The sequence below is a fragment of the Ruegeria sp. D7 genome (assembly GCF_056534355.1).
On the sequence record NZ_JBQFPG010000009.1, the window covers coordinates 1 to 57,193 of the forward strand.

Annotated in this window: 51 protein-coding genes; 27 read left to right on the top strand and 24 right to left on the bottom strand. The window is 56.8% G+C overall.

What is annotated here, in order from left to right; genetic code table 11:
• Window positions 1–435: 435 nt before the first annotated feature.
• From ACRZ9U_RS13395 to iolD, 9 genes are all read right to left on the bottom strand, one after another.
• Window positions 436–1,983 (bottom strand): S8 family serine peptidase, encoded by a 1,548-nt coding sequence (locus ACRZ9U_RS13395; protein ID WP_170408599.1) that lies wholly within the window; start codon window positions 1,981–1,983, stop codon window positions 436–438.
• A 21-nt stretch (window positions 1,984–2,004) separates the two neighbouring features.
• Window positions 2,005–3,156 (bottom strand): phosphatase PAP2 family protein, encoded by a 1,152-nt coding sequence (locus tag ACRZ9U_RS13400; protein WP_170408598.1) that lies wholly within the window; start codon window positions 3,154–3,156, stop codon window positions 2,005–2,007.
• Between the two features lie 26 nt (window positions 3,157–3,182).
• Window positions 3,183–5,369 (bottom strand): adenylate/guanylate cyclase domain-containing protein, encoded by a 2,187-nt coding sequence (locus ACRZ9U_RS13405; RefSeq protein WP_170408597.1) that lies wholly within the window; start codon window positions 5,367–5,369, stop codon window positions 3,183–3,185.
• 2,202 nt (window positions 5,370–7,571) lie between these two features.
• Window positions 7,572–8,561, bottom strand: a complete 990-nt coding sequence (gene iolG / locus ACRZ9U_RS13410) for an inositol 2-dehydrogenase (protein WP_170395030.1) — start codon at window positions 8,559–8,561, stop codon at window positions 7,572–7,574.
• Window position 8,562: 1 nt separating this feature from the next.
• Entirely contained in the window at window positions 8,563–9,393 is an 831-nt protein-coding gene (locus ACRZ9U_RS13415; RefSeq protein ID WP_480902054.1) for a class II fructose-bisphosphate aldolase, read from the bottom strand.
• Window positions 9,390–10,247, bottom strand: coding sequence for a 5-deoxy-glucuronate isomerase (locus tag ACRZ9U_RS13420; RefSeq protein WP_170408595.1), 858 nt, complete (start codon window positions 10,245–10,247; stop codon window positions 9,390–9,392). Before ACRZ9U_RS13420 ends, ACRZ9U_RS13415 begins: the two co-directional genes overlap by 4 nt.
• A 12-nt stretch (window positions 10,248–10,259) precedes the next feature.
• Window positions 10,260–11,237, bottom strand: coding sequence for a 5-dehydro-2-deoxygluconokinase (iolC, locus tag ACRZ9U_RS13425; RefSeq protein ID WP_170408594.1), 978 nt, complete (start codon window positions 11,235–11,237; stop codon window positions 10,260–10,262).
• Entirely contained in the window at window positions 11,234–12,073 is an 840-nt protein-coding gene (locus ACRZ9U_RS13430; RefSeq protein WP_170408593.1) for a phytanoyl-CoA dioxygenase family protein, read from the bottom strand. Before ACRZ9U_RS13430 ends, iolC begins: the two co-directional genes overlap by 4 nt.
• Window positions 12,073–13,941, bottom strand: a complete 1,869-nt coding sequence (iolD, locus tag ACRZ9U_RS13435; protein WP_170408592.1) for a 3D-(3,5/4)-trihydroxycyclohexane-1,2-dione acylhydrolase (decyclizing) — start codon at window positions 13,939–13,941, stop codon at window positions 12,073–12,075. Before iolD ends, ACRZ9U_RS13430 begins: the two co-directional genes overlap by 1 nt.
• A gap of 129 nt (window positions 13,942–14,070) precedes the next feature.
• Here iolD and ACRZ9U_RS13440 point away from each other — a divergent pair, with 129 nt between their 5' ends.
• From ACRZ9U_RS13440 to ACRZ9U_RS13450, 3 genes are read left to right on the top strand one after another with little or no spacing between them, the layout of a single operon-like run.
• A complete protein-coding gene (locus tag ACRZ9U_RS13440) occupies window positions 14,071–15,174 on the top strand; it encodes a Gfo/Idh/MocA family protein (protein WP_170408591.1) in 1,104 nt (367 codons plus the stop codon).
• A 19-nt stretch (window positions 15,175–15,193) separates the two neighbouring features.
• A complete protein-coding gene (locus ACRZ9U_RS13445; protein WP_170408590.1) occupies window positions 15,194–16,087 on the top strand; it encodes a sugar phosphate isomerase/epimerase family protein in 894 nt (297 codons plus the stop codon).
• A gap of 13 nt (window positions 16,088–16,100) precedes the next feature.
• Window positions 16,101–17,234, top strand: a complete 1,134-nt coding sequence (locus ACRZ9U_RS13450; RefSeq protein ID WP_170408589.1) for a Gfo/Idh/MocA family protein — start codon at window positions 16,101–16,103, stop codon at window positions 17,232–17,234.
• Here ACRZ9U_RS13450 and ACRZ9U_RS13455 read toward each other — a convergent pair.
• Window positions 17,231–18,235 (bottom strand): LacI family DNA-binding transcriptional regulator, encoded by a 1,005-nt coding sequence (locus tag ACRZ9U_RS13455; RefSeq protein ID WP_170395012.1) that lies wholly within the window; start codon window positions 18,233–18,235, stop codon window positions 17,231–17,233. The two genes, ACRZ9U_RS13450 and ACRZ9U_RS13455, sit on opposite strands and share 4 nt — an antisense overlap.
• Window positions 18,236–18,422: 187 nt before the next feature.
• On the opposite strand from ACRZ9U_RS13455, the gene ACRZ9U_RS13460 reads away from it, so the two are divergent.
• The 3 genes from ACRZ9U_RS13460 to ACRZ9U_RS13470 all read left to right on the top strand — a co-directional run bounded on the left by ACRZ9U_RS13460 (window position 18,423) and on the right by ACRZ9U_RS13470 (window position 21,375).
• The gene (locus ACRZ9U_RS13460; protein ID WP_170395010.1) at window positions 18,423–19,373 is read left to right on the top strand and encodes a sugar ABC transporter substrate-binding protein; all 951 of its coding nucleotides are present in this window, start codon (window positions 18,423–18,425) and stop codon (window positions 19,371–19,373) included.
• 87 nt (window positions 19,374–19,460) lie between these two features.
• Window positions 19,461–20,585 (top strand): ABC transporter permease, encoded by a 1,125-nt coding sequence (locus ACRZ9U_RS13465; RefSeq protein ID WP_170408588.1) that lies wholly within the window; start codon window positions 19,461–19,463, stop codon window positions 20,583–20,585.
• Window position 20,586: 1 nt separating this feature from the next.
• The gene (locus tag ACRZ9U_RS13470) at window positions 20,587–21,375 is read left to right on the top strand and encodes an ATP-binding cassette domain-containing protein (protein ID WP_170395006.1); all 789 of its coding nucleotides are present in this window, start codon (window positions 20,587–20,589) and stop codon (window positions 21,373–21,375) included.
• 36 nt (window positions 21,376–21,411) lie between these two features.
• On the opposite strand, the gene ACRZ9U_RS13475 is transcribed toward ACRZ9U_RS13470, so the two are convergent.
• The 5 genes from ACRZ9U_RS13475 to ACRZ9U_RS13495 are packed head-to-tail and all read right to left on the bottom strand — an operon-like array spanning window position 21,412 to window position 25,612.
• The gene (locus tag ACRZ9U_RS13475) at window positions 21,412–21,954 is read right to left on the bottom strand and encodes a DUF3833 domain-containing protein (RefSeq protein WP_170408587.1); all 543 of its coding nucleotides are present in this window, start codon (window positions 21,952–21,954) and stop codon (window positions 21,412–21,414) included.
• Window positions 21,951–22,568 carry a DUF3833 domain-containing protein gene (locus ACRZ9U_RS13480; protein WP_170408586.1) on the bottom strand — a complete coding sequence of 206 codons (618 nt, stop codon included), beginning with the start codon at window positions 22,566–22,568 and terminating at the stop codon, window positions 21,951–21,953. Before ACRZ9U_RS13480 ends, ACRZ9U_RS13475 begins: the two co-directional genes overlap by 4 nt.
• Complete coding sequence (locus ACRZ9U_RS13485; protein ID WP_170408585.1) at window positions 22,565–23,788, bottom strand: MFS transporter; 1,224 nt, start codon at window positions 23,786–23,788, stop codon at window positions 22,565–22,567. Before ACRZ9U_RS13485 ends, ACRZ9U_RS13480 begins: the two co-directional genes overlap by 4 nt.
• Window positions 23,788–24,327, bottom strand: a complete 540-nt coding sequence (locus ACRZ9U_RS13490) for a hypothetical protein (protein WP_170408584.1) — start codon at window positions 24,325–24,327, stop codon at window positions 23,788–23,790. The genes ACRZ9U_RS13485 and ACRZ9U_RS13490 overlap by 1 nt, the downstream gene beginning before the upstream one ends.
• Entirely contained in the window at window positions 24,284–25,612 is a 1,329-nt protein-coding gene (locus ACRZ9U_RS13495; RefSeq protein ID WP_480902061.1) for an NAD(P)/FAD-dependent oxidoreductase, read from the bottom strand. Before ACRZ9U_RS13495 ends, ACRZ9U_RS13490 begins: the two co-directional genes overlap by 44 nt.
• A gap of 184 nt (window positions 25,613–25,796) precedes the next feature.
• Here ACRZ9U_RS13495 and ACRZ9U_RS13500 point away from each other — a divergent pair, with 184 nt between their 5' ends.
• Window positions 25,797–26,522 carry an SDR family NAD(P)-dependent oxidoreductase gene (locus tag ACRZ9U_RS13500; protein ID WP_170408582.1) on the top strand — a complete coding sequence of 242 codons (726 nt, stop codon included), beginning with the start codon at window positions 25,797–25,799 and terminating at the stop codon, window positions 26,520–26,522.
• Window positions 26,523–26,524: 2 nt separating this feature from the next.
• Here ACRZ9U_RS13500 and ACRZ9U_RS13505 read toward each other — a convergent pair whose 3' ends face one another.
• Window positions 26,525–26,812: an I78 family peptidase inhibitor gene (locus ACRZ9U_RS13505; protein ID WP_170408581.1), complete on the bottom strand. Its 288-nt coding sequence runs from the start codon at window positions 26,810–26,812 to the stop codon at window positions 26,525–26,527.
• 129 nt (window positions 26,813–26,941) lie between these two features.
• Between ACRZ9U_RS13505 and ACRZ9U_RS13510 the strand changes: the two genes are divergently transcribed.
• Complete coding sequence (locus tag ACRZ9U_RS13510; protein WP_170408580.1) at window positions 26,942–28,054, top strand: S-(hydroxymethyl)glutathione dehydrogenase/class III alcohol dehydrogenase; 1,113 nt, start codon at window positions 26,942–26,944, stop codon at window positions 28,052–28,054.
• Between the two features lie 54 nt (window positions 28,055–28,108).
• On the opposite strand, the gene ACRZ9U_RS13515 is transcribed toward ACRZ9U_RS13510, so the two are convergent.
• Entirely contained in the window at window positions 28,109–29,047 is a 939-nt protein-coding gene (locus ACRZ9U_RS13515) for a DMT family transporter (protein WP_170408579.1), read from the bottom strand.
• 196 nt (window positions 29,048–29,243) lie between these two features.
• Between ACRZ9U_RS13515 and ACRZ9U_RS13520 the strand changes: the two genes are divergently transcribed.
• On the top strand, window positions 29,244–29,711 hold the full coding sequence (locus tag ACRZ9U_RS13520; protein WP_170394977.1) for a DUF1203 domain-containing protein: 468 nt from the start codon (window positions 29,244–29,246) through the stop codon (window positions 29,709–29,711).
• Here ACRZ9U_RS13520 and ACRZ9U_RS13525 read toward each other — a convergent pair.
• Complete coding sequence (locus ACRZ9U_RS13525; RefSeq protein WP_170395098.1) at window positions 29,708–30,700, bottom strand: ABC transporter ATP-binding protein; 993 nt, start codon at window positions 30,698–30,700, stop codon at window positions 29,708–29,710. The genes ACRZ9U_RS13520 and ACRZ9U_RS13525 overlap by 4 nt on opposite strands.
• A gap of 87 nt (window positions 30,701–30,787) precedes the next feature.
• On the opposite strand from ACRZ9U_RS13525, the gene ACRZ9U_RS13530 reads away from it, so the two are divergent.
• From ACRZ9U_RS13530 to polA, 3 genes are all read left to right on the top strand, one after another.
• Window positions 30,788–30,973, top strand: coding sequence for a zinc-finger domain-containing protein (locus ACRZ9U_RS13530; RefSeq protein ID WP_170394974.1), 186 nt, complete (start codon window positions 30,788–30,790; stop codon window positions 30,971–30,973).
• 44 nt (window positions 30,974–31,017) lie between these two features.
• Entirely contained in the window at window positions 31,018–31,680 is a 663-nt protein-coding gene (locus ACRZ9U_RS13535; protein ID WP_480902067.1) for a YrbL family protein, read from the top strand.
• Window positions 31,681–31,784: 104 nt separating this feature from the next.
• On the top strand, window positions 31,785–34,586 hold the full coding sequence (polA, locus tag ACRZ9U_RS13540; protein WP_170408577.1) for a DNA polymerase I: 2,802 nt from the start codon (window positions 31,785–31,787) through the stop codon (window positions 34,584–34,586).
• 45 nt (window positions 34,587–34,631) lie between these two features.
• Here polA and ACRZ9U_RS13545 read toward each other — a convergent pair whose 3' ends face one another.
• Complete coding sequence (locus ACRZ9U_RS13545) at window positions 34,632–34,862, bottom strand: DUF2798 domain-containing protein (protein WP_170408576.1); 231 nt, start codon at window positions 34,860–34,862, stop codon at window positions 34,632–34,634.
• Window positions 34,863–34,935: 73 nt separating this feature from the next.
• Window positions 34,936–35,691 carry a TIM barrel protein gene (locus ACRZ9U_RS13550; protein WP_170408575.1) on the bottom strand — a complete coding sequence of 252 codons (756 nt, stop codon included), beginning with the start codon at window positions 35,689–35,691 and terminating at the stop codon, window positions 34,936–34,938.
• A gap of 179 nt (window positions 35,692–35,870) precedes the next feature.
• On the opposite strand from ACRZ9U_RS13550, the gene ACRZ9U_RS13555 reads away from it, so the two are divergent.
• A complete protein-coding gene (locus tag ACRZ9U_RS13555) occupies window positions 35,871–36,878 on the top strand; it encodes a DMT family transporter (RefSeq protein WP_480902070.1) in 1,008 nt (335 codons plus the stop codon).
• Here ACRZ9U_RS13555 and ACRZ9U_RS13560 read toward each other — a convergent pair.
• Window positions 36,803–37,381 (bottom strand): DUF1285 domain-containing protein, encoded by a 579-nt coding sequence (locus ACRZ9U_RS13560; protein ID WP_480887503.1) that lies wholly within the window; start codon window positions 37,379–37,381, stop codon window positions 36,803–36,805. The genes ACRZ9U_RS13555 and ACRZ9U_RS13560 overlap by 76 nt on opposite strands.
• Before the next feature lie 64 nt (window positions 37,382–37,445).
• Here ACRZ9U_RS13560 and ACRZ9U_RS13565 point away from each other — a divergent pair, with 64 nt between their 5' ends.
• From ACRZ9U_RS13565 to ACRZ9U_RS13590, 6 genes are all read left to right on the top strand, one after another.
• Complete coding sequence (locus ACRZ9U_RS13565) at window positions 37,446–38,453, top strand: AAA family ATPase (RefSeq protein WP_170394959.1); 1,008 nt, start codon at window positions 37,446–37,448, stop codon at window positions 38,451–38,453.
• On the top strand, window positions 38,450–39,325 hold the full coding sequence (locus ACRZ9U_RS13570) for a DUF58 domain-containing protein (RefSeq protein WP_480902074.1): 876 nt from the start codon (window positions 38,450–38,452) through the stop codon (window positions 39,323–39,325). Before ACRZ9U_RS13565 ends, ACRZ9U_RS13570 begins: the two co-directional genes overlap by 4 nt.
• Window positions 39,322–42,084 (top strand): DUF4159 domain-containing protein, encoded by a 2,763-nt coding sequence (locus ACRZ9U_RS13575; protein ID WP_170408572.1) that lies wholly within the window; start codon window positions 39,322–39,324, stop codon window positions 42,082–42,084. Before ACRZ9U_RS13570 ends, ACRZ9U_RS13575 begins: the two co-directional genes overlap by 4 nt.
• Window positions 42,081–44,123, top strand: a complete 2,043-nt coding sequence (locus tag ACRZ9U_RS13580) for a hypothetical protein (RefSeq protein WP_170408571.1) — start codon at window positions 42,081–42,083, stop codon at window positions 44,121–44,123. The genes ACRZ9U_RS13575 and ACRZ9U_RS13580 overlap by 4 nt, the downstream gene beginning before the upstream one ends.
• A 67-nt stretch (window positions 44,124–44,190) precedes the next feature.
• Entirely contained in the window at window positions 44,191–46,404 is a 2,214-nt protein-coding gene (locus tag ACRZ9U_RS13585; protein ID WP_170408570.1) for a response regulator, read from the top strand.
• A 9-nt stretch (window positions 46,405–46,413) separates the two neighbouring features.
• Window positions 46,414–46,875: a VOC family protein gene (locus ACRZ9U_RS13590; RefSeq protein WP_170408569.1), complete on the top strand. Its 462-nt coding sequence runs from the start codon at window positions 46,414–46,416 to the stop codon at window positions 46,873–46,875.
• Here the strand turns inward: ACRZ9U_RS13590 and yaaA are convergent.
• From yaaA to ACRZ9U_RS13605, 3 genes are all read right to left on the bottom strand, one after another.
• Window positions 46,866–47,636 (bottom strand): peroxide stress protein YaaA, encoded by a 771-nt coding sequence (gene yaaA / locus ACRZ9U_RS13595; RefSeq protein WP_170737146.1) that lies wholly within the window; start codon window positions 47,634–47,636, stop codon window positions 46,866–46,868. The genes ACRZ9U_RS13590 and yaaA overlap by 10 nt on opposite strands.
• Window positions 47,637–47,669: 33 nt before the next feature.
• Entirely contained in the window at window positions 47,670–49,709 is a 2,040-nt protein-coding gene (gene recQ / locus ACRZ9U_RS13600) for a DNA helicase RecQ (protein WP_480902080.1), read from the bottom strand.
• 78 nt (window positions 49,710–49,787) lie between these two features.
• Window positions 49,788–50,075, bottom strand: coding sequence for a YggT family protein (locus ACRZ9U_RS13605; RefSeq protein ID WP_170394943.1), 288 nt, complete (start codon window positions 50,073–50,075; stop codon window positions 49,788–49,790).
• A gap of 133 nt (window positions 50,076–50,208) precedes the next feature.
• Between ACRZ9U_RS13605 and ACRZ9U_RS13610 the strand changes: the two genes are divergently transcribed.
• The 8 genes from ACRZ9U_RS13610 (at window position 50,209) to ACRZ9U_RS13645 (ending at window position 57,145) form a co-directional block, all read left to right on the top strand.
• Window positions 50,209–51,576 carry an MFS transporter gene (locus ACRZ9U_RS13610; RefSeq protein WP_170394940.1) on the top strand — a complete coding sequence of 456 codons (1,368 nt, stop codon included), beginning with the start codon at window positions 50,209–50,211 and terminating at the stop codon, window positions 51,574–51,576.
• Window positions 51,573–52,436 (top strand): penicillin-insensitive murein endopeptidase, encoded by an 864-nt coding sequence (mepA, locus tag ACRZ9U_RS13615; RefSeq protein WP_170408566.1) that lies wholly within the window; start codon window positions 51,573–51,575, stop codon window positions 52,434–52,436. The genes ACRZ9U_RS13610 and mepA overlap by 4 nt, the downstream gene beginning before the upstream one ends.
• Entirely contained in the window at window positions 52,409–53,293 is an 885-nt protein-coding gene (locus ACRZ9U_RS13620; protein ID WP_170408565.1) for an esterase-like activity of phytase family protein, read from the top strand. The genes mepA and ACRZ9U_RS13620 overlap by 28 nt, the downstream gene beginning before the upstream one ends.
• Window positions 53,294–53,384: 91 nt before the next feature.
• Window positions 53,385–54,032 (top strand): queuosine precursor transporter, encoded by a 648-nt coding sequence (locus ACRZ9U_RS13625; RefSeq protein WP_170408564.1) that lies wholly within the window; start codon window positions 53,385–53,387, stop codon window positions 54,030–54,032.
• 263 nt (window positions 54,033–54,295) lie between these two features.
• Entirely contained in the window at window positions 54,296–54,715 is a 420-nt protein-coding gene (gene arfB, locus ACRZ9U_RS13630) for an alternative ribosome rescue aminoacyl-tRNA hydrolase ArfB (protein ID WP_170394928.1), read from the top strand.
• Window positions 54,716–54,775: 60 nt separating this feature from the next.
• On the top strand, window positions 54,776–55,522 hold the full coding sequence (locus ACRZ9U_RS13635; protein WP_170408563.1) for an SDR family oxidoreductase: 747 nt from the start codon (window positions 54,776–54,778) through the stop codon (window positions 55,520–55,522).
• 82 nt (window positions 55,523–55,604) lie between these two features.
• Window positions 55,605–56,618 carry a P1 family peptidase gene (locus tag ACRZ9U_RS13640; protein WP_170408562.1) on the top strand — a complete coding sequence of 338 codons (1,014 nt, stop codon included), beginning with the start codon at window positions 55,605–55,607 and terminating at the stop codon, window positions 56,616–56,618.
• 113 nt (window positions 56,619–56,731) lie between these two features.
• Complete coding sequence (locus ACRZ9U_RS13645; RefSeq protein ID WP_170394920.1) at window positions 56,732–57,145, top strand: c-type cytochrome; 414 nt, start codon at window positions 56,732–56,734, stop codon at window positions 57,143–57,145.
• The last annotated feature ends 48 nt before the right edge of the window (window positions 57,146–57,193 follow it).

The window sequence follows — 57,193 nt, forward strand, 5'->3', positions numbered from 1 at the left end:
CTCATAACCTGAAGGTCGCAGGTTCAAATCCTGCTCCCGCAACCAACTTTAGAAAATCCCAGAGCAGCCCGCGCAGACTACAATTGATCACCCCGATCAATTGCTTAACGATCAAGCACTTTATAGCGCCACGCCCTTAAATCGACGCGTGAGGAAGAATGGGAGAATAGGGATGACCCTGAATCTATCGCTCTACGTGCTTCTGATCCCAACCCATTAATGGCGCGATATTGGTATTCTTCACCAAGCGTTCCGATCGCTTAAGGCCAATGCCGAGTTCAAACGCAGTCTGTTGGCGTGAAAGCCCTATGATCAGCTTGATCCGTCTCGCAGCAGAGACGAATCAATCCGTGCGCTTCATTCCCATATTCAATCTCCTTTGCGGCAAAATGCCTTGAAAGGAGCGGTATCAACCAATCACACGTCCTAGTTTGTTCAAACCTGTAAAAGTAGTTTTGCGACGTCCAATAGTCCTGCCTGCCCAAAAAGCTCATCAGTGCTCGGTGCGGTATATGAGTTCATGGCATCTGGCTGCAAAGATGACCCTGCATCTAACCAATACCAGTGGTCTAGATTTAGTTTATTGGTATCAGCCGAAAAACCTTCGAAAATGTTCTTGACGTCAACACCTGACACCTTTGAAGTCGACTTGCGCTGCATCATCGCGATTGCTCCGGCGACCAAGGCAGCAGCACCCGATGTGCCCCCAAATTCAGCATATAATCCCGAAGGATCGTCGCGCGCACTTTCTCGTTTCTTCACGGGGCCAGCGAATGTTCCTTCCACGTAGCCCCGCGGTCCTGGAACATCCAAGGAAAGCAACCGTTGTGAGGCAAATAAAATTTCAGGGATATCATCATAAGGTGGTTCGCGCTTTTTGTGCACGTTCTCTACCCAGAAGTCGCCTGCTGAAGCAGCGCGACGGTCCAATCGGATTTGGTATCGGTTATATACTTCTCCGTCATCTGAAGGTGCGACTACGGTCAGATCACCCGAGTAGTTGGAATAACCCGATCGGTAGCCGTTGTAATTGACGGCGCCTACTGAAATGACACCGTTTGCGGGATTGGATGACAAACTAGCCGGGTAAATCAGTTCACTCCTGCCCTCATTACCTGCGGCGCATACAACAGGCGTCTGCTTGCTTACCCATTCTATGACTTTCTCAAGTAGAGCCCAGGATTTTTGGATATCCAAAATATCTTCATGAACTTCTCCCGCCTTGCTTTTGTGAAGGCGGGTCTCTTCATCATCGTCAAAAGAGGTTGGATAGCCGGGCCAATACGAAGGGTCAGCGGCATCGCGCGGAAATAGAATGACATCCACACCTTTCGCTTCTGCATAAAGAAAGGCCGCTATCAGTTCTTCAGGGCTAGGAGATATTGAAGTTGTGATAGGAACTACTTTGCTTAGCGGGTCTACGCCAAAGTAAGGGGCAATATTACCCGCATTGCCGAACTGATCCAATTCATAACTGGTACCGCTCGTCAGGCCGGCACATCCAGTCCCGTGAGCGGCATACCGATCATCATAGGCATCGACGTAACGCTTGACGCCAAAACCGTTACTAATTCTGTTAATTATCTCGGTTTCTTCGGGGTCGAGACCAGGTATGACCAAAGCGCTGATTCCGGTCAAATGTTGTTCTGGTAGCTCGCGGTGTCTGTTTGCTGCAGGATATGCCGATAACTCCTCGTACTTTGCTCCATACGGGTGGCTCGCTAGATCAATTGCGTCATTCCAAATAACTTGATCTGGAGGGGGAAGGGGGGCCTCTGGCGCTTCTAAGTTTGGATGATGCCGGGCCACCCCCATATCAATGAGGCCAATTTTTACATCCCGTCCTGCAAAATCCCATTCGACACCAGTTATCGTCGGGCAAACCTCACCAGATAAGGTGCCAGTTGGTACGGAAATCGCATTGATCGCCACCAGATGCCAAAGATAGTAGTAACGTTTATATAACTCATCGCCAACAGGCATTGGCTCACCTCCCCTTTGTAGCTATCCCAGCCATTCGTCTTGGGCTTCATCCATCAGTTCATCGAGAGCTTCTGTTAGATAAACCACTGTTTTCTTTGCGAGACTTCGTCCTGCAGCTGTATCACTTGGGTAGTGTAGACCTGCCCATTCTCGGTTCTCGGCAATACGCTGGGCACGATGGAAAAGCGCTATCGTTCCCGGATGCTCTGGAACCAGCCGAGAGAACAGCTCTGCAATCGCGAATGATTGATAAGAATGGTTGGATGGATATGCAGCGTGATACGGTACGGGGATGTAAGGACGGATAAGCGGCTGCACGATGTTTGGTCGAGGTCGGCTGAACCTATTCTTGTAAGTAAGGCCGATCTCGTTGGTGATTTCCAGCAGGATGACCATCAAGGCCTTCGTCGCATCAAATCCGCCCTGCTCGTCAATCCCTAAAGGGGTCAGGTAATCGTCAATTCCGAACTGCGCTTGTGCAACAATTTCGTCGCGACGGCGCACTTGATCTGGCTGTTTCAGTTGCTCCTGAAGCTCCAGCAGATGAGTGGTTTCGTTCAGGCTTTCATCGGGTCCTGGAGGTGGTAGAAGATCAATATTCTCCCAGATTTTCCCGAGAATACTTGTATCAATAGGAATGCCAATTTTACAGAGATCACGCATTTCGCGCCAACCAAATGAGGCATCGCTCCCACCGAAATCGAACTCAGTGCGGTTTCTGTTTCTATTTCGATTCCTATTTCTGTTTCTATTTCGATTCCTGTTTCTATTGCGGTTTCTATTTCTGTTGCGGTTCAGGGCAAAGGATGAAGACTGACCCATCGCAATTACAGCGGCTCCGAGTGCAGACCGGCTTCCAATTTCTGTGGCAACCGAATTAGCTACTTGTTCGTTCCGCTGAAGACGATCTACCAGAGTCATCTCATCAAAAAACAAATTCAATTTTTCAAGTGTTGGATCATCAATTATGTCGTCCTTGATCTCACGAATCGCATTGATGTACGCCCAGAATGTTTGCTGCTGTTCGTCATAGATTAGCGATACAAGTTCATCCCTATTTCGCTCAGGATTGTTCGCTGCGCCCAAGTTCGCCAGCTTTAAAACTTTACACGAAATCAATTCCCCACGCCGAACGAGCATACCGAAGTTGTTGAGAAAACTAACGTAATTCAATGAATCCCCCTCCCTTGATCGAAATACTAAATTTGTTTTGGCAGCCCGATACGGCTCAGACCATCCTCCATAAGTTTTGCGCTGAAGCGGGTTGGAACCGGAAACCAGTCTTCTCGAATACTTGTGAGAGACATGTCTGGCTCCAATTCGACAAGTCGATGTAACGCTTTCTCACCTTTGGTGTGATCGCCCAAGTGACCGTAAGATGCCGCCAGATAGCGCATAACTGCTTTAAACTGTGGTTGTACCGCCATCACGTTTTCGCCAAATTTGACGGCCTGTTCGAAGTCGCCATTTACCAACGATGCTACGCAGCTTGCGCCGTCGAATAGATGACGATAAGGGCTGTGCCGTCCGATAACCCTAGCTTTGTTCGCCGCCTCCACTGCAAGCCTCGGACGATCGGTATAGCAGTAGAGCATCGCAGCAGAATCCCAACACATTGCACGATATGGGCTCAGCTCCAGGGCTCTGTCAGAAAGGTCCTGAGCAATCGAAAACTCGCGGAACACGTAGGAATAGACGTGAGCGACAAGCCCTAAAACGGTCCCGTTATCTGCGTCAGCTTCGACTGCTCGCCTCGCTAGCTCTCGTGCTCTTTCTTCAAGCTCAATGTCCCACGTTCCGTAACGTTCGCCGATTTGGAACGTCGTAAAATATGCTAGCCAGGCCAAGTAAACAGGTTTGGGGTCGATTTCGTAGGCCGCCAATATGTCTGCCTGCAAATGGTCCAAACCGGGTCCAGACATTGTTAGCAAGTGATGGACTGCTGAGATCGCCGTCTTTGCAGCATGATGGGCAGCGGGGTCTCGCATATGACGCCCATTCACCAATGCCGTGAGGAGCGCATCGGTAGCGTAGCTTACAAAAGCTGCAACGCTGGAGGTTGAGAGCCCAAGAAAGTCGCCCTGATCAGCCACCACATTCTGATTCCAAATAACTTTCCGGTCCTCGGGGCGCATTGCAGTGACAGAAACTTGAAGCATGCTTTCGCAGGCTGACGCTCTGCACTGAAGAAACAAGTCGGGACCAACACCGTGGCTGGGGCTGGAGTTGTATGGCCCGGGCACGTTCGGGGTGCGATAGTCCTGAACAATCAGGGCCTCGGTTTCCGAAAGAGATTTTGATAGCTGCTCTGCGACGATATTTGCTACGAAAGAGGCTTTTTCCGATCCCGCTCCCACATCTGAGGCTAGAAGGCCAATTACGAAATTTGTTCTCGTAGTTTCTACCCATGACGCATTAGGCGTTGGCTGAGTTGTGAGATCGGTTTTGCTTACTAGATTAGCACCATCTTGGTTGATGCATCGAACCGCAGACCGTTGATGCTGGAGCCAATCCATGAAAGCAGCATTGCGGCAATTGAAACCCTCCAACAGCCTATTATTCGATAGTTCTGCTGCTGGCTCCGTTACGTCTATTTCCAATTCTTGTTGATTGAGGCAAATGAGATCTTTGTCGCGAACTACACTGATTAGGGTTGCCAAACCCGTGTGTTCATTGGTGGCGTCAACGAGCCGCTCCAATAAAGCAGACCTTTCAGAAGTAGACTGGTCCTCCCAAATAATTTCGCCAGCCCGATGCGCTGAAAAAACACCTTGAGAGCAAGCTAAGAGCGAGAGAAGCATTGTCTGCTCGTTGCTTAGGTCCAGCAAAGTGTTTTGGGAGCCCCAATACTTCGGATACCCAATCAATTCGAGACGGGCCTTTGTCAGCGACCCTTGGTCCGAAACTCTGATCACCTTGAATAACTCGAGAGAGTTTCCCAGATTTTTTAGTGTTGGGTAGCCGATGGAGACAAACCGAAAGTCGTTTCCACCCCGAAGCGAATTTCGGACCGCACTGGAGACCAGGACATCACCGGCCGATCCAGCACTTTCGATACGGGCCGCGGTGTTTACGGTATTCCCTATGATTTGGCGGTCTATTTCAAATGTATCACCAACATGTACACCGATCCTGAATCCGCGATCATAGTTTTCGACTTGTTCGGAAAGAGTTTCCTGTACCCTCAACGAGGCTTCTACCGCGACTGAAACACTTCTAAATGTCGCGCAAAAACCATCACCAGCAATACCCGTGACTTCACCTCCAAGTGCGACCACTACTTCACTGGCTAAATTCAGATCCGCGCGAATAGTGGATAGGGTTCGCATTTCAGTTTCGCGAACCGCTAACGAGTACCCACATGCATCAATGAACACGATGGCCATTAGGCGGGCTTCGGGTGTTTTAGTCTTGGAAAACTTTGTCTGGTCTACCCCATATCTTGACCTCAAAGTAAATATATTAAACGTTTCTAATGCCTAAAATTCGACACCCTGATCGATTGTTTTAAATAAAAATAACCCCACAGTTAGGGTCAGTAGTACACTAATCTCAGTAACTCGTCGACATTAAACGCGCTCGACATTTGCAATTGCGAACGCAGGTATTTGTTAAGTGCCAGATATAAATAAATAAATTTAGTGGTGGGTGATATGAACTGATACTTTCCGGTCATTGGTAGATGTTAAAGAGGGAAAGCTTCCGCATTACTTCATAAGTGCTTGATTCCGGTGAATAAGAAAGAAACGCACCGTCGCAGCGCGAGATAAGGATGCACATTAAGAGGTCAAAGAGCGAATGCCACTTGAATATCGACAAAAGGCGTTTCTTGACATCTTGTCATTGGCTTCAATTATTGCATCAACACGTACCAAGACTTCAAGCGCTGCTAATTCATCTTTCTCTATGACAACACAACGGAAAAACCCAAGGGTCGTGTTACAATTGAATTAGTTCTTTGGATTTCTACCAATTGAAGCATTGTACTTTATTTCGTCAAAATGGATGCTTATCAGTTGAAGTATATTGAACTAACCTAGAACTCCCCCGTTTTTGTTTAGAGCAAATTTTGCTCCCAAGGTTTGATGACTTGACCCGTTCTCTGGAACGAAGGATGCGCGATGGGCACAGATGGGGAAGCAAGATGCATTCCAGTTTAAAGTGTCAGTTCAGTAGCTCGGGAAGTGCCCATCCAGTGTTGGCCGTGCTGTTCGGTTGAAGCTTGATGAGGCTATCCCTCATCCAATGAGAGGTATCGTAGTTTCTGCTGAGAAGGACACCAAGCAGCGATGGTCCGCTTATCGAGCCTTCTTCATAGGTGGAGAGAGTGACGTCACAGTGTTATCTTTCGAATTCAAACTCTCATCACTGAGCACCTTCGAAGTGCAGGGTTCTCAGTGGTCCCGAGAATCTTTCCGAAACATCTTGTTTCCAATTCACGAACTAAGAGTTTCGAATTTAGCCGTGGACACATTTTTGCCATAATGCCATCCTGCCACAGTGGGCGGCATGTCTTTATTTTTAGCACTTTCTAGTTTTTCCAACTGGATTTGAGGGGGTTACCTAGTTCGATATGCCGCCCCACGAGCAGTCTTCTGATCGTCCAATGAATGAAGCGCATTTTCGGTGGCGTTGATACAATGCGCGTTCAAACCTTTTGTATCGCGCATCTGGGTGTAGTTATGGTGTACCTCGACAGCGCCATTAGATTCTATGGGCGCAGTTTCAGGTATCTTTCCATTGATCGTTGCGCGCCGAATGATGTGCAATCGGCGATGCAGAGGTGCAACAGGTCAAGATAGAAATGCCATCAGAACGACCCCAACTAACGTCCTGAGAGCGGTATCTGAGCAAGTAAGCGCTGCCTAGATAGCAAGTTTCCGCGATGTAAACATAAGCTCACTTTTCGCCTTTCAAGACTTGCTCTATGCCGGGTGCAGCATTCCGGTGGGGGCCGATATGAAACTCAGTGCGTTGGAAATCCTTTGCGTCATTTTGGCAAGTGTTGTGGCAGTGGCTGGTTTTGCCGGAGCCGTGAATGCGCTTGTTTCAGCGATCTAATGTAGCACCGCAAAGTTGTAGGGCCTTTAAGCGCATGTTGTCGCGCTCGTGACAACTGTTCTCTCGGGGTGTCGGTGGTTTTGTAGTAAGACATTGAAACTAAAAAATTAAAGAAACACCATGCACTTCTTTTTCGTTCATCGTTGACGCCGTCGTCACCCAAAGTGAACAGGTCTAAGGCCCGAAAACAAGCCCGCTTCGTCCAAATCTCGCGGTGGCGGTATTAGATTGAAAGCGTCGCCTCACATTCCACCTAGCAGAGGGGTTGGCGAGGGGGTCGAGCCAACCCCTCTGAAGGGGATACACGGATCAGTGAAAGTGGTCCGTTGAACTCAGGTTATGCGATGCTTTTAGGCCCGTATATTGGGGGTTCCCCGTAGTTGGGAAAATTAATCTTTCAGACACATTCCGGACATCTCGCCCAGATACCAAAACGATACGGCGCGCCTAGAAGATGTCTGATGATTTCTTGAGGGGGTACGAGTTTGGCGCGTCGTACCTTGAACCTCGATGATTTCCCAAAAACCTCAATCGAGGTTGATAACGGTGCCCTGCTTCAAGGACGCATCCGCCGCATCGGCCAGCAACTGAGCCCGCAGCCCATCGATGATACCTGGTGCAAGTTGTCCTGATCCGGACACAGCGTCAGTGAAATGGGCCATCTCGGCTTGATAGGCGCCTTCGTAGCGTTCAAGAAAGAAATGCCGGGCGGGGGCTTTGCGGAAACCCGACGGAGTCGCGACCTCAACCGCATTCTCCAACATGTTTTCGGCCCGCAACATGCCCTTCTCGCCATGCACCTCGATGCGCTGATCATAGCCATAGCTGGCGCGGCGCGAGTTGGAGATCTGGCAAATCTTGCCACTGGCTGTCGTCAGGGTTACGGCTGCGGTGTCGACGTCTCCGGCTTTGCCGATCTCGGGATCGACGAGCGATGATCCAACAGCGTAAACGCTGATAGGTTCTTCGCCCAGCAAGAAACGTGCCATATCCAAGTCATGGATCATCATATCGCGGAACAACCCACCCGAGCTTTCGATATAGCTGATCGGTGGCGGCGAGGGGTCGCGGGACAGAATGGTGACAATTTCGACCGCGCCGATCTCACCTTCGGCGATGCGGGATTGAATATTGGCAAAGCTCGGATCAAAGCGGCGGTTGAAGGCCGTCATGAAGGGCACGCCGGTGGCTTCGACCACCTTGATGCAGTCGCGGATGCGGTCAGCGGACATGTCCACCGGCTTTTCGCAGAAGATCGCTTTGCCGGCATTCGCCGCTTTATGGATCAGATCGTAATGGGTGTCGGTCGGAGTACCGATGACGACAGCATCGACATCTTTGCTTTCGATCAGTTCGTCCGCCGACAGGATCTGTGCGCCAGTTTTGTCGGCCAGCATCTGAGCCGGTTCTGTGAATGCGTCCGCCACTGCGCTCACCCGTGCGCCATCAATCTGCCCGATCGAGCGCGCATGAACCTGACCGATCCGCCCGCATCCCAATAGCCCGATATTCAGCATGTCATGCCCCTTTGAACGCTTTCAGTACTCGGCGCGTCGCCTCGACCACCGGTTCATGTGTATCTTTCAGTATTTGAACGCGGTCGAACCTGTCCGGATCGGCATTCACGGCCGTTCGCAGGGCATTCCCAAAGGCCATTCGCAGCTCGGTCCCGATGTTAAATTTGCAGATTTTCGATCCGCGCGCCAGCGCAGCACGTTGCGCAACCGGCACGCCCGAGCCGCCATGGATTACCAGAGGTATATCGGTCACGGCTTCGATGGCGCGGATACGGGCCTCGTCCAGACCGCCCTCTTTGTTCTGTTGCAAATGGACGTTGCCGACCGAGATCGCCATTGCATCCACGCCGGTCTCTCGGGCGAATTGCGCGGCTTCCTCCGGGTCGGTTCCGTCCGAACCTTCACCGTCCGAATAGCCGACAAAACCGATTTCCCCCTCGCAGGAGACACCAGCGGCATGGGCCATCTCGGCAATTGCAGCGGTCTCGGCGATATTCTGTTCCAAAGGCTTGCGCGATCCGTCAAACATGACCGAGGTGAAGCCGCTGTCGATGGCGATGTGGCATTCGTCATGGGTGTAGCCATGGTCCAGATGGGCCACGACAGGCACACTGGCCCCTTCGGCCAGATGGCGGAACATCTTGCCCAGAACCGGCAGCGGCGTGTGTTCGCGGCATGATGGGCCGGCTTGCAGGATGATCGGTACGCCTTCGGCTTCGGCAGCGGCCACGTAGGCACGCATATCCTCCCAGCCCAGCGTCACCAACCCGGCCACGGCATAGCCGTCGCGCAGCGCGGGTTGCAGCACGTCCGATAATGTCACAAGGCTCATTTGAACTTGGCCACCATGTCCATAATGCCCGGGATCGTATGCAGCTGGGCTGCATGGGTCGGTTGGAAATACTGCTTCAGCGAGCGCTGACTGAGCCCGCCGAGGATGGTGAAATAGTACATTTCATACCCCGGCAAAACTGCGCAGGGGTGATAGCCCTTGTCCAGCAGGATCGTCGAGCCATCCATGATGTGATAGGCATCACCCGGCTTGTTGTCTTCGCGCTGCAGCATCTGGACGCCAGAACCATAGTTGGGCCGGAAGCGGAAATTATAGGTTTCGTCATGGCGGGTTTCGATCATTTCGCCATCGTCGCTTTTGCGGTCGGTGTCATGTTTGTGGCTGGGAAAGCCGGACCAGCCGCCCTGACCCACGGTATAAAGTTCAGACACCAGCAAGCGGCCGACCTTGTCGTGATGGTTCGCGCCCAGAATGTGTTTGATTTTTCGATGGGTTTTGGTGTCGTCCGATCCATACTGCACCAGATCCAGTTCGGGTACGCGGACATCAAAGGGTTCAAGCACACGGTCGAATTTTGCGCCCGCGATGAAGGTTTCGGTTTCATCCGTCATGCAGGTTATTCGAACCTTGGCGCCGACGGGAACGTATACGCCCTCGGGCTCGCCATCCCAGACGTCGATGGCGCGGTTGCCAAGGTTGGTATAGATCGCGCCGTCCACATCGACATCCACGGTACCGGTGGCGGGCACGATGCAGGTCTCATAGCCCGGTACGGCATATTCGAACACCTCGCCCTTTTTCAGTTTGACGATGTTGAAATAGTTTAGCGGCACCAGATCATGGTCGGCATCGACGATAGGTTTGTTCTGGTTGTCATGGGGCGCAATATGCATCTGCGTCTCCTTTCAGGTATCCGTGGAGCCCGGGTGTTGGGCCAGAAATTCGTCAAGTTCGGGCGTCGTCGGCATGGCCCCGGCGCAGCCGGGTTTCGACACGACGATCGACGCGCAGGCCGAACCGCGCAGCACCGCATCGCGCAGGTCATGCCCCGCAGCGATCGAGGCCAGCAGTCCGGCCAGGAAGCTGTCGCCTGCGCCGTTGGGCTTCACGGCGGTAACCGGGTAGATGCCGGTGCGGACCTCTTGCCCGTCTGCCAGCGTAATGGCCCCCTCATGGCCCATCTTGTAGATCACCATCTTGCCGTTGGCCGCCAATTCGCGGGCCTTGTCTAAACCTTTTTCGATGCCGCCCGCCATAAAGCCGAACTCTTCATCATTGCCTACGATCAGATCGCTTTCATTCCCTGCGCGGGTCAGAACCTCTGAGGCGACTTCGGGTGATGGCCAACTATAGGGGCGGTAATCGATGTCGAAGATCACCGGCAGACCTGAGGCGCGCGCATTTTCAAATGCGCGGAAGGTGGCCGCGCGTGAGGGTTCCGCAGCAAACACCGTGCCCGCCGTGATCAGGGCTGAGAAGGCGCTGTAGTCGACCTCATCCATATCCGCCTCGGTTACCTGGAAATCAGCGGCGCCGTTGCGGTAGATGACATTCTGAAAGTCTTCAATGCAACTTTCGTAGACAGCCAAGGACGTACGCGCCTCGCCACCCACAGCTCGGACATATCTCGTTTCAACGCCATAGTCCCGCAGCCGGTTCACACAGAACCGCCCCACGGCATCATCCGAGACCGAGGTGACCAGCGCCGCTTGCGATCCCAGCTTCACCAGTCCGGCGCAGATATTGGCGCTTGATCCGCCCAGATCGGCGCGAAACAACTGTGCGTCTTCGCTTTTGGTTCCGACCGGATCCGCAAACATGTCCATTCCGGCCCTGCCGAACACGGCAAAGCGGTTACCTTTTATACCTTCAATCAGAGTCACGTGCGCCCCTCGGTATTGCCTGCCCGCGCGGCATCCAGCACCTCGGGGTAGGGATAATTCAGGCCCAGCAACTGCCGCAGATCGGGACTTACCTGAGCAAGGAAATCCTGCGGTAGCGCAGCGGGCATATCTTCCATCGGTTTAACCCATTTGGGCAGATACTGGATCAGGATCGCGCTGCGGTCGTGATCCGCTTTGTTCGGCATCGCGCAATGCCACGTTACGCCATAGAACAGAGCAACATCACCAGGCTCACCGGTCATCTGCTCGCATTTGTCATAGAACTTGTCTTCGGGCGTGGGATAACGCAGCTCTTTCTGCGATCCGGGTACATAGCCGGTCGCGCCGCTTTCCTTGGTGAACGGGTCCAGCAAAACCGAGACCTGTGCATTCATCGGAAATGATCCATTCAGACCGACGGGATGCGTTTCGGGGCTGTGAAAGTCCCAATAGGGATAGTCGACATGCGGCTCCTGCCCCGGCCCGCCCGGCAGGATGCGATTAGCAGCGATCGAGCCCATGATGAACTCGGTCCCCAGAAACTTGCGGAGGATCTTCATCAGAACCGGATGCGCAGCCATGCGTGAAAACACGTCGCCCTTAGCCAACAGATTCCAGACCCGCCGCTGCAGGTTCAGTTTGCCATCCTCTTCCGCAGCGCCTTGGAAATGGGTCACTTTCTCGGCCGCTGTTTCGGATTCGGCCATGACGATGGCACGTGCCTCGGCGATCTCTTCAGGGGTGAAAAGGCCCGAGATTGCGACGACTCCATCACCGTTCAGCAATTCATCCACAATGACGTCTGGGTCAGCCGTTTCTGCCTTGAACCGTTTCATCAGATGCCCTTGCGTTGTTTTTCGCGGGTCGATTCCCATTCGACATGAGCATCACGAACCCTCTCGTCAGCCGAAGTGTGGGGTGTTCCAACCTCCCACCATGCATGGCCTTCAGTGGTCCAGCCTTCATAGGCGTCCACGTCCATCACAATCACATAAGTCTTGTCGCTGGCCTTGGCGCGCTTGAACGCTTCGGCCAGTTCTGCCGGGTTCGCGACCTTTTCGCTGGTGGCCCCCATCGAGGCCGCGTGGGCCGCGAAATCAACGCCAAAGGCTTCGGGGATGGTGGGGCAGTCTTCCAGCAGGTTGTTGAAGCTTTCGTTGCCTGTGTTGTTCTGCAGCTTGTTGATGACTGCAAAACCGCCATTGTCCAGCACCAGAACAATCATCTTTTTGCGGCTCAGAACCGAGGAATAGATGTCCGAGTTCAGCATCAGATATGAGCCATCACCGCAAAACGTAATCGTGTCCTTATCCGGCTCACGCTCAGATTGGGCAATGCGCGCCCCCCAAGCGCCTGCGATCTCATAGCCCATGCAGGAGAATCCGAACTCAACATCAACGGTGCCAATATCCAGCGTGCGCCAGTTGGCGGTGACTTCAGCGGGCAGACCTCCGGCAGCGGCGACCACGCGGTCACGCGAGTCACAGAGTTCGTTCACAACGCCGATGGCCTGAGCATAGGAATTTGGACGGTTCCCGTAAGACACATTCTCAGCCACGTAAGCATCCCAATTGCGGCGCTCGTCTTGCGCAAGTGAAACCCAATCGGATGCAGCCGTGTAGTCAATTGCCTGTGTTAGAGCCTGAATTGAAAGCTTGGCATCCCCAACAACTGGTAAGGACATGTGCTTACCCGCATCATGCCGCGCAGCATTGATCGAGATGAACTGAGCGTCTTTGGCAAAGGCGGTCCACGATCCGGTGGTAAAATCCTGCAGCCGCGTGCCAACAGCGATGATCACATCGGCTTGCTCCGCAATTGCGTTGGCACTGTCCGATCCAGTGACGCCGATCGGGCCAATGTTCAGCGGGTGGGTCGCCAGCATATTGGCGCGGCCCGCGATGGTTTCGACGACCGGGATCTGAAGCTTTTCGGCGAATTCGGTCAGCTCGGTCACGGCTTTGGAATACTGCACGCCCCCACCCGCGATGATCATCGGGCGTTTCGCGCTTGCCAACGCGGTAGCGGCATCGGCGATTTCATCCGCATCGGGAGATTGGCGACGAATGCGATGCACTTTTTTCTCAAAGAACTTCACCGGGTAATCATAGGTCCAACCCTGCACATCCTGTGGCAACCCGAGGAACGCCGGCCCGCAATCGCCCGGGTCCAGCATTGTCGCTATAGCGGCGGGCAGAGATTGAATGACCTGTGCCGGATGCGTGATGCGATCCCAATAGCGGCTGACCGGTTTGAAGGCGTCATTCACACCAAACGTCGGGTCATAGTAGTTCTCCATCTGCTGCAGAACCGGATCCGGTAAGCGGGTGATGAACGTGTCCCCGCACAACATCAGCATTGGCAGCCGGTTCGCATGGGCCAGTCCAGCAGCAGTCAACAGATTCGCAGTGCCGGGGCCTGCGCTAGCGGTGCAGAACATGAATCGCTGACGCAGCCACTGCTTGGCATAGCCTGCGGCGGCGAATCCCATGCTCTGTTCATTCTGTCCGCGATACAACGGCAGCTCATCCCGGACAGTATTCAGTGCCTCGCCCAGGCAGGTCACATTGCCATGACCAAAAATCCCGAAGCCCCCGCCACATAGGCGATATTCCTGACCATCGATCTCGATGAACTGGTTCGACAGCCAGCGAATGATCGCCTGCGCCGTTGTCAGGTAAACAGTGTCGTGTTGCGCGGACATGTCTGCGGGCTCCTTTAGGAAAATTATGATGCAGTGCCGAATGCAGCTTGCGAGAGTCCTATTCTCACGATACAAGTTTTGCAACCGGTTGCAAATGGTTTTCAAGAAAAAGCGAGGGAGGACGTCGGAATGGCAGAGATCGGCATTGGCATTCTAGGCGGCGGATATATGGGCAAGGCCCATGCGGTCGCCATGTCCTCGGTTGGGGCGGTGTTCAACACGGCCTTGCGACCACGGTTAGAGATGGTGTGCGCCTCGTCACCGGAAAGCGCTGAGCGGTATCGTCAGGCCTATGGATTCGCGCGCTCGACGAATGACTGGCGTGTGTTGGTGAACGACCCGAAGGTAGAGGCCGTTGTGATCGCCACGCCTCCGGAAACACATCGCGAGATCACTCAGGCAGCGTTTGCGCTGGGCAAACCTGTGCTGTGTGAAAAGCCTTTGGGCGCGTCGCTGGAGGATGGTGCGGCGATGTTAGCAGCGGCCGAGGCCTCGGGCTTGGCCAACATGGTTGGTTTCAACTATATCCGCACCCCGGCCAGCCAATACGCTCGCGCTCTGATAGCCGAAGGAGAGATCGGCGACATCACATGGTTTCGGGGTGAGCATACCGAAGATTTCTACGCGCACCCTCAAGCCCCGGCAACCTGGCGTACAACAGGAATGTCGAACGGAACGATGGGTGATCTTGCGCCTCATATGATCAATGCCGCACTGGCTTTGATCGGCCCGATTTCACGCGTGATGGCCGAGGTCGAAACCGTGCACAATAGCCGCCCGGGTGGCGAAGTTGACAATGACGACCACGCTCAGATGATGGTGCGGTTCGCGAACGGAGCAATGGGATCGATCTATATCAGTCGAATCGCGACGGGGCGCAAGATGGGCTATGCCTATGAGATCAGTGGCACCAAGGGTGCGATCCGCTTTGATCAGGAAGACCAGAACGTTTTGTGGCTCTACCGTATGGAGGGTCCCGAAGCTGAGCGTGGCTTTCGTAAGATCCTGACCGGCCCCGCACACCCGGACTATGAGCCGTTCTGTCAGGGCCCTGGCCATGGCACGGGCTATCAGGACCAGATAATCATCGAAGCACGCGATTTTTTGCGTGCAATCGAGACAGGTAAACCGGTTTGGCCGACCTTCCACGACGGGCATGAGGTCAACCGGGTCGTCGCTGCGGCATTGGCATCGTCAGCGGATGAAAGCTGGAAAAATATCGAAGATTTCTGAGCATCGGAGACAAGACAAGATGAGCATCAGAATTGGCAATGCGCCCTGTTCCTGGGGCGTGGAATTTGCGCAGGACCCGCGCAATCCGCATTGGAAAACAGTTCTCAGCGAATGCGCTGTGGCCGGGTATAAGGGTATCGAACTCGGCCCGGTGGGTTTCATGCCCGAAGACCCTGCGGTGCTGGCCGATGCGCTGGCCGAGCATGATCTTGAACTGATCGGCGGCGTTGTGTTCCGCAACTATCACGACCCCGACGCGTGGGAAGACGTGCTGGACGCCACCCACCGCACCGCTCGCGCATTGAAAGCGCATGGGGCGCAGCATATGGTGCTGATCGATGCGATCTCACCCCGCCGCGCGCCAACCGCTGGTCGCGCCGATGAGGCTGAGCAGATGGACAAGGCCGAGTGGACGGCGTTCCGGGATCGCCTTTCTGAAAGCGCGCGGATCGGGTCCGAGGAATACGGGCTGACCGTTGGGATGCACGCTCATGCTGCGGGCTTCATGGACTTTGAACCTGAACTTATCCGTTTGCTGGACGAGGTCGATGAAAGCCTTTTGAAAATTTGCTTCGATACGGGGCATCACTCTTATGCCGGGTTCGATCCGGTCGGCTTCATGAAGCGCTACGTTGATCGGATCTCGTACATGCACTTCAAGGATATCTCTCCGACAGTGAAAGCGGATGTAATTGCCAATCGGACGGGCTTCTATGATGCTTGCGGGCAGGGGATTTTCTGCAATCTGGGCGACGGCGACGTGGACTTTCCGACCGTTCGCCAGGTGCTGCTGGACGCTGGTTTCACAGGATGGTGCACGGTCGAGCAGGATTGCGACCCAACGCTCGACCCTGATCCTGTAGGGGACGCGCGGAAGAATCGTGAATACCTTGAATCAATTGGTTTCAGTTAAGGAGGTCCAGACCATGACCAAGCTGAAATGGGGCATGATCGGAGGCGGCGAAGGTAGCCAGATCGGACCGGCGCACCGGTTGGGGGCGCTGGCGGACGGGCATTTCCAATTCACCGCCGGAGCGCTGGATCACAGGCCTGACATTGGTCGCGAATACGCCCAACGATTGGGTATCGCGGCAGACCGAGCCTACGGCGACTGGACCGAGATGCTGGAAGGTGAGCGCGGGCGCGAGGATCGGATTGATCTGGTCACTGTAGCCACTCCAAATGCGACGCATTTCGAGATCACCAAAGCGTACCTTGAGGCCGGGTTCAACGTGCTGTGCGAAAAGCCCATGACCATGACGGTGGAAGAGGGCGAAGAGATTGTCAAAGTCGCCGAGAAATCAGGGAAGATTTGCGCGGTAAACTACTGTTACTCGGCTTATCCGATGGTGCGTCAGGCTCGCGCGATGGTGCGCGCAGGTGAGATCGGCAAAATCCGTCTGGTCGTTACCAATTTCAGTCACGGCCATCACGGAGACGCCACTGATGCTGACAATCCACGCGTGCGCTGGCGCTATGATCCTGCGATGGCGGGTGTTTCCGGGCAGTTCGCTGATTGCGGTATCCACGCGATGCACATGGCCGGATTCATTGCGGATGATGAGGTTGAGACCCTGTCTGCAGATTTTGCTTCAACCATTGGCAGCCGTGAACTTGAAGATGATGCCATGGTCAACTTCCGCACGACAAAAGGCGCTGTTGGCCGGTTGTGGACCTCTTCGGTCGCCATCGGTCGGCAGCACGGGTTCGACATTCAGGTGTTCGGAGAAACCGGCGGTCTTCGATGGGCGTCGGAGCAGCCGAACCAGCTTATCTACACGCCTGTTGGTGGTCGCCTGCAGATCATAGAAAAAGGCGAAGGCGGGCTGCATGAAGACGCGCAACGACTCAGCCGGGTGGCGATTGCGCATCCCGAAGGGTTCCCGTTGGCGGTTGCGAATATCTATTGCGATCTCGCAGATGCTATTGCCGGGGAAACCCGCGACGGCTTGCCCAATGCGGCAGACGGCGTGCGGTCGATGGCGGCTGTGCATACAGCGGTCGAGTCGGCGAAACAGGGCAGCGCGTGGATGGATGCCCGGCCACCGATGTTTCGTTAACTCTCAGATACGGGGCGCAATGTGCCCCGTTCCACCACCGAACATGGGAATATCCGCGCCTCCGGATATCGGTCGGGTTCGTTCAGGGTTGCCACCATTAGCTCGATCGAGGAACTCACGATTTGCCGGATCGGCTGATGGATGGTGGTGAGATCAATATTCTCCCACCGTGCCATTTCCATGTCGTTCAGGCCGATGATGCCGATGTCTTCGGGCACCTTTAGGCCACTATCCAGAATTGCGGATAACACCCCGATGGACAACACGTCATCGCCGCAGAAATATGCATCAGCCCGCTCAGATTGCAGCAAGCGTAGCATTTCCTGACGACCTGCATCGAATGAGTAAGCCTCAGCAAACGAGCAGGTCACATCAATGCTAGGATGCCGGGCCATCTCTGACATGAATCCCGCATGGCGATCCTGAGTCGAGGTCGCCGCCTCGGGCCCGCCGAGAAAGGCTACTTTCGTATAACCACGCGCGACCAGCTCGCGGGCCGCCATGCGTCCGCATTCCACATTGTCGATCCCGACCACATGAACCTGCGGTGAAGAGGATGACCGGCCAAAGCTGTGCACCACTGGTACGCCAGCATCCCGAAACGCTTTTGCGAACCCGGGCGGCAAGGTCGACGACGCTACGACAACGCCATCGACCGAATATTGGCGCAGCATTCGTACCGAATTTTCGGGTTCAACCTCGTCGGTCAGATTCACCAGCAACGGGCGCAGGCCTCGGTCCTGCAGCCCCCGGGTAAAGAGGTCGAAAACTTCAAGAAAAATCGGGTTGTGGAAGTTGTTCGAGACCAGCCCGATCAGCTTAGTTCGGCCTGTGGTCAGAGATGAAGCCAGTGCATTTGGGCTGTATCCCAGCTCACGCGCGGCCTTCTCGACTTTTCGGCGCATCTTGTCGGATACCGAGGCCCCATCGGTGAAAGTGCGCGACACCGCCGAACGTGAAACGCCGGCGCGTTCTGCAACCTCTTTCAATGTGACAGCCATGATCCGTCTGACCTTCCTGCGTTTAGTGGCAGTCCTTTTACCTGTATTCTTTGGCAGATACAGTATGAAACACATCTGACACCGTTTGCAACCGGTTGCAAAATTTTGACAGATATGCTCTAACTCGAGTCGGAGAGGTGCGAAGGACTGCCTCAATCCGCGATAACATGAGTTTTGGGAGGACATCATGACTTCACTGACGAAGAAGTTGGCGCTGGCGGCGGCGGTAGCTGCGACGCCTCTGATCGCAGCCACGGGCGCTGCGGCGGAAGGTGAGAAATACATTCTGGTCAGCCACGCGCCAGACAGCGACAGCTGGTGGAACACGATCAAGAACGGCATCGCGCTGGCAGGCGACCAGATGGGTGTCGAAGTCGAATACCGCAATCCGCCCACTGGCGACCTTGCTGATATGGCGCGGATTATCGATCAGGCGGCTGCTTCGGGTCCGAACGGGATCATTACCACGTTGGCGGATTATGATGTGCTGAGCGGACCGATCAAATCAGCGGTTGATGCGGGCGTTGATGTCATCATCATGAACACTGGTACGCCGGATCAGGCACGGGAAGTTGGTGCCCTGATGTATGTGGGTCAGCCCGAATATGATGCCGGATTTGCTGCAGGCCAGCGCGCCAAGGGTGACGGCATCGGCTCGTTCCTTTGTGTGAACCACTATATCGTTCAGCCCTCAAGCCAGGAACGTTGTCAGGGCTTTGCAGACGGCTTGGGCATTGAACTGGGGGATCAGATGATCGACGCCGGCCAGGACCCAGCCGAGATCAAGAACCGCGTGCTGGCCTATCTGTCGGCGAACCCGGATACTGATGCGGTTCTGACACTGGGTCCAACCTCGGCTGATCCGACAATTCTGGCGCTGGAAGAAAATGGTATGGCCGGTGACATCTATTTCGGCACCTTCGATCTGGGTGGTGAGATTGTCAAAGGCATCAAGTCTGGCGTGATCCAGTGGGGAATTGATCAGCAGCCCTTCCTGCAGGCTTACCTGCCGGTTGTTGTGATGACCAACTACCACCGCTATGGCGTTTTGCCGGGCAACAACATCAATTCGGGTCCCGGCTTCGTAACTGCTGATGGTCTGACCAAGATCGAAGAATTTGCTGGCGAGTACCGCTGATTCTTACAGCGCGGGCGCCCCGCCAAAGCGGCGCCCGCCAACAACTATCTGACGCAAAATCACTGCTTAACTCGGAGGGGCGTTCTAATGAGCGAGTCTGCTCAAAACACGGCTGTAACCGACGAACGGATTAAAGAAATATCGCCGCTGCGCAAGGCCTTGATCCGGCCTGAACTCGGCGGGATGGTTGGCACCGTTGCCGTCTTCACCTTCTTTCTTTTGTTCGCTTTTGATAGCGGCATGTTCAACGCACAGGGCATGATGAACTGGTCGGTTGTCTCGGCGCAGTTCATGATCATCGCCGTAGGTGCGTGCCTTCTGATGATTGCCGGTGAGTTTGACCTGTCAGTCGGGTCGATGATTGGCTTTTCGGGCATGATGATCGCAATTTTTTCGGTCACGCTGGCGTGGCCGGTCTGGATGGCGATTCTCGTCACGTTTGCAATGGCGGTGGCAATCGGCGCGCTGAACGGTTGGATCGTGATCCGGACTGGTTTGCCCAGCTTTATCGTAACGCTGGCCTTTCTGTTCATTTTGCGCGGCTTTACAATCTTCCTGCCGCAGGTGATCGAGCGCAAAACTATTATCGGCGGTGTGAAAGACGCAGCCGAAGGCGATTGGCTGGCGCCGATCTTTGGTGGTAAAATTTTGCAGGGATTGTTCCAATGGCTCGGGGATGCCGGGATCATCGCCGTATTCGAGCGTGGCACCCGCGCCGGTCAGCCAGTTGTGGATGGTATTCCAATGCTGATTGTCTGGGCGATCGCACTGATCATCTTTGGTCACGTGCTGCTGACCAAAACGCGGTTCGGCAACTGGATCTTCGCCTCGGGCGGGGATGCTGAGGCGGCGCGCAACTCGGGTGTGCCTGTGAACCGGGTCAAGATTCTGATGTTTATGTTCACGGCCTTCTGCGCCACCGTCTTTGCGGTCTGTCAGGTGATGGAGTTCGGATCGGCTGGTGCTGACCGGGGTCTGCTAAAAGAGTTCGAGGCGATCATCGCCGTGGTCATCGGCGGCGCGCTTCTGACCGGAGGATACGGCTCGGTACTGGGCGCGGCGCTGGGCGCGTTGATCTTTGGCGTGGTGCAACAGGGGTTGTTCTTTGCCGGTGTCGAAAGCTCGCTGTTCCGGGTCTTCCTAGGGGTGATCCTGCTTGGGGCTGTGATCCTCAACACCTATATCCGCCGCATCATCACGGGGGAGCGTTGATATGAATCCCGAACATGAACCCATCATCCAGATGAAAAACATCGAAAAGCACTTCGGCAGCGTGATCGCGCTGGCGGGTGTCTCGGTGGACGTGTTCCCCGGTGAATGCCACTGCCTTCTCGGCGACAACGGTGCGGGAAAGTCGACCTTCATCAAGACCATGTCGGGCGTGCACCAGCCCACCCACGGAGAAATTCTGTTCGAAGGCCACCCCATGCATTTCGCCGACCCGCGTGATGCCATCGAGGCCGGGATCGCAACCGTACACCAGCATCTGGCCATGATCCCGCTGATGTCGGTCTCGCGCAATTTCTTCATGGGCAATGAGCCGGTAAAGAAGGTCGGACCTCTTCACTTTTTTGATCATGACTATGCCAACAAGGTCACGATGGAAGAGATGAAGAAAATGGGGATCAACTTGCGCGGCCCTGATCAGGCGGTGGGCACGCTGTCAGGTGGTGAACGCCAGACCGTCGCCATCGCGCGGGCGGTGCATTTCGGGGCGAAGGTTCTGATTTTGGATGAACCGACCTCGGCCCTTGGGGTGCGCCAAACAGCCAATGTTCTGGCGACCATCGACAAGGTGCGCAAGCAGGGGATCGCGGTGGTCTTCATTACTCACAACGTCCGCCATGCACTGGCGGTTGGTGACAGGTTCACGGTTCTCAATCGCGGGCAGACGCTGGGTACGGCGCAGCGTGGCCAGATCACCCCGGAAGAGCTGCAGGACCTGATGGCCGGTGGTCAGGAGATGGTCGAGCTTGAAGGCAGTCTGGGCGGAACCGTCTGATACTTTTTTGCCCCGCTGGCTGTGCTGGCGGGGTGACTACTTCTTCTCGAAGTACAATATGACTTCACCCAGCCTTACGCCAAAACGCGAAACATAGGCTCGGTTCAATAACCGGTCATCCGACAACAACCACATCCAGTCATCGAAATTGACACGCATGGTGCCGTCTTTGACGGGCAGGTCGATTTTGTACTTCCAGTTAAACGTATCGCCTCTTTCGACCCCACTGGCTGTGCCCAGCACACCGGGAGCGGTGCCGGTCCAGGTGTCATCGCCGGTCTTGGTCAGGGTCCAGATCCGTTGTTCGGTCGCACCATCGTCATAGACGAAATCTTCGACAAGCGTCAGAGTCTCTCCGTCCCATGTGCCGTCAATATCGACCTGGAAGCGACGCGGGACATTACCTAGTACATCCTGAAACTGACCATAAGCGACAGTCTTACCTTCGAAGAACTCTTCAAGGTTCAGCTGACGATCTGACAGAAACGATTTTGGTATACGCGGTTTGGCCGAGCATGCGGCGAGGATGGCCAACCCCGCGATCGCGACCCCTGCAATAAGGATACGGCGGGCGATCATTGCAAAACCCTCAGCTCAGAGTCTGTATCGTGGCCGTTTGCGCCATGCAGATGGGCGGATTTCACTTCAGGCGCAGGGCGCATCGTGGCGACCAGCTCGGCCACCTTGATCCCGAATTTTCGCATCTCGGATCGGTTCATGATTACACCGTTCTCCGTCAGATACATCCAGTCGGTCACATCCAGTGTATGCCCGCCCGCGTCCTCGGGCAGGATGATGCGATAGGTTAGCTTGACGGTTGAGCCCGAAATCACGCCTTTGCCCTCGCCGACAATATCGTCCGCTGTTGCGGTGAAAGTGTTGCCCGTGCCCAACGTCAGATGCCATTTGCGGGTCATCTGTTTGCCGTTGGAATAGGTGAAATACTCGGACAGCGTACCGGTATTGCCGTCCCATTCGCCCACCATGCGTGCGACAAAGCTGTTCGACATCTTGCCGTTGGGGCCATAGATCAATCCTTCGGACAGGATTTCGCCATTCAGGTTCTTTTTGAGTGAAAACTCAGGTCCGGTTCCGCTGTAGTCGGAGGGTGATTGCGAGCGGAAACTGAGGAACCGGTTCTTCACAGCAAACAGCGCAAAAATCGCAAGCAGACAGATCAGGAGCGTTTTCATTTGGCAGAGACCTCTGTCGGGAGGGTCAGGACCATGCCAAACGCTCCGAGTTTCAAGATGCAGGGCAGCACCGCATAGGCGAGGGTGAGTGTATTCAAAGCCTCGGCAGAATTGGCCTGTCCAGGTGTAAAGCCGCTGCGTTCCAGTAGCGGCAGTGTGAAAAAGGCGGCCAGAGCTAGACCCAGCTTACCTGCGAAAGACCAGATGCCGAACGCAGCAGATGCGTTCAGCCCGGCCCGGGTCAGAACGACCGAGAACATTGCTGGCAGGACAACCATGTCCGCCCCAAGCGCCGCGCCGGATGCGAGGCATATGATGGCGAAACCGACGAGACTCCCAGGGGCTAGAAGAGCGGCCCCGACAAAGCCGAGAATGGCCAGCGGCATCGTGATCATCAGAGTCTGTTTCGGGCCAATTCGGTTGCTGAGCCTGGCCCAGAACGGAACGCTGAGCCCGGCGCTGAGGAAGAACAGGATCAGCAATGGCCCTGCTTTGCCTGGCAGTTGCAGTCGATCTTCAACAAAGAACAGAAACAGGGTCGAGGTGATGGCGACGGGCAGGCTGTTGACCAACGCAAGGGCAAGCAGACGTAAAGCCCCCGCCTGTCCTAGGCCTGCGATGGACAGCCCTTGACCGGTGATCGGCGTGCGTCGCCACATTGGCAGCGTAACAGCCAGAGTCACAACGCTCAGAAGCCCGAGAAACATTCCAAAGGCCGGATACCCCTGCGCGGCTGCGCCAAGCGCCACGAACACAGCGGGTGCTGCGGCTGCTATGATAACTCCGGTCAGTTGTCCGCCTTCGCGGAAGGCGGCCAGTGTCATCAGTTCCTTCGCGCTAGCCTGTTTCGCCAGCGTGGCGCTGCGGCCATAAAGCAAGATGGTCCCGAGGCTGTAGGCCGAGAATAACAGGATCAGAATAGACACTAATGCGGCGATACTTGCCCCTTCTGGCAAACCAAACAGTAATGGGAATCCAATCGCCAGACCCAGTGCAGAGGCGGCGGCAAATAACATTTGCCCACCGGGCCAGCGATCAATGGCCCAGCCAATCAGTGGATCTTGCACCAGATCGACCAGCCGAATGACCAGCAGAATGGTGCCAATGACCCCCAGCCCGATACCGAGATTCACAGCGGCAAAGCGCGGCAGGTGGATGTAAAGCGGGATACCTGCTGCAGCAAGCATCAGCGCATAGAGGCTGACACGCGGGTACAGCATCACTGCCCCTTCAACTGCTGTGTGAACGAGGCGGATCGTGTATTGTTACCCAGAAAAATTGACATGAAGCTGCGTGTGATACCAGGATTTGTCAGGGTGCAAGTTTTGCTTCCGTTGCGCCAGAAGCTGACGCTGTTGGGGCCTTGCGCGATGGCCAGGTAGCTATCGCCTTTGCTGACCGCCTGAAAACAGCCCTGCAATTGGGCTTCCGTCGGCGCAGAATTGCCTTGTCGGGCCATCTCTTCCAGGGTCGACTCGACCAGCGCTTTTTGTTTCAGGTTTTTTCGATAGGTCAGTTGCAGTCCGAAATTCTCGTTCCAGCTGAATGCGGCACCGTCGGGCGTGTAAAGCTTGGCGTCATAGAGCGGCAGCCCCAGAAAACGGAATGTCCCGGTGCCGCGCAGCTTAGGGTCTTTGATTGTATCCGACAAAGGCGAAGCCGCCAGTCCGCCGGGGATCATCAGCGCCAGTGACAGCAGCGCAGCGCAACAGGTTCTATACGCTGGCCGAAACAGCGAGGTCCGTTTCAGGGATACCATTGTCAGCTCCGATGCTATGCGGGATGGCGGTGAGGCGCTCGACAACATGCATTGCGCTGGCAATCCCGTCTTCGTGGAAACCATGCCGGTTATACGCCCCGGCAAACCAGGTTCGGTTCTGTCCCTGCATCTCGCGGATTTGCCCTTGCGCGCGCAGGGCGGCTTTGTCGAACACCGGATGGGCGAACTCGACCTCGTCATAGATTTTGTCCGCGGGAATGTCTGATGTGGCGTTCAGGGTCACAAACAGTGGGTCACTGTCGGGGATATTCTGAAGCCGATTCATCCAATATGTAACCCCAACATTGCCCTTTTGCGATCGATAGGTCCAACTGGACCAGCAAGCACGCCGCCTGGGCATTTGGCGAGGATCACAGTGCAGGATAGCTTTGTTCGGTTGATATCTAATCGCGCCGAGCGCCGCTTTTTCCGCTTCGGTCGCTGCATCGCCCAGAATGGCGAGAGACTGATCGGAATGGGTTGCCAGTATGATTTCGTCAAACAGAGCGGCCTCACCACCTGCATGGACGGTGACGCCCAGATCATGCCGCTCGATCCGCTGCACGGGTGCGGACAGTCTGATGTCAGCACCGCGCGCACATAGCGCAGTTTCGATCCGGCGGACATATTCGATGCTGCCGCCTTTCACGGTGTACCACTGGTGCTGATTGGCACGGCCCGAGGCCAGCAGCGCGTGATTGCGGAAGAACTGCACCAGCGAGCGGGCTGGGAACTGATCGACGAACTCGACCGGAGTTGACCAGATCGCGCCGCACATCGGCATCAGATAATTGTGCCGGAACCAGTGGCCGAGACGCAGCTGATCCACAAGCTCACCGATCGTGGTGTCGTCGTCCTGCGCGGCTTCGGGGGCCTCTTTGCCAAACCGCAGGATATCGGCGATCATCTTGTAATAGGCTGGACGCGCGAGGTTGCGTTTCTGCGCGGTCAAAGTGCGCAGATTGTTCAACCCATATTCGATGCGGCCATTGTCGATAGTTGCGCCAAAGCTCATCTCACTTTTGGTAACTGGCACGTTCAGCTCATCAAACAGCCGGGTCAAATAGGGGTATGTGACATAGTTGAAGACGATGAAACCGGTATCTACCGGCTGATCTCCGTTCTTTCCGGCGATCACCGTGCGGGCGTGGCCGCCCAGTCGGGGCTCAGCCTCGAACACGGTTATATCGTTGTCTTCGGAAAGGTAATGAGCTGCGGAGAGACCTGAAATGCCTGCGCCTATGACTGCGATTTTCTTGCGTACGCCCCGGGTTTCGTCGAACATTCCATCCTCGTTATTCGGTATTTACAACAAGATACGCAGGGAATGAGCCTTTGGATCAACCGCATTAGAAGTTTTTTTCCGACGCGCTATGTAGTGTTATCTGGCCGAATGCTACGAGCGCTGGGCATGATCCATTGCTGCTGTCAGAACGTATTCGACCTAGTAGTACGAAAAAAGACTTACCATGAGCAGTTTTGACGGAAAAACCTATTGGATCATTGGCGCCAGCGAAGGGCTGGGTCGTTGCTTGGCCGAAAAGCTGAGCCGCGAAGGCGCACATCTGATCCTTTCTGCTCGCAATGCCGAGCGATTGGATGAAATCTGTGGCACCTTGCCTAATGCACGTGCTGTACCGATGGATGTGACTGATCTCGACACTGTGCGCCGCGCTGTGGTGGAGGCTGGCTCAATTGACGCGCTTGTCTACAACGCAGGCGCCTATGAGCCGATCAGTACGTCAGATTGGGACACCGATGCCGCCTTGGCGATCAGCGATGTGAACTATTCCGGTGCGCTTCGGGTGTTGGGTGAAACCGTCCCAGGATTTGTGGGCTCAGGCAGTGGTGATATCACGCTGATCGGGTCGCTTGCCGGGTATCATGGGCTTCCCAATGCAATCTCGTACGGGGCCAGCAAGGCTGCGCTGATCTCGCTGGCCGAGACCATGCGGCACGATCTGGAAGGGTCAGGCGTGACGGTGCGCATTGTCAATCCGGGGTTCATCAAGACCCGTCTGACCGACAAGAACAGTTTCAAAATGCCTATGCTGATGACACCCGAAGATGCGGCCGATCGCGTATTGCGCGCCATGTCCCGTCGCCGGTTTCGAACCGATTTCCCGGCACCGTTCTCATGGGTTGTGCGCCTGATCGATTATTTGCCCGATATTCTGGTGTACCGGGGAAAGTGACCCTATCCGCAAGTAAGCCTCTGAATTGTGCCTGCGCCGTTCACATAAACGTTCAGCCGGTCGATGCGATAATCCTGCGTGGCAATATCATCCGGGCCCAGAACGCGCGACCGTTCAGGCAGTTGGGCTTGTATGGTTGAAACCGGTTCACCAATAGTGTTCGCAAACGGTTCTCCCTTGCAAAATGCAAGTTCAACCGGTGCCTCCTCTAGTTCAAGCGCCGCGTCCTGCGGTGCAGAGGTCTCAGAACATGCGGTCAGAAGAATTAGGATCGGAAATAAACGGTACATTGGCGCAGGGCTTTCTGGTGATGTCGTTTCTGAAATATCAAAGATTTAGCCAACCTGTCATGAAAGCGCAGTTGAAAAAACCCTGTATTTGACGCAGGGTCGGGCAAAACAGACAGGGAGACAAGCACCATGCGTACCCGTGCCGCCGTCGCCGTTCAGGCAGGCAAACCTTTGGAAGTGATGGACGTAAACCTTGAAGGCCCCAAAGCGGGCGAGGTTCTGGTCGAGATCAAGGCGACAGGCATTTGCCATACCGATGAATTCACCCTGTCGGGCGCCGACCCTGAAGGCTTGTTTCCCGCCATTCTGGGCCATGAAGGCGCAGGTGTCGTGCTTGAGATCGGCCCGGGTGTAACCAGCCTGAAACCCGGCGATCACGTCATCCCGCTTTATACGCCCGAGTGCCGTGAGTGCGAATACTGCCTGCATCCCAAGACCAACCTGTGCCAGGCAATTCGCGAAACCCAAGGCCAGGGCCTCATGCCGGATGGCACCTCGCGTTTTTCTACGTTGGATGGCGATCCGATCCTGCACTACATGGGCTGCTCGACCTTCTCGAACCATACGGTTCTGCCTGAAATCGCGCTCGCCAAAGTGCGTGAGGACGCGCCCTTTGACAAGATCTGCTATATCGGCTGCGGCGTGACCACCGGAATTGGCGCGGTGATCAACACTGCAAAGGTAGAAATTGGCAGCCGTGCCATCGTGTTCGGTTTGGGCGGTATCGGCCTGAACGTGATTCAGGGCCTGCGTCTGGCTGGCGCGGATCAGATCGTGGGCGTTGATTTGAATCCAGCCAAGGTGGAAATGGCGACCAAGTTCGGCATGACGGATTTCGTGAACCCCTCTGAGGTCGAAGGTGATCTGGTGCCGTATCTGGTCAACCTGACCAAGGGCGGCGCGGATTATACCTTTGACGCCACAGGCAATGTCGGCGTAATGCGAGCGGCACTGGAATCGGCTCACAAGGGCTGGGGTGAATCGATCATCATCGGTGTGGCACCTGCGGGCGCTGAAATCTCGACTCGACCGTTCCAACTGGTTACTGGCCGCTCATGGCGTGGCACCGCGTTTGGCGGAGCGCGTGGACGCACCGACGTCCCGAAAATCGTGGATTGGTACATGGACGGGAAGATTGAGATCGACCCCATGATTACCCACACCATGGGCCTGGATGACATCAACCACGGTTTCGACCTGATGCATAAGGGCGAGAGTATCCGATCAGTGGTCGTCTACTAAGGCTCTATAAGGGCTGAAATGGATTGCACGGCGCGCTGCAATGCGCGCCGTTTCTTATTCTCCGGGCCTCGTCGCTCCAGTATCTGACCGGGGCGACCTGACGCGCAGCACAGGCGTATTAGCAGAGGTAGTGTTTGATCGGCTCTCTCGCCAAACCACGAAAACACCTGATGCGATGATGATACTTGCGCCAACGGCGACCCAGATATCCGGGTGCTCGCCAAAGAAAATCACGCCGAAGATCGTGGCCCAGATGATCTGGCTGTATTGACTAGGGGCAATGACGCCGGCGGGGGCGGCGCGATAAGCAAGGATGATCAGGTGCTGTGCGATTACCGAGAACACCCCGACAAACGCCATCATCGCCAGATGCAGCAATGATGGTGGTTGATAAACTGCCGGTTGGGCGACGCTCATGACGGCGATGGCCAGCAGCATAGGATAAAGGATCAGGACGGCAGAGCGTTCTTCATTCCCGATTTTGCGGACAAGAACCGAAGCAAATGCGCTGCAGAAGGCTGCTGCCAGAGCCGCTAAATGGCCCAGGGTGATTTCGGTCGCGCCAGGGCGCAGGACGATCAGGACGCCGATCAGGCCGACGCCCACGGCCGCCCACCTTTGGGCACGGACCACCTCACCCAGAATCGGAATCGACAGAACAGTTACGATCAGCGGAAAGGAAAATAGCAGGGAATAGACTTCGGCCAGCGGCAGCACCGAAAAAGCGTAGAAGGCACAAGACATGGCCATGATCATCGTCGCTGATCGCAACAGCACCAACCACGGATGCCGCGGCAGGAAATTCCCAGTGGTCCGATCGGCTAGAATTGTTACTGCCATAGGGACAAAGGAAAACAGCGTCGCAAAGAAGATGATCTGCAAAACCGAATAGGTGCCACCCAGCACCTTGATCAGCACGTCATGCGTCGCGAAGACGGCAAAGCCTAAGAACGCAAAGGCAAGCCCACGAAGGGTGGAGTTCTGAGCGCTCATGACAAAAGCCTCAATCATAGATGGATCGTTTGGGGTGTTTGATGTTTGCTTAGACCCAAATTGGTCTGACGGGTAGCCCTTATTTTATCGCTAACATTCTTTTGCAGGCAGGGTTGCAGATTTTGCAATACGCAGGAAACGGGTCGAGTCCAAAACAAGCGATTGCCATGATCATCTCAAATCAAGGAGAAACATCATGCACGGAATTTCAGCCCTACCAACACAGCAGGTTCAGGCATATCGCGCCGGTGCGCCGGATGGATATGGAAACCCACCAGAGCGTGCGATTTCCAATGGGGCGGGCAACCCATGCCGTCATTGTTTGAAATACATACCGGAAGGCAAAGAGATGCTGGTGTTGGCGCACCGACCCTTCCCGGAAACGCAGCCTTATGCAGAGACTGGACCGATCTTCCTTTGTGCCGACCCCTGCGCACGCTATGAAAGTGAGGATGTGCTGCCCGAGGCGTTGACCGACTCGCCCAACTACCTGATCAAAGGGTATGGTCCGGACGACCGAATTGTCTATGGAACCGGGATCATCACCCCACAGGCGCAGTTGCATGAGGCGGCTGAAAAAATCTTCTCCCGCGCTGAAGTCGCTTACATCCACATCCGATCTGCTCTGAACAACTGTTATCACGCACGGATCGATCGTGTCTAAAGCTTGACGCGGTGCATCCCCCGATGTGGTTGGTTCGGGTCGTTGACAGTTGCGTCGTCGACCCGACTGGAGGTCAACGCAAGGAACACATCCTCAAGATCAGCTTCTTCAGTGCGGACGTCCTGGATGCGAATATCGGCCTGACGTACAGATTCCAGCACCTGCTCGGCTGTAGTTAGGTTGCTGTGGTATTGCAGCACAAGGTCGCCGTTCTCACGTTGCGCTGCAATCACGTTATCCGCTACAGGCAGAGTCTGAATGGGGCTATCCGGCACGATCACCATGGTTCGGCTGTCCATGCGGCCCAGCAGATTGGCCGTGCTGTCTTGTGCGATCTTTTCGCCGTGATTGATAATGGCGATCTCGTCACACATCTCTTGCGCTTCTTCCAGATAGTGCGTGGTCAGGATGATGGTCATGCCCTGTTCGTTCAGCTTGCGCACATTGGCCCAAAGCATCTGTCGCAGTTCAATATCCACACCCGCCGTGGGTTCGTCGAGCACCAGAATCTTGGGATGGTGCACCAGCGCTTTGGCCAGCAGCAGACGCCGCCGCATTCCGCCCGAGAGCGTGCGCGCATAGGCCTCGGCCTTGTCGGCAAGGCCAACGAGGTCGAGGATCTCATCGCTTCGCCGATCAGACTTGGGAACACCGTACAGCCCGGCCTGAACTTCTAATGCGCCTCGAGGTGTAAAGAACGGATCAAGGTTCAATTCCTGAGGCATCACGCCGATGGCGGCGCGGGATTGGCGCGGGTTTTGATCCTGGTCGAAGCCCCAGATCGAGACGCTGCCAGACGTTTTGACCACCAGCCCCGCCAGAATGTTGATCAGGGTCGATTTGCCGGCTCCATTCGGGCCAAGCAGACCGAAAACGGACCCCTGCGGCACCGTCAGGTCGATCCCTTTCAAAGCCTGTTTCTCGGGCTGGCCCTTGCCGCCGCGATAGGTCTTGCGCAGTGATCTGATTGTGATTGCCGCATCGGACATGTGGCCCTTGCCCCCGGTTTGCTCATCGCCCATAAACGCACCTAATACATGCCCGCGAGGCCGACAACCAAAGAAGGATCGCCAGCCGTGACCATCGAAGCGCCGGAAACCAAGATTGTCGAAATTACCCGCGTCGCCTGCGATGGTGGCGAGGGTGCGCTGGGTCATCCGCGCGTCTGGCTGCAGATTCCCGAAGACACTGGTTGGGTCGAGTGCCCCTATTGCGATTGCAAATACGTGCTGCGTGGTGAGGACTCTGGTCAGGACGCGTAAGGGCGACCAGGACGGCAGGCGGTCGTAACTGGCGAGGATGGATAATGCTGTTCACAGCCAAAACGATTGACCTTTCCGACAGCCAGCCAATCGCGAACGGGACTGTGCGCAGTGTCTATGACTTTCCCGGTCATCCTGACTTACTGATCAAAGTTTTTACCCGGTCCCAAGATCGTGTCTCGCACAGGCTTGGCAAGCGACTGGCATGGAAACTGTTCCCCGAGGCGCAGTATCGCAGCACGCTAAAAGAGCTGGAATGCGAGCTGCGGGTATCGCTGAAACTCGGGACAGAAATTGAGCGTTCACCCCTGTCCAGGATGTTGGGCGTGGTTCAGACGACGCATGGGGCGGGGGTTGTGGTTGAGCGCATTTCTGGCCTTGATGGCGGGCTTGCACCAAAGCTGTATGAAGTCTGCCGTAGTGGATTGGACGCCCCGGTTTTAGATGCGCTGAATGCATTCGTCGGGCAGATGTTTGACCTTCACATCGTCGCGCGCGACGTCAAAAGTTCGAATATTGTCTACGGGACAAGGGGCGCTGGTCCGGCCTGCTTCCTGATCGATGGATATGGTGAGCGGAACCTCATCCCACTGCGCAGCCTGTCCCAACGTCTGAATTATCGCTCGCTGAACAAACAGTTCTCGTTGATCGCGCAAAAAGCAGGTTTGGCTTGGAATGCGGATAAGCGCACCTTTTCGAATAGCTAAGGCCAGACCACGGGCAAATTAGGTCGCAACGAATTTGCCAGGCGGCCTCGTCTTTCGTGCAGCCCTTATGTACAACTTGGCGCAACCCAGCGCAGGAGCCTCATATGACCACCACCCAATTCGGAAAAGGCTGCCATCTGCATCTGATTGATGGATCAGCCTTTATCTTCCGCGCCTATCACGCTTTGCCGCCGTTGACGCGGAAATCAGATGGGCTACCGATTGGGGCGGTATCGGGGTTCTGCAATATGCTGCAGAAATATGTCGAAGGGAACGCCGGGCCGGATGCGCCGACCCATGTTGCGGTGATCTTCGACAAGGGCTCGCATACGTTCCGTAATGATCTGTATGATCTCTACAAGGCCAATCGTGAAGCGATGCCCGAAGATTTGCGCCCGCAAATGCCGCTGACGCGCGAAGCCACCAAAGCGTTCAACATCGCCTGCAAAGAACTTGAAGGCTATGAAGCCGACGACATTATCGCGACCCTCGCCGTTCAGGCACGTGAGGCCGGTGGGCGGGTGACCATTGTCAGTTCTGACAAAGACCTGATGCAGCTTGTGGGCGGCGGTGTCGAGATGCTGGATGCGATGAAGAACAAGCGGATCGATCGCGATGGGGTGGTTGAGAAGTTCGGCGTCGGGCCCGAGCGGGTTGTCGATGTGCAGGCTTTGGCCGGGGATTCGGTGGATAACGTACCGGGCGCTCCGGGCATTGGTGTGAAGACGGCAGCGCTGTTGATCAATGAATATGGCGATCTGGAAACCCTGCTGGATCGCGCTGAAGAGATCAAACAGCCCAAGCGCCGCCAGACTCTGATCGAAAAGCGCGACCAGATCGAGCTTTCGAAGAAACTTGTGCAATTGGATGAAAACACACCGTTGGATTTCACTCTGGATGACCTTGAGGTGAAGGATCCCGATGCTGAGACTTTGATGAAGTTTCTGGCAGAGATGGAATTTCGGACGCTCACCAAACGCATTGCTGACAAGCTGGGCGTCGATTCCCCTGTCATCCCCGATATATCCACGCCCGAGGCGGAGTCACAGGCCGAAGACGTCCCATTTGATGCAACGAAATACGAATGCGTGCGCGATGCTGCGGCTTTGCAGAAATGGATCGATCAGGCCTACGAGCGCGGCTGGGTTGCGGTGGATACCGAGACCACTGGCCTGAATGAGATGATCGCCGATTTGGTCGGGATTTCGCTATGTGTCGAGGCGGGTGAGGCTTGTTACATCCCGTTGACTCACCGTGAAAGCGCGACCGATGATCTGTTCGGATCGGATGCGCTGGCCGATGGACAGATGCCGCTGGATGCGGCTCTAAACTTGCTGAAACCGATGTTTGAGGATCCGTCGATCCTGAAGATCGGACAGAACATGAAATACGATGCCAAGATCTTTAAGCGATATGGCGTCGACGTCGCCCCCATCGACGACACGATGCTGATGTCCTACGCCATGCATGGCGGTGAGCATGGGCATGGCATGGATACGCTATCTGAACGCTATCTGAGCCATACGCCGATTCCCATCAAACCTCTGCTTGGCTCGGGCAAGTCTGCAATCACTTTCGACAAGGTGCCGATTGACGAGGCCACGGCCTACGCTGCCGAGGATGCGGACATCACCCTTCGCCTGTGGAAATTATTCAAGCCGCAGTTGCATCAGGTTCAGGTGACGACGGTGTATGAAACACTTGAACGACCATTGGTGCCGGTTCTCAAAGAAATGGAGATGCATGGCATCAAGGTCGATCGCGATGTTCTCAGCCGAATGTCAAATGCATTTGCGCAGAAGATGGCCGGATTAGAGGCTGAAATCCACGAATTGGCGGGTGAGAACTTTAACGTCGGTTCGCCGGCGCAACTGGGTGAAATCCTGTTCGACAAAATGGGGCTTGAGGGCGGCAAGAAGGGCAAGACCGGGAAGTACTCGACCGGGGCGGACATTCTTGAGGACCTTGCGACCGAACATGAACTGCCGCGCCGGGTGCTGGACTGGCGGCAACTCTCCAAGCTGAAATCGACCTATACGGACGCGCTGCAGACCCATATCAATCCTGATACGGGCCGGGTGCATACGTCATATTCGATTACGGGGGCGAATACGGGCCGTTTGGCCTCGACCGACCCCAACCTGCAAAACATTCCGGTGCGGACTGAGGAAGGTCGGCGCATACGTGAGGCGTTCATTGCCGAACCGGGCAATGTGCTGGTCAGCCTTGATTACAGCCAGATTGAGCTACGGATACTGGCCCATATCGCCGATATTCCGACCCTGAAACAGGCGTTTGCGGATGGATTGGACATTCACGCAATGACAGCGTCCGAGATGTTTGATGTTCCGTTGGACGAGATGACGCCGGATATCCGTCGTCAGGCCAAGGCGATCAACTTTGGTGTGATCTACGGCATTTCGGGCTTTGGGTTGGCGCGCAATCTGCGCATTCCCCGGGCGGATGCGCAGGGTTTCATCGATCGCTATTTCGAACGTTTCCCGGGCATCCGGCGCTATATGGACGACACGATCGCGTTTGCCAAAGAGAATGGCTATGTCCAGACCCTGTTCGGCCGGAAAATCCATACACCCGAGATCAATGCCAAGGGGCCGCATGCGGGGTTCTCGCGTCGTGCTGCGATCAATGCTCCGATCCAAGGGACGGCAGCAGATGTGATCCGGCGCGCGATGGTGAGGATGCCGGATGCGATCAACGGCTTGCCCGCCAAGATGCTGTTGCAGGTGCATGACGAGCTGCTGTTCGAAGTGGCTGAAGAGGCTGTGGATCAAACCATTTCGGTCGCGCGCGCGGTGATGGAAGGGGCGGCTGATCCGGCAGTGAAGCTGGATATCAAGCTGGTCGCGGATGCCGGACAAGGCGCGAACTGGGCCGAGGCCCATTAGGGGCGGCGCTGCTCATCAAGCCCTGCGGGCCCTCTTTGCAGCGGGTCAGGCTTCTGGCCTGACCAGGCGGGCGATCAGGCGTTTTACGAAAGGGCCCAGCGTCAGGATGACGGTAAAGGCGATAGGCCAGCAAAAGGCCCAAGAGGCCATCCAGTCTCCGAGTGTTGAAGGGCTGAAGCCGATAGCTTTGAGCGTGGCTATGCCGGTGACGACGCAGGACATCAGGCCGGACATGATCAAGGCGAACAGGGCATTGGCATAGCGGGCAGATATCATGCGAGGCATCCTTGGCGTGTCGATGCCCTCAATTGCGCCATTTCAGTCTGAAAATCCAGCGTTCATGCAGGGTTTAATACTGTATCCAAGCCAGTGAGTCCTCAGTCCGCCGGGTTGAGGGGTTGTATTCGGCGCTGACCCAGCCGCTGTAATCCGACTGGTCCATCGCAGCAAACAACGCGGCAAAGTCCATTGTACCCAGCCCGGGTTCCGAGCGATCCGGCGCAGCCCCGATCTGTGCATGGACAATACGGGGCTGAAAACGGAGCCAAATCGCCAGCGCGTCGCCGTGGATCATCTGCGCATGAAAACTGTCATATTGTAGGCCGACATTTGCGCGGTCGACGCGGTCCAGCACTTCGGCGGCCAGATCATAATTGTTCAGGAAGTAACCGGGTTGCGATACGGGGTTGAGCGGTTCGATTGTAAACCGCTGTGCCGGCGCGAGGTCGGCGGCCCATTGCAGGTTCTCGACAAAACAACGCAGGGCCTCGGGGCCGGAAGCGTATCCGGCCATAACGTGAATCATCTCTGGCCGCAGCACATCCGCGTAGCGCAGAACGCGCCGGATATCGGACTTAAACCTGTCAGAGCTGCCGGGCATGGCGGCGTAACCCGGTTCACCGCCGGTATAATTCGGGGGCGGGGCGTTGATCAGCACCAGATCAAGCCCGCTGGACAGCAGCGCGCGGCGGGTCTCTTTGGCCGCGAGGTCGTAGGGGAAGAGAATTTCAACAGCCGTAAACCCGGCCTGCGCGGCGGCTTGAAACCGGTCGAGATAGGGCAGTTCTGCAAACAGCAGTGAAAGATTGGCGGCAAATCTGGGCATCGGGCATCCGGTGTCGAACTTTGCAGAGCCTAGCGATCACGACGGCCACGTGAAAGAGACTGAAAACGACAGATTGTCGAAAATCGGCCAGATAAAGGCTTTCGAATCAGGGACCATCAGGCTCGAGCGGTATCCCGTTGCGAGGGCCGCGCCAACAATAAGGTCTGATCACGATGGCCATGAGCCCTGAACCCGCGCGCGGGACCGCTATAGCTGTATCTGACGGTCGACAGACCGCGTTCACCGGAAATACGCTGGCGGTGGCTTCGATGCTGACGTGGGCGGCGGGTTTCCCGGCGGCTGAGATCCTATTGCAAAGCTGGCCACCTATCGCCCTGTTCGCAGCACGGATGTCTCTTGCGGTGTTGGTCATGGTACCAATCTGGCTGATTCTGGACGGACCGGCTCAGGTATTGCGCGCCCGTTGGCGCCATGCCCTCCTGGTTGGAGGTTTGGGGCTAGGGTCGGGGATGTTCCTGATCCTTGTGGCGCAGAAGCTGACCGACCCAGTTACCGTTGCCATTATCGCCTCGTGTGCGCCTTTGATCGCTACGATCATGGAGCTTGTGGCGGGAACGCGGCGATTGCGCTGGAGCTTTGCGCTGGGATTGGTGATTTCAATCATTGGCGGCCTGATTGCCACCAGCGCGGTGGCACCGGCACAATTAGGACTGGGTGCGATGTGCGCAGTGGTGTCTACCGCGCTGTTCTGTTGGGCCAGCATGGCCACTGCGCGCGACTTCCCCGAGCTTAGCCAGTTGGGCCGTAGCACCATTACCTTGGTCGGAGGATTGTCGACCGCAGCCATTCTAGTACCGTTAGCCGGATTGCTGGGGCTAGAGGTCTTGCCTACACGCCCCGTTGATGTGGCGCAGATGGGTATGTTGGTGTTCTACGCACTGTTCTCACTGGGCCTGAGCCAGTTTTTCTTCATAGCATCAGTAGGAAAATTAGGGGTCGCCCTGGCGTCATTCCACATCAATATCGCGCCATTTTATGTGATGGTGATCATGATGGCGCTGGGCGAGGACTGGAACTGGACCCGCGCGCTGGGCGCGTCGCTGGTGGCGCTTGCAGTCGTGCTGGCGCAGGACCGCAAGCCGCGACCGGTTCAATCCTCTAGCACATCAGATGCGATCAGTGGGAAAAACTGGCCGTCCGACCAGACACCAAACCAACCGTCGTGATGTCTGGCGATCTCGACCAACCGGTAAAAGCTCTTGCGATCAATGCGCGCCTCAAGATTCGCGCGCATCAATATGTAGGGTGAGGGCTCATCAGTTTCCGTATTTAGGACAATGCGGATCGGGTGATCGGGCCCGGCGATGGCTGTATCGCCCACTTGCGTCGTAAAAGTCAGACGTTGGGCTCTGCCTTGTCCCTCATGCTCAAAATCAACGGCAACAAACGGCGCATCCTCGACGGTGATTCCCACCTTTTCAGCGGGAGTGACGAGAAAGTACCTACCCTCTTCTTTCTTAAGAATTGAGGAAAATAGCTTAACAAGCTCGACCCTGTTGATCGGTGACCCTAGATAACTCCATGTGCCATCTTTGGCGATCCGAATGTCCAGATCGCCACAAAACGGAGGATTCCATAGGTGAACGGGCGGCAAACCCCGCGTTTTGGCCGCTTTGACCGAAGCTGCCAGACCGTCTGGTGAAGGGGTCACGGGTTTTTGTCCGCTCATTGCTTTTGCCATTTCCTCTCAGCGCGATACACTTCAATCATAACAGTCCACGGAAGGGAACCTCATGTCCGAACCTGCCGACCTCGTGTCCGAGATCGAAGCGCTGGAAAACAAGCTGCAAGAGGCCAAATCCTCGATCACCCGCCGCTTTATCGGGCAGGAGAAGGTCGTGGACCTGACCCTGACCGCGCTTTTGTGCGGCGGTCACGCGCTGCTGATCGGTCTGCCGGGGCTGGGCAAGACGCGGTTGGTCGAGACGCTTTCGACCGTGATGGGCCTGCATGGCAACCGCATCCAGTTCACGCCGGACCTGATGCCTGCTGATATTCTGGGCTCGGAAGTGCTGGATACTGCCGAAGATGGCAGCCGCCATTTCCGCTTCATCTCCGGCCCGATTTTCTGTGAGTTGCTGATGGCGGACGAGATCAACCGTGCCAGTCCCCGGACCCAATCGGCGCTGTTGCAGGCGATGCAAGAGCGTACGGTGACAGTCGCGGGCGAAGACCGCGAATTGGGCGTACCGTTCCATGTGCTGGCAACGCAGAACCCGATTGAGCAGGAAGGGACCTATCCATTGCCCGAAGCTCAACTGGACCGGTTTCTAGTGCAGGTCGACGTGGAATATCCGGATCGCCAGACCGAGCGAGATATTTTGCTGGCTACCACGGGCGTCGAGGAAGCCGAGGCGCATCAGATTTTCACGAAAGAAGAATTGCTGGCCGCACAGGTTCTGTTGCGCCGGATGCCTGTAGGAGAGTCGGTTGTCGAACTGATCCTCGATCTGGTCCGCGCCTTCCGCCCGGATGAGGCAGGTGTGTCAGAGCGGGTGAAGGAAACTGTTGCCTGGGGTCCCGGACCGCGCGCTGCGCAGGCTCTGATGATGACCGTGCGCGCAAATGCGATGCTGGAAGGCCGTTTGGCCCCCAATGCCGAGGATGTTCTGACCATGGCGCGTCCGGTTCTTAGCCACCGTATGGCGTTGAACTTCGCGGCGCGGGCACGTGGTGACAGCCTCTCTGACCTGATTGAGTCCACCGCTACTGGGCTGGTCCGAACTGAGGCCGCGGCGTGAGCGCCGCCCAGACCCTACGCGAACGCTCCGAGGCCGAAGCGTCCCGGTTGCCGCCGTTATTGGCGCGGGCCGAGCATCTGGCCGGAACCGTTTTATTGGGCGATCACGGGCGGAGACGCTCGGGTCTGGGGGATGATTTCTGGCAGTACCGCCCTGCGCAGATTGGCGACAGTCGCCGGTTGATCGACCATCGCCGTTCGGCCCGTGGTGATCAGCAGTTTGTACGTGAGCGCGAATGGCAGATTGCACAGTCGATCATGCTTTGGGTCGATCAGGGCGCGTCGATGCGGTTTGCTTCGGACAAGAACTTGCCGACCAAGGCCGATCGTGCGCGCCTGCTGGGGCTGTCGACCGCTATCCTGCTTGTGCGTGGCGGCGAGCGCGTTGGTCTGACTGGCACGACGCTGCCCCCGCGCAGGGGGAATGCTCAGATCATTCGGCTGGCCCAAGCCTGGTCTGAAGATGCGCAAACCGATTACGCGCCACCCGAACACCGCGCCATGATCCCGCATGCGCGTGCGGTGTTTATCTCGGATTTTCTTGGGCCGCTGGACGAGGTCGAGCTGGCCCTTACCAAAGCCGCTGACCGGGGCGTGCGCGGCGTGTTGCTGCAGGTTCTGGACCCCAGCGAGGAGTCCTTTCCCTATTCGGGACGTACCATTTTTGAAAGTGTTGGTGGCACTGCTCGACATGAAACCTTGAAGGCCGCTGATTTGCGCGATCGTTATCTGGATCGCTTAGCGGCGCGCAAGGATGCGCTGACCCACCTGTGCCGCGCGACTGGCTGGCAGATGGGGCTCCATCACACCGATGACAGCGCTCAATCGGCTCTGTTGTGGCATTATCGCGCCTTGGATGGGGGTGCGCAATGACGGTTCTTGCAGGAATCGGATTTACCGCGCCTTGGGTGCTGCTGGGTCTTCTGACCCTTCCGATTTTGTGGTTGATCCTGCGTGCCGTCCCACCTGCACCGATCCGACGTCTTTTCCCGGCGGTCACTTTGCTGCTGGGATTGAAGGATGATGAAAGCGTTTCGGACCGTACACCATGGTGGTTGCTGCTACTGCGGATGCTGGCAGCCGCAGCGATCATCATCGGGCTGGCAGGGCCGGTGCTGAACCCCTCACGCGATGAGACCGGATCCGGGCCGCTTCTGCTGGTACTGGATGCAAGCTGGGGAGGCGCGACACGTTGGTCCTCGACACTTGATCAGATTGATGCGCAATTGACGGAAGCCGGGCGGGCGGGTCGTCCTGTGTCGATCTTGCGTCTGACTGAGCCTGAGGCACCTGTGTTTCAGGCCGCCGAGGCGTGGCGTGGTCGTCTGCCGGGCCTTACACCGATGCCGTGGCAGCCAACCCAAGCGCAGATTGACCAAACTCTGATCGCGTTGGGGCAGGTCGAAGGTGGCTTCGACACCCATTGGTTCAGCGACCGTCTGTCCTATGTCGGCCATGATCGTTTGACTTCTGCCCTGCAGGCGCGTGGGGACGTGATTGTCTACCAATCCTCTGCACCCGTTACCGCGATCTTGCCCGCCACCTATCAGGACGGCGCAATCCGACTCAGCGTACAGCGCGCTAATCCAGGACCAGAGGAAAGAGTCACCGTTCTGGCGCAGGGGCGCGACCCGGCAGGAGCAATGCGGGTGCTGCAATCGACCAATCTTGAGTTCGAAAACGGCTCTACGCAGGCGGAAATTGATCTTGCGCTTCCATCGGAACTGCGCGCACGCATTACACGGTTCGAGATTCAAGGCCAGCGCTCTGCCGGTGCCATTACACTGACAGATGACAGCCTGCGTCGGCGCGAAGTGGCATTGATCGCAGGTACCCTGAACCGCGAAGGGTTAGAGTTACTGTCGCCGCTTCACTACCTGACACAGGTGCTGATTCCGACCGCTGATTTTGTCGAAGGCGGCCTGGCCGAGGTTCTCCCCGCTAACCCGGATGTGATCGTATTGGCGGATGTGGCCAAGCTGTCCGAGTCGGAACAGACTGAAGTCGTCGAATGGGTTGAACAGGGCGGCCTATTGCTGCGCTTTGCCGGCCCGCGCATGGCCGCCAGCGATCTGGGGCGCGATACTGAGGATGCACTGTTGCCGGTTCGACTTCGTAGCGGGGGCCGCTCGGTCGGCGGCGCCATGAGCTGGGGTGAAGCGAAGGGGCTTGCTCCGTTCACTGAAAACTCGCCGTTCTATGGGTTGGAGATTCCTGCGGACGTCTCTGTGACCACTCAGGTCATGGCACAACCAGACCCTAATTTGTCGGATCGGGTCATTGCGTCACTGTCGGATGGCACACCACTGGTGACCCGAAAACCGCTGGGGCTGGGGCAGGTGGTTCTGTTCCATGTCACGGCTGATGCGGAATGGTCCAGCCTGCCGCTGTCCGGGCTGTTTGTCGAAATGCTCGACCGGCTTGCCGTTGCCTCTGCTGCCAAATCGCGTCAAGAGGCTCAGATGCAGGGCACCGTATGGGAGCCGATTCAAATAATGGATGGCTTCGGTGTTTTGACTGACGCAGGAACGCTGCCCGGTGTCGATGGAGTCGAACTGGTTTCTGGGCAAATCGGGCCGGACCTGCGCCCGGGGCTTTATGAAAACGGCAAGCAGAAACTGGCGCGGAATGTTCTTGCCGAGGATGCTGTACTATCCCCGGTGGTCTGGCCGTCTGACGTCCCAATCCGGGGTCAGGAGATCAGCAATGAGACTCCGTTGGAAGGGCTGTTGCTTGGCCTTGCACTGTTGTTGCTGACAATCGATGTGATTGCGTCTTTGGCGTTGTCGGGGCGCTTGGCCAAGGCAACCCCTGTTGCATTTGCGCTTGCTGCCCTGTTCCTTGCCCCCGAGGCGCGGGCGCAGACCCCTGAAGACACCGATTTTGCATTGAACGCGACGCATGAGCTTGTGCTGGCCCATGTACTTACCGGGAATGCTCAGGTCGACGATATCGCGCTGGCCGGGCTGCGTGGGTTGGTGCAGACGCTGCATTTTCGCACTTCGGTCGAACCCGCCGACCCGATTGGCATCGACCTTGAACGTGATGAGCTTGCATTCTTTCCGCTGCTCTATTGGCCTGTTACTCCGGACCAGCCACAGCCCTCGGTTGAAGCCTATGCAAAGCTGAACGCCTATCTGCGTTCGGGCGGGATGATTTTATTTGATACGCGCGACGCCGATATCGCCGGTTTCGGGGCGTCCAGCCCCAATGGGCGCAAGCTGCAACAACTGGCCGCCCCGTTGAATATCCCCTCATTAGAGCCTGTCCCGCGTGATCATGTCCTGACCCGCGCCTTTTATCTGCTGCAGGATTTCCCCGGACGATATTCTGGCACCGAGGTCTGGGTCGAGGCCGCGCCACCCGATGCCGAGCAGATCGAAGGAATGCCCTTCCGAAACCTCAACGATAACGTGACCCCGGTGGTGATCGGCGGTAATGACTGGGCCGGGGCCTGGGCGGTGGATCGCAACGGTCAGTCCCTGTTGCCCGTGGGTCGCGGTTATGCCGGAGAACGACAGCGCGAGTTGGCCAATCGGTTTGGGGTTAATCTGGTAATGCATGTGCTGACCGGGAATTACAAATCCGATCAGGTTCACGTGCCCGCGCTTTTAGACAGGTTGGGACAATGACCGGAACCGTCATCTTTGACCCGCTAATCCCGTGGCCGTTTCTGGCAGCCGTGGCATTGATTGCCATGTCAGGTGTGGTTCTGGCGATTTGGCGCGGTCTGTCGGGCTGGGCCCTGCGCGGCTTGGCGGCCTTGGTCATCCTCGGGGCGCTTAGCGGTCCTGTTTATCAGGTCGAAGATCGCGCGCCGCTTACCGACATCGTGTTGATGATCGAAGATGAAAGCGCCAGTCAAACCCTATCGGATCGTGCCGAACAGACTGCTCAGGCTGCCAACGACCTCGCGACCGAGATCGAAGCCCGAGACAATACCGAGCTGCGCCGCATCCAGGTTGGTGACGGCGATGGTGACGAGGGCACGCAGGTCATGGCTGCGCTGAACGCGGCACTGGCCGAAGAACCCCGTGCACGGATTGCGGGCATTGTCGTGGTGTCAGACGGCATCGTTCATGATGCAGACCTGGCACCCGACCTACCTGCTCCAATGCATCTGTTGCAGACCGGGCGCGAAGGCGATTGGGATCGGCGCCTGATCGTGCGTAACGCCCCAGCCTTCGCCATTATCGGTGAGCCCGTGACCCTGACCCTGCGCGTCGAAGATACTGGCGCTGCGCCTGCTGGAGTTACTAACGCTCCGCTTGAGATATCCGTCGATGGAGGTGAACCCGAGCAGTTCACCATTCCAATCGGTCTGGACGTCGAGCTCCCGATCACGCTGCCGCATGGTGGTCGGAACGTCATCCAGTTCACGGTCCTGCAGGCCGAGGGCGAACTGACCGACCGCAACAACACGGCTCTGATCCAGATGAACGGTGTGCGGGATCGCCTGCGTGTTCTGCTGGTATCGGGCGAGCCGCATCCGGGCGGGCGTACTTGGCGCAACCTGCTGAAATCTGATAGCTCGGTTGATTTGGTCCATTTCACCATCCTCCGGCCGCCGGAAAAACAGGATGGCGTACCGGTGGATGAGCTCTCACTGATTGCCTTCCCAACGCGAGAGTTGTTTCTGGAGAAGATCAATGATTTCGACCTGATCATCTTTGACCGCTACAAACGGCGCGGCATCCTGCCCGCGATCTATCTGGACAATGTTGGCGACTATATCGTCAATGGTGGCGCGGTGCTGGTCGCTGCTGGCCCTGATTTTGCCACGGCTGACAGCCTGTACCGATCCCCGCTTGGGCCGGTCCTGCCCGCAAAACCCAGTGCGCGGGTTTACGAGGAACGGTACGTGCCCATGGTCACCGATCTGGGCCAGCGTCATCCGGTTACCGCTGATCTGGGCGATGCTGAGACTTGGGGCGCTTGGCTGCGCCAGATCGATGTCAGCCAGCTGTCCGGCAATATGCTCATGACCGGCGTGGATGATCGTCCGTTGCTGCTGTTGGATCGCGTGGGTGAAGGCCGTGTGGCGCTGATGGCATCAGACCACGCCTGGCTATGGAGCCGCGGCTTTGAGGGTGGTGGCCCGCAGCTGGAACTACTCCGCAGGCTGGCGCATTGGATGATGAAAGAACCCGAGCTTGAGGAAGAGGCGCTGTGGGCCGAAGCGAACGGCCAGTCCATGCGTATTATCCGTCAAACGCTGGAGGATGAGGTTGGCCCAGTCACGGTCACCCTCCCCAATGGTGACACCTTGGAGATTACGCTAAACGAAGTCTCGCCCGGTCGGTTCGAGGCGCAGTACTTCGGCCCTGAAATTGGCCTGTACCGTCTGGAAGAGGGTGCGCATTCTGCCGTGATCGGTCTTGGTCCTGCTGCACCAAAGGAATTCGAGCGCACGATCGCGACCGATGAGATTCTAAGCCCCGTTCTGGCCAGCCTGCGCGGGGGAACGATCCGGTTGGAAGAGGGTCTGCCCACAATCCGGAATGTCCGTGCGGGCCGACCGGCAGCAGGTCGGGGCTGGATCGGTCTGACCCCGCGCGACGCCTATGAAACTCGCGATGTTACACAGGCCGGGTTGCTTCCACCCTGGCTGGTGCTGTTGCTGGCCGGTGGGTTCCTCTTGGCCGGTTGGTTGCGTGAGGGACGTCGCTAACGCTGCTTAAGCACTTTTTCATGCTCTACCGCGATGCTCTGAGCAGATTATCGCGGGAAAACTTTACATGAGTCTTGCTGAGAAACTGGCGCAGGAACGGCGCGCACGACTGGCGGCCGAGCGGTTGTTGCATCTGAAACAGGCCGAGTTGTCTGCTGCCAACCGCAAATTGGGACGTCATGCTATCGCATTGACACGTCAGATCGATGAGACTCAGGCCGAGGTTGCGACGGTTCGCGATGAAAACGAAAAGGTCAAATCCGATCTGACCGTGGCCAATGCCAAGATCGAAGAGGCTGAACGCCGCCTGTGGCATTCGATCCAGACCATCCCTGACGGGTTTGCCTTTTTCGACGGCAACAACACACTGATCGGTGCCAACGCCGCTTACCTAAGCGTTTTCGATGGGCTGGAAGAGGTCGCGCCGGGGATCAGCTACACGCGTATTCTCGAAATTCTGACCCATGAAGGTATCGTGGACATCGGCGCGGAGAATATCGCGGACTGGCAGGCGCGTATGCTTGCACGCTGGGCGCAACCGCACCCCGAACCCGAGGTGATCCAGTTGTGGAACGGCCAGTATATCCGGCTGATTGATCAGCGGGGCCACGGCGGTGACGTGCTGAGCCTGGCGTTGAACATCACAGCCTCGGTCCGGCATGAGGCCGAGCTAAACGCTGCACGTGAACGGGCCGAGGCCGCAAACCGCGCCAAATCCGCCTTTCTGGCCAATATGAGCCATGAGATTCGCACGCCGATGAACGGGATCGTCGGTATGACCGAACTGCTGACCGAAACCCCGATGAACGAAGAACAAAGGCTCTATGTAAGCACAATTCGCAATTCGGGCGAGGCTTTGCTGGTCATCATCAACGATGTTCTCGACTATTCCAAGATCGAGGCCGACAAGTTGACGCTGCACCCCGAACAGTTCGATTTGGAGCGCTGTATCCTTGAGGTCGCGATGCTGTTGCAACCCAGCGTACGCGACAAGGGCCTGACCTTGCTGGTGGACTATGACCTGTTCCTGCCGACGCTTTATGTGGGTGATCCGGGGCGGATTCGGCAGATTCTGACCAACCTTGTCGGCAATGCAGTGAAGTTTACCGCGCAGGGCCATGTCCTTATCCGGGTGACCGGTGTTCCTGACGCGACAACTGAAACCTGCGACATCCACGTGGCCATCGAGGATACGGGTATCGGAATCAAAGCCGACAAGGTCCCGCACATCTTTGGTGAATTCAATCAGGTTGAGGATGCCCAGAACCGCCAATTCGAAGGCACGGGTTTGGGGCTGGCAATCACCAAGCGGCTGATCTCGATGATGGGCGGTGCCGTCTGGGTCGAAAGTGACGCGGGCAAAGGATCTTGCTTTGGGTTCCGTATCACACTGCCCACGGCTGAGGGTCCGCAGCCCGTTCCGCCTGATCTGGCGGGGCAGTTGGGCCGTGTTCTGGTGGTCGAGGATATGGCCGTCAACCGCGCCATTTTGACCAAGCAACTGAGTCGCCTTGGGTCTCAGGCGCTCACCTGTTCAACAGGGGCTGAAGCGCTTTCTGCAATGGACAAAACTATTGATCTGGTGCTGTGCGATCACGATCTGCCGGACATGGACGGTCTGGAACTCGCCACAACACTGCGCGACAAAGGATGGGGTGGTCTGCCAATTGTGGTGATGTCGGCCAATCCGGGTGTGATTCATGCCGACCCGGCCCATCGCCTGATTGACGGCGTATTGCAAAAGCCCATTCCTCGCGCCGAGCTGTATTCACGGCTGATGGCGCTGGGTGCTCCTGTATTCAAGTCGGATCGCAGTGACGACTGCGTCGCTGATCCCGAGACTCATGCGCAAGTTCCGCAGAATCAGAGGCTGATGCGGGTTCTGGCAGCCGAGGACAATCGAACCAATCAACTGATCCTTCAAAAGATGACCAAAGATCTGAATATCGATTTGAGATTCGTCTCCAATGGGTTGGAGGCGATCGAAACCTTCGCCAGTTTCGACCCGGACCTGATTTTCATGGATATCTCGATGCCCAAGATGGATGGGAAAGAGGCGACGGGTGAAATCCGGCGGCGCGAGATCGGAACGGATCGACATGTTCCCATAGTGGCCCTGACGGCCCATGCCATGACAGGGGATGATCAGGGCATACTGGCAGCCGGGCTTGATCATTATCTGACCAAACCGTTGCACAAGAAACTGATCCACAAGATGATACTGGAACATCGTCCAGCCGATGCCCAATTGGTCGGTGCAGAAGGTGAAAGTACGGAATAGGATCGATTTATGTCAGATGAGCGCGGTTTTCGCCCCCGGGGATTGGGTGAGATTGCAATTCGCTGCACCGATATGGCGGCAATGGTGTATTTCTATGAGAAGGTGATCGGGTTGCAGCGATTGCAAGGCGACCATAACAGCGCCATCACCTTTTTTCGGATTGCCGAAGGGTTTGGTGGACATACACAGGTGCTGGCCCTGTTTCACCAGTCTGTTGGCTCTGAGCGTGGATCGGGCCAGACTGGCGCGGCAGTGCCAGTAACAGGGGGTGCCTCGGCCCTGCACCATATCGCGCTGTCGCTGCCCTTTGTCGAACAGGATGCTGTCATGCGCTGGTACGACCAGATCGACCAGCCTTATCGGGTCGAGCATTTCGGCTGGATCGGCTGGCGCGGTATCTTCACCCAAGACCCCGAAGGGAACACCGTTGAGCTTGTAGCCTACGACCCTTCACTGCTCGATCAGGCCTGATAGGGGCGAACAAACACAGGTTTGTAGTCGTCAGACAGATCTGCCCTGTATTCATAACCACCGCTGTCGAAATCCAACAGGCCAATGGGATCGGTCAGGTGGTGCTGGATGATGTAGCGTGCCATCGCACCGCGCGCTTTCTTGGCGAAGAAGCTGACGATCTTGGGGGTGCCGCCCTTGTCCTCCATGAAGACCGGGGTCACAACGGGCAGCTTCAGTGCCTTCAGGTCGACCGCGCCGAAGTATTCCTGACTGGCGCAGTTCACCAGAACCTTGCTGTCAGTTTCGGCGGCCTGCGCGTTCAGCACCTTGCTTAGCTGATCGCGCCAATATTCGTACAGGTTTTTTCCGCGTCTGGTTTTCAGTTTACTACCCATCTCAAGCCGGTAGGCCTGTATGGCATCCAGCGGGCGCAATACGCCATAAAGCCCGGACAGAATGCGCAGGTGATCCTGTGCCCAGGCCATTTCGTCGGCATCCAGCGATGCGGCTTCAAGCCCTTGATAGGTATCGCCCGCAAACGCCAGTGCGGCAGGGCGCGTCGTCTCCGCATCGGGCGCGTCCGAGAACATACGATACCGGTCGCGGTTCAGGCGGGCCAAGTCATCGCTCAGGTCCATCAGTTTTTTCAGATTGCCCAATGTCAGATTGCGTGCGGTCTTCGACAAGCGGATCGCGTCATCCTGAAAATCGGGTTGGGTTAATTCGACGTTTCGTTCTGCCCAATCCAGCCGCTTGGCCGGGGAAATTACTACCAGCATATCCGCCCTCGTTTCTCGCCTGTTCAGGCGTATCTAGCCCGCCTGTTGCAGCACGTCCAGAAACGCCGCGCCAAACCTTTCGTGACGACGGTCACCCAGAACCTGCTCCATCGCTCGTGGATCATCCGGGTGCAGTTGCGCCACTTTCGCCAGTTGCGAGGCCGTACAGCTTAGCGGTTTGTCGATCCCGTCGGGGCCACGCGACAATTGCGATTGAACCTCAAGCAACTGATCGTAAATGTCGCCCTGATTGCGGCCGGCAAGTTTGCGCCTTGCGGGGTGCAGCTCTTCTACCGCGCCGGTCAGCACCTCAAGGAAAGTGGAACCATAGCGTTCCAGTTTCTTTGACCCGATACCGCCGATCCGCGCCATGTCATCCAGATTTGCAGGTCGGGTTTCTGCCATCTCAATTAGGGTGCGATCAGGAAAAATGACATAAGCCGGGACCCGAGCGGCCTCGGCCAGTGCGCGCCGCTTGGCCTTGAGCGCCGAGAGCAGCGGCGCGTCTTCCTCGGACACCATCGATTTGACAGCGGGTCGTCGGGTGGCTTTGCGGATGGTATCCTTGCGCAGATCGATCTGCGCCTCACCTTTCAGGATGGGTTTGGCGGTTTCTGTCATACGCAGCGCGCCGTGGCGTTCAGGGTCGGGGCGCACCAAATCATGGCCCATCATCTGCCGGAAGATCGCTTGCCATTGTGGGCGCGACCAGTCCTTGCCGATGCCGTAGGTGGACAGATTGTCGTGTCGCCGTGCGCGAATTTTATCGGTCTCGTTGGCAAGCAGAATGTCGATCAGATGACCTGCGCCGAACCATTCCTCGGTGCGTAGAATGGCGGACAGAGCCATGCGGACGGGCGTTGTGCCGTCGAAGACTTCAGGCGGGTTGTCGCAGAGATCGCACTTGCCGCAGGGTTCAGTCTGTTCCCCAAAATACCCCAGCAAGCTCTGGCGGCGGCATTTCAGTGCTTCGGCCAATCCCAGCAGCGCGTTAAGACGCGCATGATCCGCCATGCGCCGTTCAGGTGGGGCCAGCCCTTCGTCGATCTGTGAGCGTCGTAGTCGGATATCGTCAGGCCCGAACAAGGTCAGGGTCTCGGCTGGTCCACCATCGCGTCCGGCGCGACCGATTTCTTGATAATAGGCCTCGATCGATTTCGGCAAATCCGCATGGGCGACCCAGCGGATGTCCGGCTTGTCGATACCCATGCCAAAGGCGACCGTAGCGACGACAATCAGCCCGTCCTCGCGCGCAAAGCGAGCTTCCACGATGCGGCGATCCTCGGCCTCCATCCCGCCGTGATAGTGGCAGGCCGTGTGACCTTCGGCGCGCAGGGCTTGCGCCAGCACCTCGGTCTTGTTGCGGGTCCCGCAATAGACGATGCCGGATTGGGTTTTACGCGCGGCAGCGAAATCGAGGATCTGTTTGCGCGGTCCATCCTTGGCGGCAAAAGCCAGATGGATATTGGGCCTGTCGAACCCCCGCAGGAACTTGCGCGGCTCAACACCGTCGAACAGTTTTTCGACGATCTCGTCCTGCGTTTCCGCATCCGCTGTCGCGGTGAACGCGGCGAGGGGAACATTCAAAGCGCGCCGCAGCTCTCCGATCCGCAGATAATCAGGGCGGAAATCGTGGCCCCATTGGCTGACACAATGGGCCTCATCCACCGCGATCAGATTGACGTTGATCCTGCGCAGCATCCCCAGCGCCGACCCGGCGGCCAGACGCTCGGGCGCCATATACAGAAGCTTGAGCCGCCCAGCCTCTAATGCGTCCCATACCGCATCAGTTTCTTCGGGGGTGTTGCCCGAGGTGAGCGCGCCCGCCTCGACACCGGCTTCCTGCAGCCCACGCACCTGATCGCGCATCAAGGCGATCAGCGGAGAGATCACAACAGTCACGCCGTCTCGCAGCAACGCAGGTAACTGAAAACATAAGGACTTGCCCCCACCAGTGGGCATGATCGCCAGCACGTTTTCACCTGCGGTCACGGCGTCGACGATCTCTTCCTGACCGGGGCGGAAGTCGTCGAATCCGAAAACGTCTCGCAACAAGGGTGCGGAGTCGAACATGCGACGGAGGGTCCTGTTTTATGGTTTATCTGCTCTTAAGACAGGACCATCACATACTAAGATTCGGTGAACAAGAGGTCAGTAGAAATAGACCGCGTTGTTGATCAGAATGATCCGCAACGCATAGACCCCGATCAGCACCACCAGAGGGGTCAGATCCAGACCGCCCATGGCGGGTAGAATGCGGCGAATGGGGCCGTAGATCGGCTCTAACAAACGGTTCAGTCCGTACCAGATTTGCGCCACCAGTTGCTGGTGCAGGTTCAGCACCTGGAAGTTGATCAGCCAGCTCATGATCACATGGGCAAGGATGATGAACCAGACAATGTCCAGGATCAGCAGAAGGATTTGGATCAGCGACAGCATGGGCACTCCGTTCGTCAATTGTCCTGAGACCTAAGCGTCACAGCCGCAAAGAGCAAGTGCGCCCCAACAGAACGCTTGCGAATTGACCCAAAGCCCCGTCTTATGATCGCAACAATAATAATATGGGGCAGAGATGGCGGAGATTTCCAAGCGTAAGCGCATCTGGGGCTGGTGGTTTTTCGACTGGGCCAGCCAGCCGTTCCATACATTGCTGGTGACCTTTGTCTTTGGCCCCTATTTCGCCGGGGTGGCGGCTCAATACTATGCGAATACCGGATTAGACACCGATGCTGCGGCGGCGCAGGCGCAGACCGTCTGGGCGAATTGCCTGACCATAACTGGGCTGATCATCGCGTTCGGAGCGCCCCTGTTGGGCGCGATGGCGGATGTTTCGGGTCGGCGCATCCCGTGGATTCTCGGGTTTTCGGTGATGTACGCGGTGGGGTCTGCCGCGTTGTGGTACACGATGCCCGATGGCTCGAACATGTGGTTGATGCTGTCGGCTTTTGGTCTGGGCTTTGTGGGCGCAGAATATGCACTGATCTTCATCAACTCTCAGCTGCCCGATCTGGGTGACGATAGAGAAGTGGGCGAGATTTCAGGTTCGGGCTTCGCCTTCGGCTATTTCGGAGGCCTGCTGTCGCTGGCCATCATGCTGGCGCTGTTTGTTGAACAGCCCAACGGCAAGACCTTGATTGGTATGGATCCGTTGTTCGGGCTGGATGCGGCAACGCGTGAAGGGACGCGGTTTGTCGGCCCCTTCACCGCTGGATGGTTCGTGTTGTTCATGGTGCCGTATTTCCTGTGGGTTCGGGATGATCCTGAGACCAACAAACAGGGTAGCGTGGGTGAGGCGCTGCGCTTGCTGGGCAAGTCCGTGGCGGCTTTGCGTCACCGGGTCAGTCTGGCGACCTATCTGGGGTCGTCGATGTTCTATCGCGACGCGTTGAACGGGCTATACAGTTTCGGAGGCGTCTACGCGCGGTTGGTGCTTGAATGGGACCTGATAAAAATCGGCGTATTTGGAATCGTCAGCGTTCTGGCCTCGGCCATCTTTGCGTGGATCGGGGGCAAGATGGATCGCAAGTACGGCCCTAAACCGGTGATATTGGTTGCGATTTGGGTTCTGATCTTTGTCTGCGTAACGGTTGTGTCGATGGATCGAACACAGATCTACGGAATTTCATTACCCGTAGGCTCGGGCCTGCCGGACATGGCGTTCTTCGGGTGCGGAGTTCTGATCGGCGGCATGGGAGGTATTCTGCAATCCGCCAGCCGTTCAATGATGGTACGCCATACTGATCCCGCCACCCCGGTCGAGAGTTTTGGGCTGTACGGGCTTTCGGGTCGGGCGACCGCCTTTGCAGCGCCGCTATTGATCGGAATAGCAACAGCAGCAACCGGTAGTGCAAGACTGGGGGTGTCACCGATCATTCTGTTGTTTATTCTGGGCCTAGTCCTGATGCGCTGGGTGAAACCGGAAGGGGATCAGAGCAGATGATTTTACTACGTTTTTTGGCCGTTCTGGCCGCAATAGCACTGGCAGGCGTGGCTACGGCACAGCCCTTGGCCAAACAGTTATTCGGAGCCCAGAAGGTTGGGTCGCAGCAAAAATCTGCCGCATTCGGCAGTTATTCGCGCGGGTGCGCCGCCGGGTCGGTGCAACTCCCTGAAACCGGGCCAACTTGGCAAGCCATGCGCCTGTCGCGCAATCGCAATTGGGGGCATCCTCAGGCGATCGACTATGTGCAGGATCTCAGCCGGTTTGCCGCGAAACAACCGGGGTGGAATGGTCTCTATATCGGGGATATCAGCCAACCGCGGGGTGGGCCGATGACCTCGGGCCATCGTTCGCACCAGTTGGGTTTGGATATCGATATCTGGATGCTGCCGGGCGATAACATGCGCCTAAGCCGCAAAGCACGCGAGAATATCTCGTCTATATCCTTGCGCCGCGCGAACGGCGCGTATGTAAACGGCAACTGGACCAAGCAGCACCATGCGGTATTGCGCGAAGCCGCCAAGGACAAGCGCGTTGCCCGGATCTTCGTATTCCCGGGTGCAAAGGTGCAGATGTGCAATGACGAGAAGGGCAACAAAGCCTATCTGCGCAAGATCCGGCCATGGTGGGGACATCACTATCATTTCCACGTGCGGCTGAAATGCCCGAAAGGATCGAAAGGCTGTGTAAATCAGGACCCGCCACCCAAGGGTGATGGTTGCGCCGAGGCGCAGCAATGGGTGCGCAATATTCTGAACCCACCGCCACCTGATCCAAATGCGCCGCCGCCCAAGAAACGTCGTGAATATCGAATGGCGGACCTTCCCCAGCAATGTACCGCCGTTCTGCAATCCAACTGATCACGGCGCTTCTGCTGGCAGGGACTGTTCAGGCGGTGGAGCTTAAGCAGGCTTCGCTGCTGGACAGCTATGTCTGGCGCAACAACGCCAACTGGTTCGGTGGATTTTCGGCGATTCATATCTCTGAAAACGGGCGGAACATGGTCGCTATCAGTGACCGGTCAACACTGATCACCGCGCGGATTGAACGAGATCAAGATACGATCAGAAACATCCAAATCCTTGACCAGTGGCCGATTCTGTCCAGCAAAGGCCGTATCTTGAAGGGGAGGGCAGGGGATTCCGAAGGGCTCGCCGTTGCTGCAGATGGCAGCGTTTACGTCTCGTTCGAAGGCGTTCACCGAGTCGTGCATTACACTGCCCCCGACGCCAATGGACGGGTTCTGCCGCGCCCGCGAGAGTTCCTGAATATGGACCTCAACGGCTCATTTGAAGCGCTGGCGATAGATGGTCGCGGGCGGTTGTATACGCTGACCGAAAAGACCCGCACTGTTCGAGGCGATATACCGGTCTATCGCTGGGATGGCGCACGCTGGTCAGCGCCTTTTGTGTTGCCGCCCCGTGGAAAGTTCCTACCGGTTGCAGCGGATTTCGGGCCCGACGGGAGGCTCTATGTGTTAGAGCGTGCGGTGGCTTTCATCGGCTTCCGCTCACGCCTGCGACGCTGGGTGATCTCTGGCGACGTGCCCAAGGCCGAAGAAACGCTGTTTGAAACCGCTACCGGGACCCATGACAATCTGGAGGGTCTTTCGGTCTGGCGCGATCAGAACGGGCGGTTGCGCGCAACCATGGTATCGGACGACAATTTTCGTTCCTTGCAACGTACCGAGTTGGTGGAATACTTGCTGCCTGATTGACAGACCGCATACAAAGGTCTAAACGCACGGCCTGCCTCGGGATGAGCCTGGGGCCAAGTCGCCGCTACCTTGTCAAAACGGGCATCTGAAAATGCAACGCTCTTATATTCCCGGCATCCTTGCCATGGCCTCGATCGTCGTGGCCTCAAACATCCTGGTCCAGTTCCTGATCCTTGACGGCCTATTGACCTGGGGTGCCTTCACCTATCCGTTGGCCTTTCTGGTCACCGACATCATGAACCGCGTCTACGGCGTGGGTCCGGCCCGCAAGGTCGTATTCGCCGGTTTTGTCACCGGTATCATCTGCTCGCTGATCGGCAGCCAGATCATGCTGCAGGGTGACGGGTTTACCTATGCAGCCGTACCGCTGCGCATTGCTGTGGCTTCGGGCACCGCCTTCCTGATTGCGCAATTGACCGACGTCACTGTGTTCAACTCACTGCGAGGTGGCCGCTGGTGGCGCGCGCCGCTGGTGTCGACACTGGTTGGCTCGGCGCTGGACACCGCGATCTTCTTTACCCTTGCGTTCTCGGCCTCAGTTACCGTCTTTGGTGCCAATGCAGATTCAGCGATCAACTGGGCGTGGGAGCCTGTGCCGTTTATGCTAAGCGGCCCGATGGCCCCGCTCTGGGTAACGCTGGCCTTCGCCGACTGGCTGGTGAAACTGTCGCTGGCGCTAATCGCCCTGATTCCGTTCAAGGTGATTGTTGCCCGTTTGACCGCCGCGCAGCCTGCATAAAAAAGTGCTTTGAGATTGGCGCATCTTGTGTCAGGCTCAAAATTAACCGCAACAGATAGAAAAGGAGGTGATCCAGTGTCGAGAAAGAGATTGGAGAGAGGTGTTGGAACAACCGGGGGGATCGCCTGTTAAGGCAGCCCTTGGCGGAGCGCTCGCTCCGGCTGGTCGATTGATCTAACCGACCCAACCTCCTGAACTTTCGAAGGGCCGTCCCGCCGGGGCGGCCCTTTTTGTTTTCAACTGCGCCCTGTAAGGTCCGATCCATGTTGCGCATCACCGACGATATCGCCCTGCAAGACTGGGAAATGACCGAAAGCTTCGTGCGGTCCTCTGGTCCGGGTGGGCAGAACGTCAACAAGGTCTCCACCGCCGTTGAGCTGCGGTTCGAGGCCGCGCGCTCACCTTCCTTGCCTGATCCGGTCAAGACACGTCTGAAACGGCTGGCCGGACGTCGCTGGACCAAGGACGGCGCGATCATCATTCAATGTGAAGAAACACGCTCGCAGGCCCGCAACCGCGACATCGCGCGCGCCCGGTTGGCTGAACTGATCACGCGGGCTTTGGTCAATCCCAAGCGCAGGATCGCGACCAAACCCACTTATGGTTCGGTCAAGCGAAGGCTTGCTGCTAAGAAAGCCCGCGCGGATGTCAAAGCCCTGCGAGGCAAAGTGTCCGAAGATTGATCTGGCAGTTTCGCTGCACGTTGCTACTCTGCCGGTGCAAGACGCAGGGGAGGTAAAGCCATGAGGCTTGAGGGAAAAACCGCCATCGTAACCGGCGGCGCATCCGGGTTCGGCGCAGGGATTGTGCAAAAATTCTTGGCCGAAGGTGCCCGCGTGATGATCGCAGATATCAATGGCGAAGCGGCTTCCAACATGGCGTCTGCGGTCGGCACGAATGCCATCGCACAGCGCGTTGACGTCTCGGATGCGGCATCGGTTCAGGCCATGGCACATGCTGTGTCGGAAGAATTCGGAAAGCTTGATATTCTGGTGAATAATGCGGGCGTGACGCACTTGCCGGCCCCACTTGAGGACGTCGATGACGATGAATTCGACCGCGTCTTCGCCGTGAACATGAAATCCGTTTACCTGACCGCGCGCGCCTTTGTTCCGCAGATGAAGGCACGTGGCGCGGGGGCGATCCTGAACGTGGCCTCAACAGCAGGCCTGTCGCCGCGGCCCAATCTGAACTGGTACAACGCCTCCAAAGGCTGGATGATCACCGCGACCAAGACGATGGCCGTCGAACTTGCCCCTTCGGGCGTGCGCGTCAACGCGATCTGCCCGGTGGCGGGTGAAACCCCGCTGCTGAAATCCTTCATGGGTGAAGACACCCCGGAAATCCGCGCCAAATTCCTGTCGACGATCCCGCTTGGTCGCTTCTCAACCCCCGAAGATATGGCAAACGCCGCCTGTTTCCTCTGCTCGGACGAGGCCAGCATGATCACCGGCACAGCCCTGGAAGTGGACGGAGGCCGATGCATCTGATCCGCCCTTCATCTGGCCATAAATATCTCCGCCGGAGGCAGCGCGCGCCATCGCGATTTCCGGCCCAGTGTGCGAGACGAAAATGAACCCCGGACCCAGAAACCTGATCACTGATGTCGCTGGCCTCAAGGTTGGCAATGCGCACGATGATACGCTTAAATCAGGCACAACTGTCCTGACGGCGGACAACCCGTTCATAGCTTCGGTTCATGTGATGGGCGGCGCCCCCGGCACGCGTGAGACCGACCTTCTGGCGGTCGACAAAACTGTTGATCGGGTCGACGCGATTGCTTTGTCCGGCGGCTCGGCCTTTGGACTGGATGCGTGCTCGGGCGTTTCAGACGCATTGCGCGCTCAGGGGCGCGGATTCCAGGTCGGTTCGGCCGTCGTGCCCATCGTGCCGGGCGCGATTCTGTTCGATCTACTCAATGGTGGAGATAAGAACTGGACCGAAAATCCTTATCGCGATCTGGGGAAGTCTGCGTATTTGACCGCCTCACCAGAATTTGAACTGGGCTCGGTGGGGGCTGGTACCGGCGCATTGGCCGCGATGCACAAGGGTGGCTTAGGCTCGGCTTCGTTAAAGCTTGAGGGTGGCGTAACCGTCGGCGCGCTGGTGGTGGCCAATCCGCTTGGCAGCGTAACCACACCGGGTGATCGGCATTTTTGGGCTGCGCCGTTTGAGATCGATGGCGAGTTCGGTGGATTGGGGCCAGATCCGACCTCGGGTCTTGGTTCCTCTCTTGTCAGCCGTAAGGCGCAGATGATGCATTCTGCTCCGCCAGATCGCGCAAACACCACGATTGCTATAGTTGCAACTGATGCAGCGCTGACCAAACCGCAATGCCAGCGTCTGGCGGTAGCAGCCCATGACGGCATCGCCCGTGCCATTGTTCCTGCGCACACGCCTGGCGATGGAGATCTGGTATTTGGTCTCAGCACCGGCGCGCGCACGATTGGCCCCGAGGCGATGGCGATGATCGGCCATGCGGCCTCGATCTGTCTTGCGCGCGCGATTGCACGGGCTATCTATCTGGCTTCCCCCCGCGCTGGCGACCTGCTGCCCTGCTGGTCGCAGTTACATGACTTCGGTTAAGTACGACACCGATCGCCTGTGACACAGTGCCGTCGCGCGGCAATCTGCGCGTTGACTCTCTGCTGTGCCAGCGATCCATTCGGTGCAGCCAATTCATATCGGAGCAAAAAGCTATGAATCGTATCCTTGCCACCGCAATTGCCGGTCTGCTGGCCCTTCCTGTCTATGCAGAAGGTGATGCCGAAGCGGGTAAGAAGACCTTCAATAAATGTAAATCCTGTCACATGATTGCTGACCCTGCGGGTGAAGTTATCGTTAAGGGCGGTAAGACGGGTCCGAACCTGTACGGAATCGCAGGCCGCACCGCCGGCACTGAAGAAGGCTTCAGATACGGCGATAGCATCGTGGCCGCGGGCGAAAATGGGCTGGTCTGGGATGAAGAGACTTTCGTGGCCTACGCCCAAGACCCCAAAGCATTCTTGAAAGACTATTTGGGGGAAACCTCGGCCAAGTCGAAAATGACCTTCAAGCTGAAGAAAGGCGCCGAAGACGTTTACGCCTATATCGTGAGCGTTTCGGGAGAGTAACTCCGCCAACAGGTTTACAGACGAACTTCGAAATGCCGCAGCCCCTGC

What these genes read in the sequence shown, in the direction of transcription:
- ACRZ9U_RS13395 (WP_170408599.1), bottom strand. Translation starts at nt 1,983, where the DNA reads ATGCCTGTTGGCGATGAGTTATATAAACGTTACTACTATCTTTGGCAT.
- ACRZ9U_RS13405 (WP_170408597.1), bottom strand. Translation starts at nt 5,369, where the DNA reads ATGGCCATCGTGTTCATTGATGCATGTGGGTACTCGTTAGCGGTTCGC.
- iolG (WP_170395030.1), bottom strand. Translation starts at nt 8,561, where the DNA reads ATGCTGAATATCGGGCTATTGGGATGCGGGCGGATCGGTCAGGTTCAT.
- ACRZ9U_RS13415 (WP_480902054.1), bottom strand. Translation starts at nt 9,393, where the DNA reads ATGAGCCTTGTGACATTATCGGACGTGCTGCAACCCGCGCTGCGCGAC.
- ACRZ9U_RS13420 (WP_170408595.1), bottom strand. Translation starts at nt 10,247, where the DNA reads ATGCATATTGCGCCCCATGACAACCAGAACAAACCTATCGTCGATGCC.
- ACRZ9U_RS13430 (WP_170408593.1), bottom strand. Translation starts at nt 12,073, where the DNA reads ATGAAACGGTTCAAGGCAGAAACGGCTGACCCAGACGTCATTGTGGAT.
- iolD (WP_170408592.1), bottom strand. Translation starts at nt 13,941, where the DNA reads ATGTCCGCGCAACACGACACTGTTTACCTGACAACGGCGCAGGCGATC.
- ACRZ9U_RS13440 (WP_170408591.1), top strand. Translation starts at nt 14,071, where the DNA reads ATGGCAGAGATCGGCATTGGCATTCTAGGCGGCGGATATATGGGCAAG.
- ACRZ9U_RS13445 (WP_170408590.1), top strand. Translation starts at nt 15,194, where the DNA reads ATGAGCATCAGAATTGGCAATGCGCCCTGTTCCTGGGGCGTGGAATTT.
- ACRZ9U_RS13450 (WP_170408589.1), top strand. Translation starts at nt 16,101, where the DNA reads ATGACCAAGCTGAAATGGGGCATGATCGGAGGCGGCGAAGGTAGCCAG.
- ACRZ9U_RS13455 (WP_170395012.1), bottom strand. Translation starts at nt 18,235, where the DNA reads ATGGCTGTCACATTGAAAGAGGTTGCAGAACGCGCCGGCGTTTCACGT.
- ACRZ9U_RS13460 (WP_170395010.1), top strand. Translation starts at nt 18,423, where the DNA reads ATGACTTCACTGACGAAGAAGTTGGCGCTGGCGGCGGCGGTAGCTGCG.
- ACRZ9U_RS13465 (WP_170408588.1), top strand. Translation starts at nt 19,461, where the DNA reads ATGAGCGAGTCTGCTCAAAACACGGCTGTAACCGACGAACGGATTAAA.
- ACRZ9U_RS13470 (WP_170395006.1), top strand. Translation starts at nt 20,587, where the DNA reads ATGAATCCCGAACATGAACCCATCATCCAGATGAAAAACATCGAAAAG.
- ACRZ9U_RS13475 (WP_170408587.1), bottom strand. Translation starts at nt 21,954, where the DNA reads ATGATCGCCCGCCGTATCCTTATTGCAGGGGTCGCGATCGCGGGGTTG.
- ACRZ9U_RS13480 (WP_170408586.1), bottom strand. Translation starts at nt 22,568, where the DNA reads ATGAAAACGCTCCTGATCTGTCTGCTTGCGATTTTTGCGCTGTTTGCT.
- ACRZ9U_RS13485 (WP_170408585.1), bottom strand. Translation starts at nt 23,788, where the DNA reads ATGCTGTACCCGCGTGTCAGCCTCTATGCGCTGATGCTTGCTGCAGCA.
- ACRZ9U_RS13490 (WP_170408584.1), bottom strand. Translation starts at nt 24,327, where the DNA reads ATGGTATCCCTGAAACGGACCTCGCTGTTTCGGCCAGCGTATAGAACC.
- ACRZ9U_RS13495 (WP_480902061.1), bottom strand. Translation starts at nt 25,612, where the DNA reads ATGTTCGACGAAACCCGGGGCGTACGCAAGAAAATCGCAGTCATAGGC.
- ACRZ9U_RS13500 (WP_170408582.1), top strand. Translation starts at nt 25,797, where the DNA reads ATGAGCAGTTTTGACGGAAAAACCTATTGGATCATTGGCGCCAGCGAA.
- ACRZ9U_RS13505 (WP_170408581.1), bottom strand. Translation starts at nt 26,812, where the DNA reads ATGTACCGTTTATTTCCGATCCTAATTCTTCTGACCGCATGTTCTGAG.
- ACRZ9U_RS13510 (WP_170408580.1), top strand. Translation starts at nt 26,942, where the DNA reads ATGCGTACCCGTGCCGCCGTCGCCGTTCAGGCAGGCAAACCTTTGGAA.
- ACRZ9U_RS13515 (WP_170408579.1), bottom strand. Translation starts at nt 29,047, where the DNA reads ATGAGCGCTCAGAACTCCACCCTTCGTGGGCTTGCCTTTGCGTTCTTA.
- ACRZ9U_RS13520 (WP_170394977.1), top strand. Translation starts at nt 29,244, where the DNA reads ATGCACGGAATTTCAGCCCTACCAACACAGCAGGTTCAGGCATATCGC.
- ACRZ9U_RS13525 (WP_170395098.1), bottom strand. Translation starts at nt 30,700, where the DNA reads ATGTCCGATGCGGCAATCACAATCAGATCACTGCGCAAGACCTATCGC.
- ACRZ9U_RS13535 (WP_480902067.1), top strand. Translation starts at nt 31,018, where the DNA reads ATGCTGTTCACAGCCAAAACGATTGACCTTTCCGACAGCCAGCCAATC.
- polA (WP_170408577.1), top strand. Translation starts at nt 31,785, where the DNA reads ATGACCACCACCCAATTCGGAAAAGGCTGCCATCTGCATCTGATTGAT.
- ACRZ9U_RS13545 (WP_170408576.1), bottom strand. Translation starts at nt 34,862, where the DNA reads ATGATATCTGCCCGCTATGCCAATGCCCTGTTCGCCTTGATCATGTCC.
- ACRZ9U_RS13550 (WP_170408575.1), bottom strand. Translation starts at nt 35,691, where the DNA reads ATGCCCAGATTTGCCGCCAATCTTTCACTGCTGTTTGCAGAACTGCCC.
- ACRZ9U_RS13555 (WP_480902070.1), top strand. Translation starts at nt 35,871, where the DNA reads ATGAGCCCTGAACCCGCGCGCGGGACCGCTATAGCTGTATCTGACGGT.
- ACRZ9U_RS13560 (WP_480887503.1), bottom strand. Translation starts at nt 37,381, where the DNA reads ATGAGCGGACAAAAACCCGTGACCCCTTCACCAGACGGTCTGGCAGCT.
- ACRZ9U_RS13565 (WP_170394959.1), top strand. Translation starts at nt 37,446, where the DNA reads ATGTCCGAACCTGCCGACCTCGTGTCCGAGATCGAAGCGCTGGAAAAC.
- ACRZ9U_RS13575 (WP_170408572.1), top strand. Translation starts at nt 39,322, where the DNA reads ATGACGGTTCTTGCAGGAATCGGATTTACCGCGCCTTGGGTGCTGCTG.
- ACRZ9U_RS13580 (WP_170408571.1), top strand. Translation starts at nt 42,081, where the DNA reads ATGACCGGAACCGTCATCTTTGACCCGCTAATCCCGTGGCCGTTTCTG.
- ACRZ9U_RS13585 (WP_170408570.1), top strand. Translation starts at nt 44,191, where the DNA reads ATGAGTCTTGCTGAGAAACTGGCGCAGGAACGGCGCGCACGACTGGCG.
- ACRZ9U_RS13590 (WP_170408569.1), top strand. Translation starts at nt 46,414, where the DNA reads ATGTCAGATGAGCGCGGTTTTCGCCCCCGGGGATTGGGTGAGATTGCA.
- yaaA (WP_170737146.1), bottom strand. Translation starts at nt 47,636, where the DNA reads ATGCTGGTAGTAATTTCCCCGGCCAAGCGGCTGGATTGGGCAGAACGA.
- recQ (WP_480902080.1), bottom strand. Translation starts at nt 49,709, where the DNA reads ATGTTCGACTCCGCACCCTTGTTGCGAGACGTTTTCGGATTCGACGAC.
- ACRZ9U_RS13605 (WP_170394943.1), bottom strand. Translation starts at nt 50,075, where the DNA reads ATGCTGTCGCTGATCCAAATCCTTCTGCTGATCCTGGACATTGTCTGG.
- ACRZ9U_RS13610 (WP_170394940.1), top strand. Translation starts at nt 50,209, where the DNA reads ATGGCGGAGATTTCCAAGCGTAAGCGCATCTGGGGCTGGTGGTTTTTC.
- mepA (WP_170408566.1), top strand. Translation starts at nt 51,573, where the DNA reads ATGATTTTACTACGTTTTTTGGCCGTTCTGGCCGCAATAGCACTGGCA.
- ACRZ9U_RS13620 (WP_170408565.1), top strand. Translation starts at nt 52,409, where the DNA reads ATGTACCGCCGTTCTGCAATCCAACTGATCACGGCGCTTCTGCTGGCA.
- ACRZ9U_RS13625 (WP_170408564.1), top strand. Translation starts at nt 53,385, where the DNA reads ATGCAACGCTCTTATATTCCCGGCATCCTTGCCATGGCCTCGATCGTC.
- arfB (WP_170394928.1), top strand. Translation starts at nt 54,296, where the DNA reads ATGTTGCGCATCACCGACGATATCGCCCTGCAAGACTGGGAAATGACC.
- ACRZ9U_RS13635 (WP_170408563.1), top strand. Translation starts at nt 54,776, where the DNA reads ATGAGGCTTGAGGGAAAAACCGCCATCGTAACCGGCGGCGCATCCGGG.
- ACRZ9U_RS13640 (WP_170408562.1), top strand. Translation starts at nt 55,605, where the DNA reads ATGAACCCCGGACCCAGAAACCTGATCACTGATGTCGCTGGCCTCAAG.
- ACRZ9U_RS13645 (WP_170394920.1), top strand. Translation starts at nt 56,732, where the DNA reads ATGAATCGTATCCTTGCCACCGCAATTGCCGGTCTGCTGGCCCTTCCT.